The sequence below is a fragment of the Methyloversatilis sp. XJ19-49 genome (genome assembly GCF_024580145.1).
Classification (GTDB): Bacteria; Pseudomonadota; Gammaproteobacteria; order Burkholderiales; family Rhodocyclaceae; genus Methyloversatilis.
Genome location: NZ_JANINI010000016.1, coordinates 1 through 57,671, shown reverse-complemented (window position 1 = coordinate 57,671; position 57,671 = coordinate 1). Strand labels below are relative to the sequence as shown.

Annotated in this window: 46 protein-coding genes (1 of these 46 running past the window's edge); 27 read left to right on the top strand and 19 right to left on the bottom strand. The window is 66.1% G+C overall.

The features are described from left to right. On the bottom strand, positions 1-1,310 hold the beginning of the coding sequence (ppc, locus tag NMQ16_RS16965; protein WP_257082170.1) for a phosphoenolpyruvate carboxylase. Its footprint begins 1,474 nt before the window's first position; only the first 1,310 of its 2,784 coding nucleotides appear in the window; the start codon lies at positions 1,308-1,310; its stop codon lies off the left edge, out of view. 183 nt (positions 1,311-1,493) lie between these two features. Here ppc and hemC point away from each other — a divergent pair, with 183 nt between their 5' ends. The 7 genes from hemC to NMQ16_RS16930 all read left to right on the top strand — a co-directional run bounded on the left by hemC (position 1,494) and on the right by NMQ16_RS16930 (position 8,435). Beyond that, the gene (hemC, locus tag NMQ16_RS16960; RefSeq protein ID WP_257082123.1) at positions 1,494-2,501 is read left to right on the top strand and encodes a hydroxymethylbilane synthase; all 1,008 of its coding nucleotides are present in this window, start codon (positions 1,494-1,496) and stop codon (positions 2,499-2,501) included. Next, the gene (locus tag NMQ16_RS16955; RefSeq protein ID WP_257082122.1) at positions 2,498-3,301 is read left to right on the top strand and encodes a uroporphyrinogen-III synthase; all 804 of its coding nucleotides are present in this window, start codon (positions 2,498-2,500) and stop codon (positions 3,299-3,301) included. The genes hemC and NMQ16_RS16955 overlap by 4 nt, the downstream gene beginning before the upstream one ends. Beyond that, the gene (locus tag NMQ16_RS16950) at positions 3,298-4,413 is read left to right on the top strand and encodes a uroporphyrinogen-III C-methyltransferase (protein WP_257082121.1); all 1,116 of its coding nucleotides are present in this window, start codon (positions 3,298-3,300) and stop codon (positions 4,411-4,413) included. Before NMQ16_RS16955 ends, NMQ16_RS16950 begins: the two co-directional genes overlap by 4 nt. Continuing rightward, positions 4,413-5,576, top strand: coding sequence for a heme biosynthesis HemY N-terminal domain-containing protein (locus NMQ16_RS16945; protein ID WP_257082120.1), 1,164 nt, complete (start codon positions 4,413-4,415; stop codon positions 5,574-5,576). The genes NMQ16_RS16950 and NMQ16_RS16945 overlap by 1 nt, the downstream gene beginning before the upstream one ends. Positions 5,577-5,628: 52 nt before the next feature. Continuing rightward, positions 5,629-6,696 carry a YjgN family protein gene (locus tag NMQ16_RS16940; protein WP_257082119.1) on the top strand — a complete coding sequence of 356 codons (1,068 nt, stop codon included), beginning with the start codon at positions 5,629-5,631 and terminating at the stop codon, positions 6,694-6,696. Then, positions 6,677-7,726 (top strand): M48 family metallopeptidase, encoded by a 1,050-nt coding sequence (locus NMQ16_RS16935; RefSeq protein ID WP_257082118.1) that lies wholly within the window; start codon positions 6,677-6,679, stop codon positions 7,724-7,726. Before NMQ16_RS16940 ends, NMQ16_RS16935 begins: the two co-directional genes overlap by 20 nt. Positions 7,727-7,802: 76 nt before the next feature. Then, the gene (locus tag NMQ16_RS16930) at positions 7,803-8,435 is read left to right on the top strand and encodes an OmpW family protein (protein ID WP_069039631.1); all 633 of its coding nucleotides are present in this window, start codon (positions 7,803-7,805) and stop codon (positions 8,433-8,435) included. 646 nt (positions 8,436-9,081) lie between these two features. Here NMQ16_RS16930 and hemF read toward each other — a convergent pair. The 7 genes from hemF to NMQ16_RS16895 all read right to left on the bottom strand — a co-directional run bounded on the left by hemF (position 9,082) and on the right by NMQ16_RS16895 (position 16,919). Continuing rightward, positions 9,082-10,005 (bottom strand): oxygen-dependent coproporphyrinogen oxidase, encoded by a 924-nt coding sequence (gene hemF / locus NMQ16_RS16925; protein ID WP_257082117.1) that lies wholly within the window; start codon positions 10,003-10,005, stop codon positions 9,082-9,084. Continuing rightward, positions 10,002-11,264, bottom strand: coding sequence for a phosphoribosylamine--glycine ligase (gene purD, locus NMQ16_RS16920; protein ID WP_257082116.1), 1,263 nt, complete (start codon positions 11,262-11,264; stop codon positions 10,002-10,004). The genes hemF and purD overlap by 4 nt, the downstream gene beginning before the upstream one ends. Before the next feature lie 78 nt (positions 11,265-11,342). Next, positions 11,343-12,932 carry a bifunctional phosphoribosylaminoimidazolecarboxamide formyltransferase/IMP cyclohydrolase gene (gene purH / locus NMQ16_RS16915; RefSeq protein WP_257082115.1) on the bottom strand — a complete coding sequence of 530 codons (1,590 nt, stop codon included), beginning with the start codon at positions 12,930-12,932 and terminating at the stop codon, positions 11,343-11,345. Positions 12,933-12,991: 59 nt separating this feature from the next. After that, positions 12,992-13,228: a helix-turn-helix domain-containing protein gene (locus NMQ16_RS16910; RefSeq protein WP_257082114.1), complete on the bottom strand. Its 237-nt coding sequence runs from the start codon at positions 13,226-13,228 to the stop codon at positions 12,992-12,994. Positions 13,229-13,277: 49 nt separating this feature from the next. Beyond that, entirely contained in the window at positions 13,278-14,312 is a 1,035-nt protein-coding gene (gene dusB / locus NMQ16_RS16905) for a tRNA dihydrouridine synthase DusB (protein ID WP_257082169.1), read from the bottom strand. Positions 14,313-14,421: 109 nt separating this feature from the next. After that, a complete protein-coding gene (locus NMQ16_RS16900) occupies positions 14,422-15,597 on the bottom strand; it encodes an FAD-dependent monooxygenase (RefSeq protein ID WP_257082113.1) in 1,176 nt (391 codons plus the stop codon). Continuing rightward, the gene (locus tag NMQ16_RS16895) at positions 15,594-16,919 is read right to left on the bottom strand and encodes an aminopeptidase P N-terminal domain-containing protein (protein ID WP_257082112.1); all 1,326 of its coding nucleotides are present in this window, start codon (positions 16,917-16,919) and stop codon (positions 15,594-15,596) included. The genes NMQ16_RS16900 and NMQ16_RS16895 overlap by 4 nt, the downstream gene beginning before the upstream one ends. Positions 16,920-17,149: 230 nt before the next feature. Here NMQ16_RS16895 and NMQ16_RS16890 point away from each other — a divergent pair, with 230 nt between their 5' ends. From NMQ16_RS16890 to NMQ16_RS16860, 7 genes are all read left to right on the top strand, one after another. Continuing rightward, positions 17,150-17,776 carry a thermostable hemolysin gene (locus tag NMQ16_RS16890; protein ID WP_257082110.1) on the top strand — a complete coding sequence of 209 codons (627 nt, stop codon included), beginning with the start codon at positions 17,150-17,152 and terminating at the stop codon, positions 17,774-17,776. Then, entirely contained in the window at positions 17,773-19,248 is a 1,476-nt protein-coding gene (locus tag NMQ16_RS16885) for an AMP-binding protein (RefSeq protein WP_257082109.1), read from the top strand. The genes NMQ16_RS16890 and NMQ16_RS16885 overlap by 4 nt, the downstream gene beginning before the upstream one ends. Further along, on the top strand, positions 19,235-19,903 hold the full coding sequence (locus NMQ16_RS16880; protein ID WP_257082108.1) for a TenA family transcriptional regulator: 669 nt from the start codon (positions 19,235-19,237) through the stop codon (positions 19,901-19,903). Before NMQ16_RS16885 ends, NMQ16_RS16880 begins: the two co-directional genes overlap by 14 nt. Then, positions 19,900-20,718 (top strand): SDR family oxidoreductase, encoded by an 819-nt coding sequence (locus NMQ16_RS16875; RefSeq protein ID WP_257082107.1) that lies wholly within the window; start codon positions 19,900-19,902, stop codon positions 20,716-20,718. The genes NMQ16_RS16880 and NMQ16_RS16875 overlap by 4 nt, the downstream gene beginning before the upstream one ends. A 4-nt stretch (positions 20,719-20,722) precedes the next feature. Next, complete coding sequence (locus NMQ16_RS16870; protein WP_257082106.1) at positions 20,723-21,367, top strand: tetratricopeptide repeat protein; 645 nt, start codon at positions 20,723-20,725, stop codon at positions 21,365-21,367. 78 nt (positions 21,368-21,445) lie between these two features. Further along, positions 21,446-22,129, top strand: coding sequence for a response regulator transcription factor (locus NMQ16_RS16865; RefSeq protein ID WP_257082105.1), 684 nt, complete (start codon positions 21,446-21,448; stop codon positions 22,127-22,129). Between the two features lie 19 nt (positions 22,130-22,148). Beyond that, positions 22,149-23,618 (top strand): sensor histidine kinase, encoded by a 1,470-nt coding sequence (locus tag NMQ16_RS16860; RefSeq protein WP_257082103.1) that lies wholly within the window; start codon positions 22,149-22,151, stop codon positions 23,616-23,618. Here NMQ16_RS16860 and murU read toward each other — a convergent pair. After that, positions 23,605-24,300: an N-acetylmuramate alpha-1-phosphate uridylyltransferase MurU gene (gene murU, locus NMQ16_RS16855; protein ID WP_257082101.1), complete on the bottom strand. Its 696-nt coding sequence runs from the start codon at positions 24,298-24,300 to the stop codon at positions 23,605-23,607. The genes NMQ16_RS16860 and murU overlap by 14 nt on opposite strands. 10 nt (positions 24,301-24,310) lie before the next feature. Continuing rightward, positions 24,311-25,315: an aminoglycoside phosphotransferase family protein gene (locus NMQ16_RS16850; protein ID WP_257082100.1), complete on the bottom strand. Its 1,005-nt coding sequence runs from the start codon at positions 25,313-25,315 to the stop codon at positions 24,311-24,313. A 210-nt stretch (positions 25,316-25,525) separates the two neighbouring features. On the opposite strand from NMQ16_RS16850, the gene NMQ16_RS16845 reads away from it, so the two are divergent. From NMQ16_RS16845 to rsmA, 4 genes are read left to right on the top strand one after another with little or no spacing between them, the layout of a single operon-like run. Continuing rightward, positions 25,526-28,483: an LPS-assembly protein LptD gene (locus NMQ16_RS16845; RefSeq protein ID WP_257082098.1), complete on the top strand. Its 2,958-nt coding sequence runs from the start codon at positions 25,526-25,528 to the stop codon at positions 28,481-28,483. 13 nt (positions 28,484-28,496) lie between these two features. Beyond that, positions 28,497-29,822, top strand: coding sequence for a peptidylprolyl isomerase (locus NMQ16_RS16840; RefSeq protein WP_257082095.1), 1,326 nt, complete (start codon positions 28,497-28,499; stop codon positions 29,820-29,822). Next, a complete protein-coding gene (gene pdxA / locus NMQ16_RS16835; RefSeq protein WP_257082094.1) occupies positions 29,819-30,838 on the top strand; it encodes a 4-hydroxythreonine-4-phosphate dehydrogenase PdxA in 1,020 nt (339 codons plus the stop codon). Before NMQ16_RS16840 ends, pdxA begins: the two co-directional genes overlap by 4 nt. A gap of 2 nt (positions 30,839-30,840) precedes the next feature. Beyond that, a complete protein-coding gene (rsmA, locus tag NMQ16_RS16830; protein ID WP_257082093.1) occupies positions 30,841-31,662 on the top strand; it encodes a 16S rRNA (adenine(1518)-N(6)/adenine(1519)-N(6))-dimethyltransferase RsmA in 822 nt (273 codons plus the stop codon). A 5-nt stretch (positions 31,663-31,667) separates the two neighbouring features. Here the strand turns inward: rsmA and NMQ16_RS16825 are convergent, their stop codons facing one another. Further along, on the bottom strand, positions 31,668-31,865 hold the full coding sequence (locus tag NMQ16_RS16825; RefSeq protein ID WP_257082089.1) for a DUF2892 domain-containing protein: 198 nt from the start codon (positions 31,863-31,865) through the stop codon (positions 31,668-31,670). A gap of 193 nt (positions 31,866-32,058) precedes the next feature. On the opposite strand from NMQ16_RS16825, the gene NMQ16_RS16820 reads away from it, so the two are divergent. The 5 genes from NMQ16_RS16820 to NMQ16_RS16800 are packed head-to-tail and all read left to right on the top strand — an operon-like array spanning position 32,059 to position 40,125. Next, positions 32,059-33,684: a ShlB/FhaC/HecB family hemolysin secretion/activation protein gene (locus NMQ16_RS16820; protein ID WP_257082088.1), complete on the top strand. Its 1,626-nt coding sequence runs from the start codon at positions 32,059-32,061 to the stop codon at positions 33,682-33,684. Next, complete coding sequence (locus NMQ16_RS16815) at positions 33,681-34,499, top strand: peptidylprolyl isomerase (RefSeq protein WP_257082087.1); 819 nt, start codon at positions 33,681-33,683, stop codon at positions 34,497-34,499. The genes NMQ16_RS16820 and NMQ16_RS16815 overlap by 4 nt, the downstream gene beginning before the upstream one ends. Positions 34,500-34,511: 12 nt before the next feature. After that, positions 34,512-39,539 carry an RNase A-like domain-containing protein gene (locus tag NMQ16_RS16810; protein WP_257082086.1) on the top strand — a complete coding sequence of 1,676 codons (5,028 nt, stop codon included), beginning with the start codon at positions 34,512-34,514 and terminating at the stop codon, positions 39,537-39,539. Beyond that, positions 39,532-39,825, top strand: coding sequence for a contact-dependent growth inhibition system immunity protein (locus NMQ16_RS16805; protein WP_257082085.1), 294 nt, complete (start codon positions 39,532-39,534; stop codon positions 39,823-39,825). Before NMQ16_RS16810 ends, NMQ16_RS16805 begins: the two co-directional genes overlap by 8 nt. A 42-nt stretch (positions 39,826-39,867) precedes the next feature. Next, positions 39,868-40,125: a hypothetical protein gene (locus tag NMQ16_RS16800; protein ID WP_257082084.1), complete on the top strand. Its 258-nt coding sequence runs from the start codon at positions 39,868-39,870 to the stop codon at positions 40,123-40,125. Between the two features lie 96 nt (positions 40,126-40,221). On the opposite strand, the gene NMQ16_RS16795 is transcribed toward NMQ16_RS16800, so the two are convergent. Together NMQ16_RS16795 and xth are read right to left on the bottom strand one after the other, a co-directional pair. Continuing rightward, positions 40,222-40,914 carry a Crp/Fnr family transcriptional regulator gene (locus NMQ16_RS16795; RefSeq protein WP_257082082.1) on the bottom strand — a complete coding sequence of 231 codons (693 nt, stop codon included), beginning with the start codon at positions 40,912-40,914 and terminating at the stop codon, positions 40,222-40,224. Continuing rightward, entirely contained in the window at positions 40,911-41,669 is a 759-nt protein-coding gene (xth, locus tag NMQ16_RS16790) for an exodeoxyribonuclease III (protein WP_257082081.1), read from the bottom strand. Before xth ends, NMQ16_RS16795 begins: the two co-directional genes overlap by 4 nt. Before the next feature lie 746 nt (positions 41,670-42,415). On the opposite strand from xth, the gene NMQ16_RS16785 reads away from it, so the two are divergent. After that, the gene (locus NMQ16_RS16785) at positions 42,416-44,008 is read left to right on the top strand and encodes a ShlB/FhaC/HecB family hemolysin secretion/activation protein (protein ID WP_257082080.1); all 1,593 of its coding nucleotides are present in this window, start codon (positions 42,416-42,418) and stop codon (positions 44,006-44,008) included. A gap of 107 nt (positions 44,009-44,115) precedes the next feature. Further along, positions 44,116-48,576, top strand: coding sequence for a filamentous hemagglutinin N-terminal domain-containing protein (locus tag NMQ16_RS16780; protein ID WP_257082076.1), 4,461 nt, complete (start codon positions 44,116-44,118; stop codon positions 48,574-48,576). 144 nt (positions 48,577-48,720) lie between these two features. On the opposite strand, the gene NMQ16_RS16775 is transcribed toward NMQ16_RS16780, so the two are convergent. After that, the gene (locus NMQ16_RS16775) at positions 48,721-49,296 is read right to left on the bottom strand and encodes a glutaredoxin family protein (protein ID WP_257082075.1); all 576 of its coding nucleotides are present in this window, start codon (positions 49,294-49,296) and stop codon (positions 48,721-48,723) included. Positions 49,297-49,334: 38 nt separating this feature from the next. Beyond that, entirely contained in the window at positions 49,335-51,395 is a 2,061-nt protein-coding gene (locus tag NMQ16_RS16770; protein WP_257082074.1) for a M3 family metallopeptidase, read from the bottom strand. Positions 51,396-51,598: 203 nt separating this feature from the next. Between NMQ16_RS16770 and NMQ16_RS16765 the strand changes: the two genes are divergently transcribed. Together NMQ16_RS16765 and NMQ16_RS16760 are read left to right on the top strand one after the other, a co-directional pair. Next, on the top strand, positions 51,599-52,048 hold the full coding sequence (locus NMQ16_RS16765) for an Hpt domain-containing protein (protein ID WP_257082073.1): 450 nt from the start codon (positions 51,599-51,601) through the stop codon (positions 52,046-52,048). After that, complete coding sequence (locus NMQ16_RS16760; protein WP_257082072.1) at positions 52,045-54,129, top strand: bifunctional diguanylate cyclase/phosphodiesterase; 2,085 nt, start codon at positions 52,045-52,047, stop codon at positions 54,127-54,129. Before NMQ16_RS16765 ends, NMQ16_RS16760 begins: the two co-directional genes overlap by 4 nt. A gap of 33 nt (positions 54,130-54,162) precedes the next feature. On the opposite strand, the gene NMQ16_RS16755 is transcribed toward NMQ16_RS16760, so the two are convergent. From NMQ16_RS16755 to NMQ16_RS16740, 4 genes are all read right to left on the bottom strand, one after another. Next, positions 54,163-54,846 carry a hypothetical protein gene (locus NMQ16_RS16755; RefSeq protein WP_257082070.1) on the bottom strand — a complete coding sequence of 228 codons (684 nt, stop codon included), beginning with the start codon at positions 54,844-54,846 and terminating at the stop codon, positions 54,163-54,165. 53 nt (positions 54,847-54,899) lie between these two features. Then, complete coding sequence (locus NMQ16_RS16750) at positions 54,900-55,949, bottom strand: serine protease (RefSeq protein ID WP_257082069.1); 1,050 nt, start codon at positions 55,947-55,949, stop codon at positions 54,900-54,902. Between the two features lie 14 nt (positions 55,950-55,963). Next, entirely contained in the window at positions 55,964-56,833 is an 870-nt protein-coding gene (locus NMQ16_RS16745) for a quinoprotein dehydrogenase-associated putative ABC transporter substrate-binding protein (protein WP_257082068.1), read from the bottom strand. A gap of 128 nt (positions 56,834-56,961) precedes the next feature. Beyond that, positions 56,962-57,351: a cytochrome c gene (locus NMQ16_RS16740; RefSeq protein ID WP_257082067.1), complete on the bottom strand. Its 390-nt coding sequence runs from the start codon at positions 57,349-57,351 to the stop codon at positions 56,962-56,964. Positions 57,352-57,671 lie beyond the last annotated feature (320 nt).

The window sequence follows — 57,671 nt, the reverse complement described above, 5'->3', positions numbered from 1 at the left end:
GCGATCACGCGTTCATGCACATCCGAGTTCTGCCGCAGGTCGAGCGCGGCCAGATGAAAGCCGAACACTCGTGCCGCATGGCGCAGGCGGCGCAGCCGGCCGCGCGCGATCAGGCGCGACTTGTGGCCGATCAGCGAATCGTGGATCACGTCGAGGTCGCGCACGAATTCGGCGGCGTTGCGATAGGGGTCTGCGTCGCCGACTGCCTTCCAGAGCGCCTCATGCTGGTCGAGCGTGCGCGCGGTGGCGGCCAGCCGGGCATAGATGCCGGCCAGCGCGCGCCGGTACAGTTCGTCCTCTCGGTGCGGCGACTTGTCCGGTGCGGTGGCGGCCAGCACACGCAATTCGTCGCTGACATTGTTCAGCATCATCGTCGAACACAGGTCGGTATCGAGGATGTGTACCTGGGTCAGGAAATAGTCGAGCGCGCGGGCCGACTGCACGCGCAGCGTCGAGCGCAGCACGTCGGCGGTGACGAACGGATTGCCGTCGCGGTCGCCGCCGATCCACGAGCCCATGCGCAGGAAGCTGCCGATGACGCGCTTGTGCTCCGGAAAGGCCGCTTCGAGCTGGTCCTCGACCGCGTTGTAGACGCGCGGCAGTTCGCGCAGGAAGGTGTAGTCGTAGAAGGACAGACCGTTGATCACCTCGTCGGCGACCGACAGGCGCGTACGCCGCAGCATGCGCGTCTGCCACAGCGAAGTGATGGTGCGCCGCACCGCTTCGTCGTGGTCGGCCAGTTCCTCGGGGGTCAGGCGGGTGCGGTCGCGCTCGTCGATCAGGCGGGCGATCTTCATTTCCTGGCTCAGGATGCTCTTGCGCTGCACCTCGGTCGGATGCGCGGTCAGCACCGGCACCACCAGCGCGTCGCGGAAGAAACCGAGAATTTCTTCCGCCGGAACCTTGGCGTCGAGCGCCTTGCCCAAAGCATTGGCCAGCGTGCCGGGCCGCGGTGCGTCGCCGGCGATGGCGTGCGCCCGGGCGCGCCGGATGTGATGCTGATCCTCTGCGATATTGGCCAGATGCAGGAAGTAGCTGAAGGCGCGCACCACGATGATGGTGTCGTCGTCGCTCAATCCGTTCAGCAGCTTCGCCAGTTCTGCGCGCGCTTCGAGGTCGTCATCCCGGCGGAAGCGCACGCACAGCTGACGTACGTTCTCGATGATTTCGAACATGCGGCTGCCTTCCTGTTCGCGCACCACGTCGCCCAGCATGCGGCCGAGCAGGCGGATGTCGTCGAACAGCGGCTGGTCCTTGTCGTGTGCGGCGCGTTCGTGCGTCGCAACGGGCGTCTGGGCCTGTTGATTCACGTGCAATCCTTCCAGAAGATCGGTCAGGTCGGGAACGACGCCGCCGGCCAGCGTTGGCAGGGCAGTGCGTTCCATTCAGGGCTGCTAGAATCCGAGGCCGTTTCGCGCGCTGCCTGCAGGAGCCGGTGGGGCTCCTGATCACGCTGGTGCGCGGTGTGTTCACCTCACGCCCCCTTATCCCTCATGGACTACCCGGCCGGCCTGGAGAACGTGGTTTCGGATCTGTCGAACCCCGTCCTGCAGCATGAAACCCAAGCTTACCCGAAGCCCGCGCGCATCGTGATTGCGTCACGCGAATCGCGGCTCGCGATGTGGCAGGCGGAACACGTGCGTGACAGATTGTCCGCCCTCTACCCCGGCACCCAGGTCGACATACTGGGCATGACCACCCGCGGCGACCAGATTCTCGACCGTCCGCTGGCCAAGGTTGGCGGCAAGGGACTGTTCGTCAAGGAGCTCGAAGCCGCGTTGCTCGAGGGCCGCGCCGATCTGGCGGTGCATTCGATGAAGGATGTGCCGATGACACTGGCCGACGAGTTCGCGCTGGTGGCCACGCTGGAGCGCGAAACGCCTCAGGACGCCTTCGTTTCGTCGCGCTATGCCAATCTCGACGAGTTGCCGCCGGGCGCCGTGGTCGGTACCTCCAGCCTGCGCCGCGAAGCGCAGCTGCGTGCCCACTTTCCATATCTCGCCGTGACCAGCCTGCGCGGCAATCTCGATACCCGGCTGCGCAAGCTCGACGAAGGCCAGTACGACGCGATCATCCTGGCGGCCGCCGGGCTGAAGCGACTCGGCCTCGGTGGACGCATCCGTGCAATCATTCCGGTCGAGCTGTCGCTACCGGCAGCCGGGCAGGGCGCGCTCGGCATCGAGGCGCTGTCGTCGCGACCGGAGGTGGCGGCCTGGCTGGCACCGCTGGTATGCGGGCCGTCGCAGGCCTGTGTGCGCGCCGAACGATCGGTCTCGCGGGCACTGGCCGGTTCCTGCGAAGTGCCGCTGGCCGCCTATTGCGTGGTCGATGGCGGTGCGTTGTGGCTGCGCGCCCGGGTCGCCCTGCCGGATGGCACGCGCATCGCCGCCGCCGAAGTGCGCGGCAACATCGCCCAGCCGGACGAACTGGCTGCCGAATGCGTGGCGCTGCTGCGTGCCGACGGTGCGCAGGACATCCTCGAAGCCCTGGACACTCGATGACCGGGGCAGGCAGCGCGCTGGCCGGACGCCGTGTGCTGGTCACCCGCCCGCGCGCCCAGGCGGCTGCGCTGGGCGAGGCGATCCGCGCAGCCGGCGGTGAGCCGCTGCTGCTGCCGCTGATCGACATCGAGCCACTGGACGATGTGCAGGCGGTCGCCGACGCCGCCGGCCGGCTCGACACGCTCGCGCTGGCCATCTTCGTCAGCGCGAACGCGGTGGCGCATGCGCTCGACGTGATGCTGCCGCTGCACCCGTGGCCGGCGGCGCTGCCCGCTGCCACCGTCGGCGAGCAGTCGGCGCAGGCACTGCGCGCGCGCGGCATAACGCGAGTCATCGTGCCGCAAGGCCGCTTCGACTCCGAGGCGCTGCTGGCATTGCCGGAACTGTCTGCCGCCGCGCTCGCCGGTCGCCGGATACTCATCTTCCGCGGCGACGGCGGTCGCGAACTGCTCGGCGACACGCTGCGCGAGCGCGGCGCATCGGTCGACCACGTCACCTGTTACCGTCGACGTGCGCCGACCGAAGGCGCCGCCATGCTGCACGAGGCGGTGATGGCCGGCCGGCTGCATGCGTTGACCCTTACCTCGTCCGAATCGGTGCGCAATCTGCGCGCGCTCGCGACACCGGATTGTTTCGAGCGGCTGAGTGGCTTGCCGCTGTTTGTGCCGCATGCGCGCATCGCCGAACAGGCAGCGGAACAGGGTTTCACGCGGGTGATCGAGACGGCCGCCAGCGACGCCGGCCTGATGATCGGTCTGACCGACTATTTTTCGCAGTACGCCTCCACCGAATCGACATGACAGACCCGTCCCCGAATTCCGCAACACCGATGCCGTCCGCAGTGAACCCCGAACGGACCGATGTCCCGTCCGGGGCCGCGCCCGATTCGCGGGCCGCGCGCGAAACCCGCCTGCCGGGCTGGCTGCTGCCGGTGGTCGTGTTCGTGCTGATCGTTTTCGGCCTGCTCAGCTTCTTCATGGTGCAGCGCATGCGCGTGCTCGAAGCCGAACTGAACAAGCGGGTGGCGGCCGTCGGCGCGCAGGCGGTTGAAGCGAGCCGCGCGAACGAACAGGGTGCCGAAGGCATGGCCAGCCATGGCGAGCGACTGGGCAGCCAGGAAGCGCAGCTGTCCGAGCTCCGCGCGCGCATCGACGCCTACGAGTTTCTGGCGGACGATCTGGTGCGCACTTACGACGAGCGCGCACTGGCCGAGGTCGAACATGCGCTGGTGCTCGGCCAGCAGCAGCTGCAGCTGGCCGGAGACGCCAAGCTGGCGCTCAGGGCACTGTCCGGCGCCGAAGCACAGCTGGCGCGCAGCGACACCGGCCGCTATCTGCCGCTGCGGCGCGCCATGGCCAATGACATGGAACGCCTGCGGCGCGCACCGATGGCCGATCTGGCAGGGCAGGCGCTGCGCATCGACACTTTGCTGGCCGCCATCGACACGCTGCCGCTGGCTTTCGAGCGTTCGCCGTCGGAACCGCCGGCTACACCTGCCACGCCGGTTGCCGACACGTCCTTCGTCGAGCGCCTGCTGCAGGACATCTGGGGCGAATTCCGTCAGCTGGTGCGGATCGAGCGGCTGGATCGCCCGGATCCGGTGCTGCTGGCGCCGTCGCACAGCTTTTTCCTGCGCGAGAACCTGAAACTTCGCCTGGTCAATGCGCGTATCGCGCTGCTGCAGCGCAATGGTGCGATCTGGCGGGAAGACATCCGGCTGGCGCGCGAGTGGGTGGAGCGCTACTTCGACACCCGCGCGCGCGCCACCGAGAACGCATTGACCACTTTGCGCCAGCTCGGCATGGTGGATCCCGGCGAAGCGCTTCCCGACCTCAACGAATCGATGAGTGCGCTGGCGCAGCTGAAAGCCAGTCGCCAGCGCGTGCCGGTCGTGCGCGAGGGGGCGAACTGATGGTGCGCCTACTGCTCTGGCTGCTCGGCCTGTGCGTGCTGGCGGTCGGCCTGGTGATCGCGGCGCGCGAGAACGACGGCTTCGTGCTGCTGCAGTGGTCGCACTGGCGCATCGAGCTGTCGCTCAATTTCTTCATCGTCGTGCTGTTGCTGGGCGTGGCCGCGCTGTACAGCCTGTTCCATTTCGTCGACGGCCTGCTGCGCATGCCGGCGCGCGCGCGCCGATACCGCCTGCGTCAGCGCCGTCAGCGCGCGGTCACCGCGCTGCGCGATTCGGCACGGCTGTACTTCGAAGGCCGTTACGGTCAGGCGCAGCGCAGTGCCCGGGTGGCGGTCGAAGGCGGCGAGTCACCCGGACTGGCGGCATTGATCGGCGCGCGCGCGGCGCATGAAATGCGCGAGTCCGACCAGGTCGACGACTGGCTGGCCCAGGCGGCGCAGCATGACGATCTGCGCACCGCCCGCCTGATGACCGAAGCAGGCATCCTGACCGACCGTCGCGATTTCGCCGATGCCCTCACCCGCATTGACGCGCTGCAGTCCGGCGGTCAGCGCCATGTTGCGGCACTGCGGCTGGCGATGCGCGCGCGCCGCGGGCTGGGCGACTGGGTCGGCCTGCTGCGCGTGGTACGCCTGCTCCAGAAGCATCGTGCGCTGACGCCGGAGCAGGCCGCACCGGTGCGCCGACAGGCGCACATGGGTGCGCTGCGTGAGGCCGACCCGGCTGATCTTGACGCCTACTGGCGCGACTTGCCCGCGCTTGAGCGGGAAGATGCACAGGTGGTACGCGCCATGTGCGAAGCACTGATCGCCGATGGCCAGCAAACGCAGGCGCGCAAGCTGATCGAGGCGCAGCTCGACCGCGAATGGGATTCCGCACTGGTCGTTCTGTACGCCGAAACGGACGGCAGCGATGTGCAGGCCCGCATCGGTCGCGCCGAAGCCTGGTTGCGCGTGCATCCGGGGGATGCCGGCCTGCTGCTCGCACTGGGCCGGCTGTGCCGCACGCAGCAGCTGTGGGGCAAGGCACAGAGCTATCTCGAAGCGGCCCTGGCCGTGCAGCCGACGCGTGGCGTGCATGTCGAACTGGCGCTGCTGCACGAACACCTCGACCGAGGCGAGGATGCGCGCAGTCATTTCCGATCGGCTGCGCTGATGGGTTGAATCGTCATGCCATCTGGCATGATTGGGTCATTCCGCTTTTTGCCCATCCATCATGAACAACCCGTTTGAACACGGCCCGGCCGAAGCGGCCGGCGGCAACCCCTTCGCAGCCGGCTCGCCGGCGCTGCAGCGCGAGCCGATCACGTTTTCCGGACGCGGTGGCGAGTACTTCGGCATCTGGATCGTCAATCTGGTGCTGACGCTGCTCACGCTCGGCATCTATTCGGCCTGGGCCAAGGTCAGGCGGCTGCAGTATTTCTACCGCCACACGACGCTCGGCGACGCGGCCTTCGATTATCACGGCGATCCGCGCGCCATCCTCAAGGGCCGCGTCATCGGCTTCATGCTGCTGCTGGCCTACAACGTGTCGTTCCAGTTTTCCATCATCGCCGGCATCGCGGTGGCCGTTGCGCTGGCGGCCGTCATGCCGGCGCTGCTGATGCGCTCGCTGCGCTTCCGGGCGCATTACTCGAGCTGGCGCGGCCTTCGCTTCGGTTTCGACGGTGATAGCGGTGGCGCCTATTCGGTGTTCCTGAAGTGGCCCATCTTCAGCGTGCTGACGCTGTATCTGCTGGGACCGATGTGGCACCAGCGCATGAAGGCCTACCAGTTCAATCACGCGCGCTTCGGCAGCGCACGTTTCGCCATCGATGCGCCGGTGGGCGCCTACTACCGCATCTATGGCGCGGCGATCGCGGTGGTACTCCTTGGCATGGCGGCCATCGGTGTGCTGCTCGGATCGCTGGCGGACGGCAATCCGGCGGTGTTCGCGCTGGCGCCGCTGCTGTTCATCCTGCTGCTGCTGTTCGTCCAGCCCTATCTGTCGGCACGTCTGCAGAACCTGGTCTGGAACCACATGCAGCTCGACGGTCACCGCTTCGAGTCGACGGTCAGTGCGCGCCGGCTGTACGTGATCATGCTGACCAACCTGATCGGCGTGGTGTTTACGCTGGGCCTGTTCATGCCGTTCGCGGCCATCCGGCTGGCGCGCTACCGGCTGCAGAGCGTCACGATGCGGTGCGCCGGTCCGCTCGATGATTTCATTGCCGGCCAGACGCAGGATGCCGCGGCTACCGGCGAGGAAGCTGCGGACCTGTTCGATGTCGACATCGCCCTCTGATCCGGCTGCCGGCGTCGCCGGGCTGTACTTCGACGGTCGCAGCGCGCGGGCGCACATTGTCACGCTGGGCGTGACCGATGGCGTGCTGCATGTCCAGGGCGACCAGGTGTCGCGCAGCGAGCCGCTGCCTGCACTGCGCGTGTCCGAGCCGATGGGCGATGCCGCGCGCCTGATCAGCTTTGCCGACGGCGCCCACCTTGAAGTGCGCGACCATGCCGCATTGGCGCGACTGCTCGATGCCACCGGCCATCGTGATGCGGCCGTCGTGCGCTGGGCGTTCCAGCCGCGGATGGTGGTGATCATGCTGTCGGCGTTGCTGCTGTCGGTCTGGCTCATCATGCAGTACGGACTGCCCTGGGCCGCCCGTGTCAGCGCGCCGCTGGTGCCCGACAGTGCGATGACCGCGCTGTCGGAACGCACGCTCGAATGGCTGGACCAGTCGCTGACCCGTCCGACGACCTTGCCATCGGCGCGCCAGCAGGCGTTGCGCGAGGCGCTGTCGTCGGTGGCGTCGATAGAAGGTCAGCCCATTGCGCACACGCTGCTGTTCCGCAGTGGGGGTCAATTGGGCGCGAATGCCTTTGCGCTGCCCGACGGAACGCTCATCGTCACCGACGAACTGGTTGCGCTGGCCGGGGCTGACGCGCCCGTGCTGGCTGTGCTGACGCACGAACTGGGGCATGTGCATCAGCGCCACGGCGTGCGCATGCTGTTGCAGGGCTCGGCGACCGCACTGTTCATGGCCTGGTATCTGGGTGACATCAGCAGTCTGCTGGCCACCGCTCCTACGGCGCTGGTACAGGCGGGCTATTCGCGCGACATGGAACGCGAGGCCGACGACTTTGCCATGAAGCTGCTGCGTGCCCGGGGACAGTCCCCCGAACTGCTGGCCGGCATGCTCGAGAAGCTGGCCGCCGCGCATGGCGAGGGCCAGGCGAGCCGTTCCGGGCCGATGGGCTGGTTGTCCAGCCATCCGAATACGGCCGAACGCATCGCGCGGCTGCGCAGCGAGGACTTCATCATCCATTGACCCTGATCAATGTGGGGTTTCTTGCTTCGCGGATACTGCATTCAACACATGCAGTTTCAATTCCCCGGAGCAGAAAATGAAGGCAATCAAGTGGATGGGCGTGGCAGCACTGGCAGCAGTGGCGGGTGTCGCACAGGCGGCTGAAGAGGGCGACTGGATGGTGCGCGTGCGTGCGCTGCACATGAACGTCGACAACGGCAATTCCGGCGGTCTCGGCCTGCCGATCGACGTCGAAGCGGAAAACAAGACCTTTCCGGAAGTCGACATCACTTACTTCTTCACGCCGAACATCGCGGCCGAACTGATTCTGACATATCCGCAGAAGCACGACGTCGAACTCGGCGGCACCGGCATCGGTTCGGTCAAGCACCTGCCGCCGACGCTGACGCTGCAGTATCACTTCAACCCGACCGGAACCATCCGTCCCTACGTCGGCCTGGGTGCGAACTACACGCGTTTTTCCAGCGTCGATCTGGATGCAGGCACGGTACTCGGCGGCAGCGTGCCGCTGCGCATCGACCGCAGCAGCTTCGGCTTCGCTGCACAGATCGGCGTGGATTACCAGATCGCGCCGAAGTGGTTCCTGAATCTCGACGTGAAGTACGTGACCATCGATACCGACATCTTCGTCAAGGGTGCCGGTACCAAGGTAACCAAGCTGGACATCGATCCCATCCTGATCGGCGTCGGTGTCGGTTATCGGTTCTGAGTAGCAGTGCCTGACTGACTGCCCGGCGCCACAAGTGCCGGGCGGGGCGGATGGGTGCAGGGTCTGTCGACCATGCGTCGTGGCTCACGGTGCATGGTCGACAGACCCTGAATAGTTCTTCCTGTGGTCCCGGTTCGGGCGCCTTGCGAGGTGCCCGTTTTTTTGCGTGTTGAACGCGAAGGACCGAGGAGGGGAAGAGCGGTGAGGCAGATCTGCGGGAAGCGGTGAAGGCCGCGAACGGGCGCATGGCCCGCTTCCACAGCGATCGCGCCGCGCATCCGCCGGCATGGGCTGCGGTTTTCATTGCGGCGGGTGTTGGGCATCGCTGCGCTCACCCCAACCTACGAATTGCGGCAAGTAGGTTGGGGTGAGCGCAGCGATGCCCAACACCGGGCAGGAAGCGGCGCGTCGCGAAACCCTCGCTACATCCACGGGCCGCTTTGCACAGTGGCCCGGTTCCGCGGGCGCGAAGCAGTGCTTGCCGAATTTGCTTGTAAAACGGAGGCTGGCTTTGCACAGCCAGCCTGTTCGGCAGGCGCAGCGCATGCGCTGCGAAACCCCTGCCTCACCCCCCGCTACATCCACGGGCCGCTTTGCACAGCGGCCCGGTTCCGCGGGCGCGAAGCAGTGCTTCGCGAAACCCCCGCTACACCCATTCCCTGGGGGGCAGGAAGTCGGTGTAGAGCTTTGCTTCCGGCGAGCCCGGTTCCGGGTGCCAGTCGTAGCGCCACTTCACGATCGGCGGCATTGACATCAGGATGGATTCGGTGCGCCCGCCCGACTGCAGGCCGAACAGCGTGCCGCGGTCGAATACGAGGTTGAATTCGACATAACGGCCGCGCCGGTAGGCCTGGAAGTCGCGTTCGCGTTCGCCGTACGGCACATCGCTGCGGCGCTCGACGATGGGCAGATAGGCAGCCAGGAAGGCGTCGCCGACCGCCTGCGTCACACCCCAGCCGTGGTCGAAGCTGACTTCGCCATCGGCACCGAGGTCATCGAAGAACACGCCGCCGATGCCGCGCGCCTCCTTGCGGTGCTTCAGAAGGAAGTACTCGTCGCACCACTGCTTGTAGCGCGCATGGGTGTCGGCGCCGAACGGGGCCAGCGCGTCGCGGCAGGTGCGGTGGAAGTGCGTGGCGTCTTCCTCGAAACCGTAGTAGGGCGTGAGGTCCATGCCGCCGCCGAACCACGACACCGCATCGCCGGACGGCGGCTGCGCAGTGAAGAAGCGCACGTTCAGGTGCACTGTCGGGATGTAGGGGTTGCGCGGGTGCAGCACCAGCGACACACCCATCGCCTCGAACGAGGCGCCAGCCAGTTCCGGCCGGTTGGCCGAGGCCGACGGCGGCAGATTGGGCCCGCGCACATGCGAAAAATTGCAGCCGCCGCGCTCGAATACATTGCCCTCTTCGACCAGCCGCGTACGCCCGTCACCCTGCAGGCGCTCTTCCGGGCCTCGCACCCAGCCGTCGGTGATGAAGGGCTTGCCGTCCGCCGCCTGCAGGCCGTCGATGATGCGGTCCTGCAGACCGAGCAGCCAGCTGCGTACCATCTCTGCGCGCGCGCTCATCGCCGTGCCGCCCGGTAGCCGATGTCGCGGCGGAACTGCATGCCGGCGAACTGCACCTTGTCGCACAGCAGGTAGGCGGCACGCTGCGCCTGCTTCACCGTGTCACCCAGCGTGGTCACGCACAGCACACGCCCGCCGGCGGTGACGACCTGACCGTCCTGCGCCGCCGTACCCGCGTGAAAGACATGGCTTTCCGCCGTGTCGGGCGGCAAGCCGCCGATGGCGTCACCCTTGCGCGGAGCATCCGGGTAGCCGGCCGAGGCCATGACCACGCCAAGGGCGACGCGGCGGTCCCAGTCGGTGTGCGCTTCGGACAGGCGATTTTCCAGCGCCGCTTCCATCAGATCGACCAGATCAGTCTTCAGCCGCATCATGATGGGCTGGGTTTCCGGGTCGCCCATGCGACAGTTGAATTCAAGCACCTTGACGTCTCCATCCGGTGAAATCATCAGGCCGGCATACAGGAAGCCGGTGAAAGGCAGTCCATCCAGCGCCATGCCGGTCAGCACCGGCTGGATCACCTCGCGCATCACGCGAGCGTGGATTTCCGGCGTGACCACCGGCGCCGGCGAATAGGCGCCCATGCCGCCGGTGTTCGGGCCGGCATCGCCGTCGAGCAGACGCTTGTGGTCCTGGCTGGTGGCCAGCGGCAGCGCGGTCACGCCATCGCACATGGCGATGAAGCTCGCTTCTTCGCCCTGCAGGAACTCCTCGATGACGACGCGCGACCGGCCACTTTCGTTGTCGGCAAGCATCATGCCGATGGCGCCGTGCGCCTCGGTCAGCGTCATGGCCACCACCACGCCCTTGCCTGCGGCAAGTCCGTCGGCCTTGATGACGATGGGTGCGCCCATTGCATCGACATAGGCGTGCGCGGCAGTTGCATCGGTGAAGGTTTCGTAGCGGGCCGTGGGAATGCTGGCGCGGACCATGAACTGCTTGGCGAAGTCCTTCGAGCTCTCAAGCTGGGCGGCCTTGCGGGTCGGACCGAATATCTTCAGGCCGCGCACCCGGAAACAATCGACCACGCCGGCGGCCAGCGCCGCTTCCGGGCCGACCACGGTGAAGGCGATGTTTTCACCTTCGACGAAGTTGATCAGTTCGGTGAAATCGGTGATCGGCAGATTTTCCAGACCGGGTTCGAGCGCCGTGCCGGCGTTGCCGGGCGCGACATAGACCTTCTGAACACGCGGACTTTGCGACAGCTTCCAGGCTATCGCGTGTTCGCGTCCGCCTGAACCGATGACCAGCAGCTTCATGATGAATCCTTGAAAAACCGTTCATGCCGGCTGTCAGCCTTGCGGGCTTGTGGCCCGATCCGGCTGCCCTCCGGAAAATCAGTGCCTGAAATGTCGCGTGCCGGTGAATACCATGGCCAGGCCGTGTTCGTTCGCCGCGGTGATCACCTCTTCGTCGCGCATGCTGCCGCCGGGCTGGATGATGGCCCTCGCGCCGGCTTCGGCCAGTACGTCCACGCCGTCGCGGAACGGGAAGAAGGCGTCCGACGCCACCACCGAACCGGCGATCGTCAAGCCTGCGTTTTCTGCCTTGATGCGGGCGATGCGTGTCGAATCAACGCGGCTCATCTGTCCCGCGCCGACACCGACTGTCGCTCCGTCGCGGCAATACACGATGGCATTGGACTTCACGTACATCGCCACCCGCCATGCAAAGGTGAGATCAGCCATTTCCGCGCTGGTCGGCGCGCGCTGCGTGACCACCTTCAGCCGGCCTTCGAGCGACTCCGGTTCGTCTGCGGTCTGGATCAGCAGACCGGAACCGACGCGCTTCGTGTCATGCGAATTGCGACCGCGCGCCCAGGCGCTGGCGCCCTTCGGATCGACTCCATCGAGCGGAATCTCCAGCACGCGCACATTGGCCTTGGCCGCCAGCACCGCCAGCGCGGCCGGATCGAATGCGGGTGCCATCAGCACTTCGACGAACTGGCCGCTGACCGCTTCGGCTGTCGCCGCATCGACCGGACGGTTGAACGCGATGATGCCGCCGAAAGCCGAAGTCGGATCGGTGGCGAGTGCCTTGCGGTAGGCCTCCAGCGTGCTGGCGCCGAGTGCCACACCACAGGGGTTGGCATGCTTGACGATGACGCAGGCGCCGGTTTCAAAGCTCTTGACGCATTCCCATGCCGCATCGCTGTCGGCGATGTTGTTGTACGACAACTCCTTGCCCTGCAGCTGCTTCGCACTGACCAGCGAGCCGGGCGCCGGGTACAGGTCGCGGTAGAAAGCCGCGCGCTGGTGCGGATTTTCGCCGTAGCGCAGGTCCTGCACCTTGACGAAGCGGCCATTGGACTGCGCCGGAAACTCGGCGCGTGTGCCGTCGGCGTTCAGTGAAGACAGGTAGTCGCTGATCGCTGCGTCGTAATTCGAAATGCGATTGAACGCCGCTACCGACAGGGCGAACAGCGTGGCCTCGGACAGCGTGCTTGAGGTGCGCAGCTCTTCGAGCACGCAGGGGTACTGTCCGGCATCGGTCAGTACGCCGACACCGCGCCAGTTCTTGGCTGCCGAACGCACCATGGCCGGACCGCCGATGTCGATGTTCTCGATCGCGTCTTCGAGTGTGCAGCCGGGCTTGGCGACCGTCGCCTCGAACGGGTAGAGATTCACCACCAGCAGGTCGATGACCGGAATGTCATGTTCGGCAAGCGCCTGCATGTGTGCGTCGACCTCGCGTCGCGCCAGCAGGCCGCCGTGGATGCGCGGATGCAGCGTCTTGACGCGACCGTCGAGCATTTCCGGAAAGCCGGTGTGCGCGGCCACCTCGGTCACCTTCAGACCGGCTTTCGCCAGCAGCGCGGCCGTGCCGCCGGTGGACAGCAACTCGACGCCGAGCCCGTTCAGGGCGGTGGCGAATTCAACGATGCCAGTCTTGTCGGACACGCTGATCAATGCACGCTGTATCTTCATGCGCTTTTCCGGGAGGGGGTTGAGGGCGGTGCGGGATGGGGCGGAGAGGAATGGATGGGCTAGATCATGCCGTGATCGTTCAGCTTGCGCCGCAGGGTGTTGCGGTTCATGCCCAGCATGTCGGCGGCGCGCGTCTGGTTGCCTTCGGCTTCGCGCATCACCACTTCGAGCATGGGTCGCTCCATCTGTCTGAGCACCATGTCATAGATTCCGCTCGCGGCCTCGCCATCCAGATCCTGGAAGTAGCGTTCCAGCGAATGGCGGATGCACTCGGCAATATCACTCCGTCCGCTCATGGCGGCATCTCCCTGATGGTCCAGCCTGCTCCGTCGCCCTGTTGAGCGATCAGGCGGCCAGTTCCTGCGCGTGTTCGTCCAGTGCACCCGGCTCGTAGGCCAGACGATGGTTGTCGGCCGCCATGCGGCCGAAGAATTCGTCGATTGCCGCCAGTTGCCGGTCGGTGCCTTCGAGCTGGTTCATCGCGTGGCGGAAGGCGGCTGACCCGATGAGCCCCTTGGTGTACCAGGAGATGTGCTTGCGGGCGATGCGCACGCCCGACTCGATGCCATAGAAACCGTAGAGGTCTTCGATGTGCTCGCGGCACACGCGATGGATTTCCGACACTTCGGGCGGCGCCAGCAGCTCGCCGGTGGCCAGGAAGTGTTCGATCTCGCGGAAGATCCATGGCCGGCCCTGCGCGGCGCGGCCGACCATCACGCCGTCCGCGCCGCTGATGGAGAGCACGTCGCGCGCCTTCTGCGGCGTCGTGATGTCGCCATTGGCGATCACCGGAATGTTCACCGCAGCCTTGACCGCGCGGATGGTGTCGTACTCGGCCTGGCCGGTGTATTGGTCGGCACGCGTGCGGCCATGGATGGCCAGCGCGCGGATGCCGCACTGTTCGGCCACGCGCGCCAGCATCGGGGCGTTCCTGTTGTCGCGGTTCCAGCCGGTGCGCATCTTCAGCGTGACCGGGGTGTCCGGCACTGCCCGCACGACGGCTTCGAGAATGCGCTCGACCAGCGGCTCGTCCTGCATGAGCGCCGAGCCGGCCATCACGTTGCAGATCTTCTTGGCCGGACAGCCCATGTTGATGTCGATGATCTGGGCACCGCGATCGACGTTGTGGCGCGCGGCGTCACCCATCATCTTCGGGTCGGCGCCGGCGATCTGCACCGAAATCGGCGCCACTTCGCCGTCGTGGTTCGCGCGGCGCTGCGTCTTCGCACTGCCGTACAGCAGCGAATTCGACGTGACCATTTCGGACACGGCCAGCCCTGCGCCCAGCTTCTTGCACAGCTGGCGGAAAGGGCGGTCGGTCACGCCGGCCATGGGCGCGACGAACAGGTTGTTTCGCAGGTTGAAGCCAACGAAGTGCATGGGGTGCGGGGGCATTGCAGACGAACAGGGGCGCGATTCTAACCCGATGCGCGGCCGGGGCGAAGCGTGTCCGTCACGCAAATGCGGTCGAAATTTCTGTCGGCCGTGGCTACCAGCCGCGCGCGCCGAACATCATGCGCCGGCCGATGAACTGACGGGCCGGCGGACAGGCATCCAGCAGCGCCAGCGCGGCGCCCCGCGCATGGCCGGCGAGTGCGCCCAGCCCGGGATGCGTACTCCCGAAGCCGAAGATGCGCACCAGTCCGTCGGTGAACCGGCCGGTGGCTATCCGGTCGGCGCGGCGCAGCCGGGCGTACGCCTGCAGCGCCACGGCCGGATCGTCGGAATGCCTCGCCAGCGCAGGCAGCAGGCAGGCGGACAACTGGGCGACATCGCGCAGGCCGAGGTTGAGGCCCTGGCCGGCCACCGGGTGCAGTGTCTGCGCCGCATTGCCCAGCCAGACCTGACGTCCGCTGACGATGTCGCGGCGCATGCGCAGGGTCAATGGCCACGCGCTGCGTGGGCCGACGGCCGTAACCTCGACGCGTCCGCCCAGCGCATCGCTCACGCGCGCGGCGAAGGCGGCGTCGGATTCGGTGATCAGCGTCTGTGCGTCGCCACTGGCGCAGGTGTACACAAGGGCGTAATCACGCCCGCAGGGCAAGAGCGCCACCGGGCCCTGCGGCGTGAAGCGTTCATAGGCCACGTGGTCGTGCGGCCGGGTCGGCGTGACCAGCGCAATCACGGCGTGCTGGTCGTAGTCGCGCTGTTGCGACAGCGCCTCGTCGTCAGTGATGCGCCCTTCGCACCAGAGCAGTGCGTGCGCCATCAGGTCGCCCCCCGCCGTGCGTACATGCACCGTTTCGTCGCCTTCGTGCGCACCGAGCACCGCGCTGCCGTGCTGCACGGTCAGGCCGATCTGCCCGGCGCGTTCGCGCAGCGCGCGCACCAGCGTGCCCGCACGCGCCACATGGCCGAGCGCCTCGAGACGGAAGTCTTCGGCGCGCAGTTCGGTGCGGCCCAGGTGCCCGCGCTGCGATATATGGATGCGCCGGATCGGCGTCGTGTCGGCATCCGGCCAGGCTTGCAGGCCCCGCAGGATGTCGCGCGAGCCGGCCGACAGCGCGATCACACGTGTGTCATCGAGCGCGCGTCCGCCGGGCCCGGCGTCCAGCACCGTCACATCCAGCCCGGCTGCGCGCAGCGCGCAGCCGGCGGCCAGCCCGATCGGGCCGGCGCCGACGATGACCGCATCGCGCACGGATGCTGTCGCTGCGTCAGTCATCCACGCGCCTCGCGCATGACGGCTTCGACCTCGACGATCGTCTTCGGCGTGGCCGAGGTATAGATGTCGCAGCCGTCGGCAGTCACGACTACGTCATCTTCGATGCGGATGCCGATGTTCCAGAACGCTTCCGGTACGCCGTCGGCCGGGCGCACGTAGCAGCCGGGCTCCACGGTGAGCACCATGCCGGCTTCGAGTGCGCGCCAGTCCTGCTCGCCGGCGCCGGCGCTGCCCGGTCGGGGTCGGTACTCGCCGGCGTCATGCACGTCCATGCCCAGCCAGTGGCCCGTGCGGTGCATGTAGAAACGTTTGTAGGTGCCCTGTTCGATCACGCTATCGGCGCTGCCTGCGAGCATGTTCAGGTCGACGAAGCCCTGGGCAAGCACGCGCACGGCAGCGTCGTGATAGTCGATGAATCGTGCGCCCGGCCGCACCGCGGCAAACGCGGCGTCCTGGGCGGCCAGCACGAGCTGGTACAGGTCGCGCTGGGCCGCGCTGTAGCACCCATTCACCGGCCAGGCGCGGGTGACGTCTGACGCATAGCCGCCGAGCTCGCAGCCGGCGTCGATCAGCAGCAGATCGCCGTCGCGCAGGGGGGCGTTGTTCGACACGTAATGCAGCACGCAGGCGTTGGCGCCACCCGCCACGATCGAGCCATAGGCGGGGGCTTCCGAGCCGGAGCGACGGAATTCGTACAGCAATTCGGCCTCGATTTCGTACTCGAAGGCGCCCGGCCGCGTGGCCTGCATGGCGCGCCGGTGTGCGCGGGCGGAAATTTCGGCCGCGCGCCGCATGATGTCCAGTTCATGCGCGTCCTTGATCAGCCGCATGTCGTCCAGCGGCTGGCGGATGTCCAGCAGTTCCGAAGGGGCGAACTTGCCGGCGCGGCTCTGCGCGCGCACTGCATTGAGCGCCGCCATCATGCGGTTGTCCCACGCGGCGTCTTCGCCGATGACGTAGTGCAGGCGCGGCTGGTTGGCGATCAGCTCGGCCAGCTTCGCGTCGAGTTCGGCGTAGCAGTGCGCCTCGTCGAAGCCGAACTGCTCGCGTGCCGCGTCGGGTCCGTGACGCCAGCCGTCCCAGATTTCGCGTTCTTCGTTCTTTTCGCGGCAGAACAGGATGGAGCGGGGTGCATCGCCGGCGATCAGCACCAGAACCGCCTCCGGCTCGCTGAATCCGGTCAGGTAATAGAAGTAGCTGTCGTGGCGGTAGCCGTAGTGGGTGTCGCGGTTGCGCAGGTGTTCGGGGGCCGTGGCGATCACGGCGACGCCGCTGCCCATGCGTTCGATCAGGCGGGCGCGGCGTTCGGAATAGGGGTGCATGACGGGTTCCGGCATTCGATCAGGTAAGGAGTTTAATGCCAACAGACCTGGGACCCCGGAATGCGTTCCGCTTCCTCGTACGGCATCCGGTCCCGAAATGTCCTGTTTCATGTCGCGCCGGATTTGCTTAAGTCTCCATTAATGTTAGCCGGCAAACATGCCCTCCATCCCAATGGAGGCATGCGATGAACCAGGCCGCAACACTGAGTACCCTTGCAGGAAAGTCCGCTGTGCATTCCGCTGGTGTGCGTGCGTGCGTGCTGGGTCGCGGCATGGCGCCCGCGCTGTCCGACCCGGCGCTCGAAGTCGTCGGCCGCCTGCACCCGGAACGCGCCGCGCTCGAACGCTTCATCGCCGGCTGTTTTTTCCGCGGCTACGGCGCGGTGATCACGCACTTTGCCGACACGCTGCTGGGTGTGCGCAACAGCGATGGCCAATGGGCGGCCGGTCTGGGCTACAGCCTGCCGGGCGCACGTCCGGTGTTCATCGAACAGTATCTCGATGTACCGCTCGAAAGCGCGCTGGGCGGCGTGCTGGGCGAGCGGGTCGCCCGCGCTGCGGTGGCCGAAGTGGGCAATATGGCGTCGACGTCCGCCGGACTGGGGCGCCTGCTGATTGCACTCGCCACGCAGCACTTCTACGCGCAGGGCCTGGATTACGTGGTGTTCACGGCCACGCGCGCGCTGGCCAATTCATTCGTGCGCCTCGGTATTCCGATCTTTCCGGTGGCGGTGGCCGACCCGGCGCGGCTGCGCGACGGTGTCGGCAACTGGGGCAACTACTACCGCAACAGCCCGACCGTCATGGTCGGGCGCATTGCCAGCGGCCTGCACACCGTGGTCGAGGACGCCGCGTGAGCTTTGCGGCTGTCCTGATCGATGCGCACGGCGTCGTCGATGGCGCGACCTTCGCCGGCCAAGTCGATGCGCTGACCGAACAGCTTGCTGTGTGCCCGGGACGGGTCGTTGCGCTGCTGGCCGACAACGGCATCGACTGGCTGGTGGCCGATCGGGCGATCCGCGGGGCCGGCCGGATCGCCCTCCCGCTGCCAACGTTCTTCACCGATGCGCAGTGCCGGCACGCGCTTGATGCCGCCGGTGCGCCGGTGCTGCTGACGGATGACCCGTCACGCGCAGCGCGTCTCGGGTGGAGCGCCGACACAAAGTCGTCGCATGGTCTGTCGATGTGGACACGGCGCACTGAACCGGTGGTCGTCGTCCCGCCGATGACCACCAAGATCACCTTCACGTCGGGTACGACCGGCCAGCCCAAAGGGGTCTGCCTGACGGCGGCGCAACTGTCGGCGGTCACCGGTTCGCTGGTGCAGGTTGCACGCGAACTGGGCATCCGGCGCCACCTGTGCATGCTGCCGCTGGCCGTGCTGCTTGAAAATGTGGCGGGCGCCGATGTGGCCCTCGCGCTCGATGGCGAATGCGTCGTGCTGCCGCTGGCGGACGTCGGATTGCATGGTTCGAGCAGTTTCGACGTGCGGGCGGCACTGGCTGCGCTGCATCTCTGGCAGCCGGACAGCGTCATCCTGCTGCCGCAGATGCTGACCGCGCTGGTGGCCGCCGCCGAGGCTGGCGCAGCGGTACCGCGCAGCCTGAAGCTGGTCGCGGTCGGTGGCGCCCGGGTGTCGCCCGATCTGATCACGCGTGCGCGGGCGCTCGGTTTTCCGGCGTGCGAAGGATATGGCCTGTCCGAAGCGGGTTCGGTCGTGGCGCTTAACCGTCCGGACGATGCGCCCGGCGCGGTTGGCCGGGTGCTGCCCCACTTGCGTGCAGAAATCGCGGCGGATGGAGAAATCCTTCTGCACGGCAGCCGACTGGCCGGCTATCTGGGCGCCGCCGCACCGGCCGACGGACCGTTGCACACCGGCGACATCGGCTGCGTAGATGCGCGCGGCTGTCTGCACGTCACCGGCCGCATCAAGCATCAGATCATTACCGGCTTCGGTCGCAACGTGGCGCCCGAATGGCCGGAAGCAGAACTGCTGGCCGCACCTGCGGTGGCGCAGGCGGTCGTGTTCGGCGAAGGTCGGCCCGGGCTGTGCGCCGTCATCGTTGCGCGCGGCGAGGTGACCGACGAAGGGCTCGCCGCCGTGGTGCGCGCGGCCAACGACCGCCTGCCCGATTACGCCCGGATCATTCACTGGCTGCGTGCCGACGCGCCTTTCTCTGCGCTAAACCGGCAGGCAACCGACAACGGCCGCGTGCGCCGTGAACCGATCTTCCGAGCCTACGGCGATCGACTCGGTGCGATGTACGAAGCCCCTCCCGAAGCACACTTTCCCTTCACTGCGGAGACCTTTCCCGATGTCGTTTCATGAACGCCTGCAGCGCGAAACCGCTGCCGAACGCGCCCACCTTCTGAGCGCTCCCATCCTGCAGGACGCTGTGTCCGGTCGCGTGACGTTGCCGCAGTATCGTGCCTTCCTCGGTCAGGCCTTTCATCACGTCCGGCACACGGTGCCGCTGCTGATGGCCTGCGGCGCGCGCCTGCCGGCGCGGCACGAAGCGCTGCGGCACGCCATTGCCGAGTACATCGACGAGGAGATCGGCCACGAGGAATGGATACTCGACGACATCGCGGCCTGCGGCGGCCAGCGCGAAGCTGCCCGCAACGCCGAGCCCGGGGTCGAGGCCGAACTGATGGTGGCCTACGCACACGACTGGATTGCGCGCAAGAATCCGGTCGGATTCTTCGGCATGGTTCATGTGCTCGAAGGCACCAGCGTGTCGATTGCGACCACTGCGGCCGAGCGCATCGCGCGCAGCCTGCATCTGCCGCCGGCCGCCTTCAGCTACCTCAACTCGCACGGCTCGCTGGATCAGGAGCACGTGCGCTTCTTCGCCACCCTGATGGACGGCCTGGACGACGAGGATGACCGGCTGGCGGTCATCCATGTGGCACGTGTGATGTATCGGCTGTATGGCGACCTGTTCCGCTCGCTGACGCCGCAGCACGAAGCGGTTGCGGCATGAAGGCAGATCTTCGCGTGGTGCTGACCGGCGCGACCGGCGGCATCGGCGCAGCGATCGCCAAGGCGCTTGCCCCGCGCTGCGCGGCAGTGCTGCTGGTCGGCCGCGACGTGGTGAAACTGGCGGCGTTGCAGGCCGAGCTGACGTTCGCATTTCCGGCGCTGGACGCGCGCATCGTCCGCGCCGATCTGACCGCTGCATCGGGCCGGGGCGCCGTACTGGCCGCCGCCGAAGCACTGCCGGGCGGCGCAGACCTGCTGATCAACAACGCCGGGGTCGGCCAGCTTGCATGGTTCGAGGACCAGTCAGCGGAACAGATCGAACGCATCCTGCACACCAACGCGCTGGCGCCGATGCTGCTGGTACACGCGCTGCTGCCGCTGCTGCACCGGCAGAAGAAGGCGCGCGTGGTGAACATCGGCTCCATCCTGGGCGACATCGGGCACCCGGGCAGCGTCGCCTACTGCGCGAGCAAGTTCGCGCTGCGCGGCTTCAGCGAAGCGCTGCGACGCGAACTGGCCGGCAGCCGCATCGAACTGCAGTACCTCGCTCCGCGTGCCACGCAGACCACATTGAACAGCCCGGCGCAGGTCGCGCTGAACCGCGAGCTCGGCGTCGCCAGCGATACACCTGAGACGGTCGCGCAGGCGCTGCTGGCGCTGCTCGACAACCGGCGGCCGGAAGCTCATCTCGGCTGGCCGGAACGCCTTTTCGTCCGGATCAACCGTATGCTGCCGTCGCTGGTCGATTCCAGCCTCGCAAAACAGCTGCCGGTCATTCGTCGTTACGCACAAACAGTCAGCAAGCAAGAGGAGTAAACACATGAAGATGTCGATCAAGACCTTTCTGTCGGTCACCGCCCTGTTCCTGATCACGCCGGCCTGGGCGGGTCTTGACGAGTCGATCACCCGACTGCAGTCGGAGTGGGAACAGATCAAGTACAAACAGCCGGCCGACAAGCAGGAAAAGGCCTACGAGGCGCTGACCAAGGATGCTGCCGCCGTGCGCGCGGAACACCCGGACCGCTCCGAAGCCGACATCTGGTACGCGATTGCACTGGCCAGCCAGGCCGGTGCAAAGGGCGGGCTCGGCGCACTGTCGCTGGCCAAGGAAGCGCGCACCGTGCTGGAGCAGTCGCTGGCGCGCAATCCGGAGGCGCTGAATGGCTCGGCTTACGTGACACTGTCGTCGCTGTACTGCCAGGTACCCGGCTGGCCGATCGGCTTCGGCGACAAGGACAAGGCGCGCGAACTGCTGGACAAGGCGCTCGCGCTCAACCCGAATGGCATCGATCCGCATTATTTCATGGGCGATTGCCTCTACCGGGCCGGCGAATACGAAAAGGCGCGGGCATCGCTGGAAACGGCACTCAAGGCGCCGGCACGCCCGAACCGCCCGCTGGCTGACGAAGGGCGCCGCAAGGAGATCGAGGTCCTGATGGTCAAGGTGAAAGAGAAGCTCAAGTAGCCCCCTGATACCGCACGACCGGCCGCAACGCGTTTTGGAGCGACAATGACGCATTTCCGATATGGCGCGATCCGACCGATGAGGGTTCTGCTGGTTGAAGACGACGAGCTGCTCGGCAGCGGCATCTGCGACGCGCTGGAGCGCACGCGCTACACCGTCGAGTGGGTACGCGATGGTGCGCAGGCGCTCGAGGCGCTGCGCGGCTCGGGCGTCGACCTTGCCGTGCTCGATCTCGGCCTGCCCCGGATGGATGGCATGGAGGTGCTGCGCCGTGCGCGCGAGGCCGGCGTGACCACGCCGGTGCTGGTGCTGAGCGCGCGCGACACCACACTGCAGCGGATCGGCGGCCTGGACGCCGGCGCCGATGACTATCTGACCAAACCGTTCGATCTGGACGAACTGATGGCGCGCATCCGCGTGCTGGAGCGGCGTACCCGCGGAGCGGTTGTCAACGTGATCCGTCACGGCAGCATCGAGGTCGACACCTCGGCGATGACGGTCAGCGTGGACGGCCGCAACGTCGAACTGCAGCGGCGCGAATACATGGTGCTGCGCAAGCTGCTGGAAAACATCGGCCACGTGCTGAGCCGGCAGCAGCTGGTGGACAACATCTACGGCTGGGACAGTGAGCTGGAAAGCAATGCCCTCGATGTACACATCCACAATCTGCGGCGCAAGCTGCACCCCGGCCTGATCCGCACGGTGCGCGGCGTCGGCTATGTGATCGATCCGCTGCCGGCGGCTGCCTGGTCCGACCGCTGACGTGGCGCAGCCGGGACGCGTGTCGATACGCCTGCTGCTGCTGGCCGGCAGCGCAATCATCCTGCTCGGCGTGCTGGGCAGCACCGTGTGGCTGGCCGTCGTGGCCGGCCGCGACGAGGCGGACGAACTGTTCGATGCCCGCCTGGCCACGTCGGCCCGCGTGCTCGACAGCCTGATGGCGCGCCAGATCGAGCACGCCACGCTCAATACGCCGCTGGTCATGGATCTGCCGGCGCCGATCCGCGCCGGGGCCCGGGCGCACGATCGGGCGCTCGATGCCGGTGCGAAGATGCCGTTCTCTTGGCGCCTGCAGGACTGGCTGTTCGGGCATCACGATGTCGAGTCCTCGCTCGGTCATGAGTATGAAACGCATATTGCGTACCAGATCTGGAGCGAAGAGGCGGATGAGGGCGCTGCCACGCTGCTTGCGCGGTCGTCGTCCGCACCGGCCGCTCCGTTCGCACCGCTGCGCAAGGGCTTCAGCGACCACACGCTGGAGGACGGCGTGTGGCGCGTATTCGTGCTGCACTCCGGCGACGTGTGGATACAGGTTGGCGAGCGTGCCGACGCGCGGGAAGAGCTGTCGGCCAAGCTGGGCTGGGCCACCGGTGCGCCGCTGCTGATCGGCCTGCTGATCGTGCTGCTGCTGACCGGTCTGTTGATCGGCTATGGTCTGGCGCCGCTGTCCGAGCTGGCCGAGCGCATTTCCGCCCGTCGGCCGCAGGACGACGAGCCGCTGTCGCTGACCCGGGTGCCGAGCGAGATCGAACCGGTGCTGAGCGCGCTGAACGGCCTGTTCGGGCGCGTGCGCAGCACGCTGGAACGTGAACGTCGCTTCATCGATTCTGCCGCACACGAATTGCGGACACCACTTGCTGCGCTGAAGATTCATGCCCAGAACGCGCGCCGCGCGGAAGACGCTGCTCAGCGCGACGCCTCGCTCGATCACCTGCTGGCCGGTGTGTCGCGATCGGTGCATCTGGCCGAACAGATGCTGGCGCACAGCCGCGCCGGCCGTCAGGCCGACTGCGTTCCGGTGTCGCTGCGCGACGTGACCCGCGATGCGGTGGCGCAGCGCCGGCCGGGCTGCGACGCCAGCGGACATCCGCTGGAACTCGATCTGTGCGACGCACCGTGCATGCTGCTGGCGGACGCCAACGGCCTGTCGAGCATGGTCGGCAACCTGATCGACAATGCCCAGCGCTATGCCCCGTCGGGCAGCACGATTCAAGTTGCGCTGGGCACCCGGAGCGGCGCAGCCGTTCTGTCGGTCAGCGACGCCGGTCCGGGCATTCCGGCCGAGCTGCGCGAACGGGTGTTCGAGCCCTACTACCGCATACCCGGTTCGGCCGGCAGCGGCAGCGGCCTCGGGCTGGCCATCGTGCGCGAAGTGGTCGAACGTCTCGGCGGCCAGATTGCGCTGCGCGATGGCGAAGGCGGCCACGGCATGCGCGTGGAACTGACGATTCCCCTGCTCAGCGAGCGCTGACCGCGCGCGCCCGCGCGTCGACCTCGGCCAGCCGCTGCGGTGTGCCGACATCGAACCAGTGCCCGGCGTGCCGCGCGCCGGTCACACGTCGCTCGCGCATCGCCGCACGCAGCAGCGGCGCCAGTTTCGCCGGCGCATCCGGGTCGAGCGCTCCAAACAGTGACGGGTGGTAGGCGGCGACGCCGGAAAACGTCAGCTTCGGTCCGCCCGTCTCGCCCACGAGTTCGTCGACCAGCGTGAAGTCCCCGTCCGGGTGATGCGGCGGATTCGGCACCAGCAGCAGATGGGCCAGCGTGCCGTCCGCCTGCAGCGTGCCGGCTGCGCGTTGCAGGGCCAGGACATCGACGTCGCACCAGATGTCGCCGTTGATCACGATGAACGGCTGTACCCCGAGCAACGGCCGCGCATGCGCTATGCCGCCGGCGGTTTCCAGCGCGCCCGGCGGCTCGGCCGACCAGCGGATCGATGCGCCGAGGGCCGCGCCGTCGCCCAGCGCCTCGACCAGCCTGTCGCCGAGGTGGGCATGGTTGATCACCAGATCCGTCACGCCGGCCGCCACCAGCCGTTCGATGTGCCACACGATCAGCGGTTTGCCGCCGACTTCCAGCAGTGGCTTGGGCAGGTGGTCGGTCAGCGGCCGCATGCGTTCGCCGCGTCCGGCGGCCAGGATCATGGCCTTCATCGCAGGCGCCTCAGAAGGTGTAGCCCGTTTGCGGCGTGATGCCTTCAAGCCGCTGCAGCAGACGGGCGAGCGGCGCCAGATCGCGATAGCGCTGACTGGTCTGCAGCAGGTACTTCATGACCCGTGGCAGGTCCTTCAGGTAGCCGTCCTTGCCGTCACGGTGATACAGGCGGGCAAAGATGCCCAGCACTTTCAGGTGGCGCTGCACGCCCATGAATTCGTAATCGCGGTGGAAGTCGGCGAAATCGGCTCGCACCGGCAGGCCGGCGCTGCGCGCGCCCTGCCAGTAGCGGATCAGCCAGTCGAGCACCTGATCCTCCTCCCAGTCGATGTAGGCATCCTTGAAAAGGCTGACCAGGTCGTAGCTGATCGGTCCGAAGACTGCGTCCTGGAAATCGATCACGCCCGGGTTGGGCCGGGTGACCATCAGGTTGCGGCTGTGATAGTCGCGGTGCACAAACACCTGCGGCTCGGCCAGATTGACCGCGAGCACGCGGTCGAACACTTCGTAGAGTGCGTTCGCTTCCTTTTCGTCGAGCTCGGCCTTCAGGTGCCGGCCGACGTACCAGACTGGGAACAGCTCCATCTCGGCCAGCAACCGGTCGTGGTCGTAGGCCGGCAGTACATCCGGCCGGCTGGCTTTCTGGATGTCGATCAGGGCGCTCGTCGCGTCGTGGTACAGCGCAGCCGCGTTGTCGGCATCGAGCACGTCGAGATAGGTGGTGTTGCCGAGGTCGGACAGCAGCAGGAAGCCGCGCTCGACATCCTGCGCGCGCACCGCCGGCACATGGGCGCCGGCCGACTCGAACAGCGTTTGCACCGCGAGAAAGGGGCGGCAGTCTTCCTGCGGCGGTGGGGCGTCCATCGCGACATGGCTGGTGCCGTCGTCCAGCGTCACGCGGAAATAACGGCGGAAGCTGGCGTCGGTCGAAGCCGGGCGGATGTCGAGCGGACGACCGGGAAACTGCTGCTGCAGCCATCCGGTCAGGGCGTCAAGGCGAAGGTCTTGTGTCATGGGGCGGGTGTCGTGAGCGAACTGAGGACGAGCGGTCGGCGTCCGGACGGGCGGGTGGCGGCAAATTGTTGCCGATGCGGACCGGGAAGCGGGTGGCGTTTGATAAGATGCGCGATTCTATAACGCGGCTGCAGACAGTCCGGCAGATGCACGCCGTGACGCTGCCGCTGTCATCCAACCGCGATCTGCCCGCTTCCAGTTTCCTCATTCGTGCTCAGGCGTTCCGTCACTTTCTATCTGGTCTGGATGTCCTGCGCCGCGCAGGCGGCCGACGCGCTGCCGCAGTTGAAGGTCGATCCTTCGCTGGTGCCGCAGTCGCGTCGTCCGGCGGCGACCGTGAAAGGCACGACGCCGCCGAAACCGGGCAGCACGACCGCCGCCACGCCGACTGCGCCCGCTCAACCCGCCACGGTGGAAACCGTGCCGGTGCCGGCGCCGGGCGCGGTTGTTGCGGCGCCGACTGCGCCCGCAGAGGCGGCCCCGGCGGCCGCAAGTCCGGGTGGCCCCGTCGTCCCTGCGGCCGCCAAAGCACCGACTCCTGCCGCCAGGGAAACCGAACGCGCCGTGACTGCCGTGCCCGCTGCACCGGCTGACGGCGCCACCGCGCCGGGCCTGCGCAATCTGCCGGCGCTCAAGGTTGACCGTGCACTGTTGCGGCAACCGTCTTCGATCGCACGCCGCGCCGCGCCTGGCGTGAAGTCGCCTGGCGTGCAGTCGCCGGACGACATTCCGGTGCGCGGCAATGTGAGCACGGCGCGCAACATGCCGCCGCTGAAGGTCGATCGCGCGCTGATGGGCGCGCCACCCGTCGCGCGCCGCGTCAAACCTGCGCCGGCCGAGGGCATTGCCGCCGCAGGCGCGGTACCCGCTGCAGCGGCGGTTGCCGAGGCGGGCATGCCGGGCGCTGCCTCACTGCCGAGCCTGGTGCCCGAAGACGATGCGTCGCAGATGATGTACGGCACGATGACGCTGTCGGAATTCGTGGCGCGCAATCCGGATTCGCGCGTCACGCTGCTGTCGGCGGAATCGGTCAGCGGCACCACCGACGAAGTCATGCGCGCCGAAGGCAATGCCGAGTTGCGCCGCCCCGGCACCACGCTGACCGCCGACCGCATCAATTACGAACCACCGACCGAAGAGCTGCAGGCCGACGGCAACGTGCGGCTGGTGCGCGGCGAAGACCGGATCGAGGGGCCGTCGCTGCGCTACCGGCTCGACCGCAGCGAAGGGGTGTTCGAAAAGCCGCAGTACTCGCTGCGCCGTAATCTGCAGACCGGCGAAAACCTCAGAACGACCACCGGTACCGGCCAGGCCGACCGGATGGAGTTTCTGGGCGAGAACCGGGTGCGCATGACGAATGCCACCTACTCGACCTGCGCGCCGGACAATCCCGACTGGTATGCCAAGGCGGAAACGCTGGACCTGAATTTCGAATCCGATGATGGCGAAGGCCGCAACGGCACGATCTACTTCAAGGATGTGCCGGTGCTGTACTCGCCCTGGCTCGATTTCTCGCTCAACAACCGTCGCAAGTCCGGTTTCCTGTCGCCGACCTTCGGAACGACCAACCGGACCGGTTTCGATTTCCTGCTGCCGTACTACTGGAACATCGCGCCCAATATGGACGCGACGATTGCACCGCGCGTGCTCGGTACGCGCGGCCTGATGATGAGCAACGAGTTCCGCTACCTTAATCACGACTACAGCGGCATCGCGCGGCTCGACTACCTGTTCAGTGACCGCATCCTGGATCGCGATCGCCATGCACTGAGCCTGCAGCACACGCACCGGATCACCAACCGGCTGAGTGCTCGCCTCAACTACAACGAGGTGTCGGACCGCAACTACTACACCGACCTCGGTACGCGACTTGCGATCACTTCGATCAGCTACCTGCCGCAAGACGCCTCCCTGACCTACTCCGGAGACTGGTGGAGCGCCACTGCGCGGGTGACCGAGTACCAGTCGCTGGCCAATCTGGCGCCGCTCTATTCGCAGATGCCTGCAGTTACGCTGAACGCCTTCCGCGCGGATCTGCCTTTCGGTTCCGTGTTCCAGGTGAGGAGCAGCTACACCGACTTCCGCATCAGTGACACGACGCGTGACGAAGGACGCCGCATCGTCCTCTATCCGCAGTTGTCGCTGCCGATGCAGACCTCCTACCTGTCGGTCAAGCCAAAGATCGGCGTGCATTACAGCAACTACGATGTCACGCGCGGGAGCAACAATGCCGGGCTTGACACTTCGCTGACGCGCGCCATCCCGATCTTCAGTCTCGACGCTGGTACGGTGTTCGAGCGCGATTCCGACCTGTTCGGGCAGGGTTACGTGCAGACGCTGGAGCCGCGTCTGTATTACGTACTGTCTTCGTACAAGAATCAGTCCGACTTCCCGGTGTTCGACACCGCAGTGGCCGACTTCAACTTCGCGCAGATCTTCTCCGAGAACGTGTTCGTCGGACAGGACCGGATCGCCGACAGCAACCAGGTCACTGCGGCGACCACCTCGCGCTTCATCGATCCGGAAAACGGACGTGAGCGCGCCCGCGTCGCGCTGGGGCAGCGCTTCTACCTGAGCGATCAGCTGGTGACCCTGCCGGGCGGCACGCCGCGCACCGAACGCATTGCGAGCACGCTGGCCGCGGTGTCGGGCGAATTGCTGAAAGACACCTATCTGGACGCCGCGGTGCAGTACAACACCGACCTTTCGCAGACCGAGCGCTACAGCGTGTCGGCCCGCTACAACCCGCGTCCGGCGCATGTGTTCAACGCCGCGTACCGGTTCCGCCGCTCCAACAACCCGGCGATCAATGACGTGCGCGACGTCGACTTTTCGGTGCAGTGGCCGCTGACCAACCGCTGGTATGCGGTGGCGCGACACAACTACTCGATCGCCGATCGCCGGCTGGTCGAAGGTCTGGGCGGCCTGGAATACAACGGCGGTTGCTGGGTCGGTCGCATCGTGTTCCAGCGTATTGCTCTCGGTGCCCGGCTGCCAGGGCAGACGACGACCGAGTTGCGCACCCGTACCGCACTTTTCTTCCAGCTCGAACTCAATGATTTTTCACAGATCGGCTCGAACCCGCTGGATGCGCTCAAGCGCAGCATTCCGGGCTATGGCCAGATCAACCAGAGCACCGCCGATCCGATCTTCGGCGGGGATTACTGATGGACCTCCGAACATGCTGAATAGAATCCTCACCCTCCTGCTGTTGTCGCTCGGTGTCGCCCTCGCGGGCACCGCGCAGGCGCAGCCCGCCGAGCGTCCGGACATCGTCGAACTGGATCGCATCGTCGCCGTGGTGAACGACGAAGTGATCACGTTGCACGAACTGCGGGCGCGCATTTCCGAAACCTTTGCCCAGATGCGCAGCCGCAATGTCACGCCGCCGCCGGCCGAGGAGTTCGAGCGCCAGCAGCTGGAACGCATGATTCTCGAAAAGGTGCAGCTGCAGCACGCGGCCGAGACACAGTTGCGCGTTGACGACCGGCTGCTCGATGCCAGTCTTTCGCGCATCGCCGAAAGCAACCGCATGGACGTACCGCAATTGCGTGCGGCCATCGAGCAGGACGGCATGGCGTGGTCGCGCTTCCGCGAAGACATCCGCAAGCAGATCATCATGAGCCGCCTGCGCGACCGCGAAGTCGAAAGCCGTGTCGTCGTGACCGAAGGTGAAATAGCGAACTTCATCGCCAATCCGGAACGCAAGCCGGATCAGAACGAGGAGTACAACGTATCGCACATCCTGCTGCGGGTGCCGGAAGGCGCGAGCCCCGAGCAGCTGATCCGGCTCAAGGCGCGTGCCGATGCGGCGCTCGAACAGATCCGCAAGGGTGAGGATTTTTCGCGCATTGCCGCGTCGTATTCCGACGCGCAGGACGCGGTCAATGGCGGCAGCCTCGGTTGGCGGTCGCTCGATCGCCTGCCGGCGCTGTTCGCCGATGCCGTGCCCAAGCTCAAGCCGGGTGAGGTCAGCGACGTGATGCGCAGCCCGGCCGGTTTCCATATTTTGAAGCTGGTCGAAAAGCGCGGCGGCAGCGGCAGCGGAGACGAGTCGCGCGTCACGCAGACCCACGCGCGCCACATCCTCATCAAGACATCCGAGGTGCTCAACGACGCCGAGGCGCGCCGCCGGTTGACCGGGTTGAAGGAGCGGCTGGACAACGGCGGCGATTTCGCCGAGCTGGCGCGCACCAATTCGCAGGATCTGTCGTCGTCCAAGGGCGGCGATCTGGGCTGGCTGTATCCGGGTGACACGGTGCCTGAATTCCAGCGCGTGATGGACAACCTCAAGGTGGGCGAAGTCAGCGAACCGGTGCAGTCGCCGTTCGGCTGGCACCTGATCCAGGTGGTCGAACGGCGCGTCGATGAAGTGTCGCTCGAGCGCCAGCGTGCGTCCGCCCGCATGACGCTGCGCGATCGCAAGGCCGAAGAGGTCTATCAGGACTGGGTGCGCCAGCTGCGCGACAACGCCTACGTCGAAATCCGGCTGGCCGAGGAACGGTGACGCCGACGCGCCCCTGCATCGCCCTCACCAGCGGCGAGCCGGCGGGCATCGGGCCGGAACTGTGCGCGGCATTGCACGCGCGCGCAGCCAGCGCCCGCATCGTGGTACTCGGTGACGCGACGCTGCTCGCCGCGCGTGCGCCGCAGGGCGCTGCCGCGATGCGGCCCTACGCGGCGTCCGGCGAAGCACCGGCCGGCGCGATCGAAGTGCTGCACATTCCATTGCGAGCGCCAGCCGTCGCGGGGCAGCTCGACACCGCCAACGCACCCTATGTGCTCGAACTGCTCGACCGCGCCCGCGATGGCTGCCTGCGCGGCGAATTCGGCGCCATGGTCACGGCACCGGTGCACAAGGGCATCATCAACGATGCCGGCATGCCGTTTTCCGGCCACACCGAATACCTGGCCGACACCACCGCGACGCCGCGCGTCGTGATGATGCTGGCCGGGCGCACCGCGGAAAGCGACGCTGCGCCCTGGCTGCGCGTGGCGCTGGCCACCACCCACCTGGCGCTGGCCGATGTGCCCGCCGCGATCACCCGGGAATCGCTCACCACCACGCTGCGCATCCTGCACGACGCGCTGCGCCGGCAGTTCGGCATCGCGCAGCCGCGCATCCTGGTGGCGGGGCTGAACCCGCACGCGGGCGAGGGCGGTCATCTGGGTCGGGAAGAGATCGAAATCATCACGCCGGTGCTGAACGCCCTGCGTGCGGAAGGCCTGCAGCTCGACGGCCCGCTGCCGGCCGACACGCTGTTCGTGCCGCGCCTGCTGGCGGGCGCCGACGCCGTGCTCGCGATGTATCACGACCAGGGCCTGCCGGTGCTCAAGTACGCCACCTTCGGCCGCGGCATCAACATCACGCTCGGCCTGCCCATCGTGCGCACGTCGGTCGATCACGGCACCGCGCTCGACCTCGCCGGTACCGGCCGTGCCGATGCCGGCAGCCTGATCGAGGCGGTCGATGCCGCCATTGCGATGGCGGCGGCCGGTGCTGCCGCCAGGGCGGGCCGCTGATCATGGAAGAACACCGCGCCCGCAAACGCTTCGGTCAGAATTTCCTGGTCGACGGCAACATCATCCGCAACATCGTCGCCGCCATCGACCCGAAGCCGGCCCAGGCCATGGTCGAGATCGGCCCCGGTCTGGGCGCGATGACGCGCCCGCTGGCCGCACGGCTCGACCGCCTGCACGTGATTGAAATCGACCGCGATCTGGCGGCACGGCTGCGCGAAGGCGATCTGGCCGACCGGCTGGTGATCCATGAGCAGGACGCGCTCAAGTTCGACTTCGGCGCCCTGAGCGTCGAACTCGGGTCGGCGCTGCGCGTCGTCGGCAACCTGCCGTACAACATTTCGAGCCCGCTGCTGTTCCACCTCGCCGATCACGCCACCTGCGTGACCGACCTCACCTTCATGCTGCAGAAGGAAGTGGTGGACCGCATCGTTGCCGCACCCGACACCGAAGCGTTCGGCCGCCTGTCGGTCATGCTGCAGTACCGCTTCGAGTGCGCGCACGTGTTCGACGTACCGCCCGGCGCGTTCCGGCCCATGCCCAAGGTGATGTCGGCCATCGTGCACCTGCGGCCGCGCCCGGTCGAACAGCTGACCGCACGCGATCCGCAGCTGATGTCCGACATCGTCAAGGCCGCCTTCGGCCAGCGCCGCAAGACGCTGCGCAACACGCTGCGCGAGTGGCTGACCCAGGACGACTGGGACGCCCTGGGCATCGACGCCTCACGGCGCGGCGAAACCCTCGGTGTCGCCGACTACGTGCGCATCGCGAATCACGTCACCGATCACGCCGCCGCTGACGGCGCAGGCGCACCCGCCCGCGCCTGATCCCTTCAGGCCGACTTCTTCACGCCGCAGGTGTTGATGCCGAGCAGCGGGTAGAGCGGGCAGAAATTGAACAGACCCGTGAGCACCGGCACGATGCCGATATAGCCCCACACCCCGACGGTGCCGGTTGCGGCCAGCGCGATCAGCGCCAGACCGATGACGATGCGTGCGATCTTGTCGATGCCGCCGACGTTGGATTTCATGATGAAGCTCCCTGTGGGTTGAAAAGGTGACTTCATCTTGCGCCGCAGACTGGACGCGGTCTGTGACTGCAGTTACATGGCCGCGGGGGCGGCGCGGCCACCGACCTCGCGGCCGCCGACCGTTGAACAGGATGGTTTTGACTCCATGTGATTCTTATGTAATATGACATTAGGATTCTATGGGGCGTTGCCGATGCACTCCTTCTGTCGTCTCTGTGCTGTCGTGTGGTTGGTCAGCCTGCCGTTCGGGCTTGCCGCGTCGCCGGAACCGTCTGACCGGTTGATCGACGAAAGACGCGCATCGGAGCGCGATGCACGCTGGCAGCGGGCGCCCACGCTGGGGCCGGCGCAGTCGCAGCCTGCGCTGAACAGCCATCCGGCGGACATACATGAATCCGGCGCGACCACGCGCTTCGGCAGTGCCCGCGTCGACACAGCCGGACTGCTTCCGGACGCATCGGTCAAAACCGTCCTGGCACCGTTTCTGGATCTGCCGCTCGGCCGCCTGCGACTCGAACTGCTGCTGCGCCAACTCGATGCGCAACTGGTCGAGGCAGGCTGGATCACCAGTCGTGCGCGGCTGCTGTCGCTAGACGCGCAGGCAGGCGAACTGGTCATCGAGCTAGTGCCCGGGCGCATCGAATCGCTGCGTGCACCGGGCATCGATGCCGCCGCTCTGGCGCGGGCCTTCCCGTTCGCCGTCGGCGAGGCGTTGTCTCTGCCGGCGCTCGAACAAGGTGTGCAGCAGATCAACCGGCTGCGCATGTATCAGGCCCAGGTCCGCGTATTGCCGGGCAACACGGCCGGCACGAGCCTGCTCGATGTCGTGCTCAATGAAGATCGCGCATGGTCGATGACCGTGGGGTTCGACAATCAGGGTGCATCGGGTACCGGCGATCAGCGTCTGCGGGTCACGGCGCGTGTCGCCAATGCACTGGGCTGGCTGGACGACCTGCAGTTCGCACTGCTGCACAGCACCGGCAGTGATGCACTGCTGGCGTCGCTGTCCATCCCCGATGGCTACAACCTGTGGTCGGTGACCGTTTCCGGGTCCCGCGCGTCGTTCGACATCGCGGGGCTGGAGGTCACCAGCCGGTCGGCGAGCGCGGTACTGGGCTGGAGTCGTGTCCTGTCGTCGTCAGCCGGCGGGCGCAGCGTCGTCGATCTGTCGCTGATCCGGTCGCGGCTGGCGCGCGACATCGAGTCGGTTACGCTGCAGACCGACCACAGCACGGTCGGCCGTGCCGCCTGGATGCACATCCGGCGCGGCGAGCGCTGGCAACTGTTCATCGAGCCATCGCTATCGGCCGGGCTGTCACTGTTCGGTGCAACGCGTGACCGCCCTGATCTGTCGCGCGGCGACACGCACCGCCAGTTCCTCAAGTGGGCGATCGCCGCGGGCGCCGTCGTCCGCAGTGCGTCGGATGAGGTCGAGTACGCGGCCCAACTGACGGCGCAGCGCGCCGGCGAAAGCCTGATCGGCGGCGAACAGATTCATCTCGGTGGCTTTGCCAATGTCAGGGGTTTCCGCGAGGTGTCGGTGTCGGGCGATACCGGTCACGTGCTGCGCTCCGAACTTCGGCTGCCGCATGCATTCAGGCCTGCGGGCCATCCGGTCGTGCTCTTCCTGCATGTCGATCATGGCGCCGCGCGTCTGTCCGAGGGGCGACGCAAGACGCTGGCCAGTGCGGGTCTCGGTGCCCGCGGCGCAGGCAGAGGTGTGCTGTGGGAAGGCGTCGTCAGCGTGCCCATCGCGCGCGAAGTCGATCTGCCGTCTCACGGATGGCGTGCGCATCTGTCGGTGTCGTTCGAGATATGAAGGCCCTGCTGCGGCTCTGCCTGGCGGCATTGCTGGTCTGCCCGGTCACGCAGACCGCCTCGGCCGACGGAGCGGTTGCGCAGGTCAATGGTGTGGAAATCCCGCGCGCGGCATTGGATGGCGACGTCGCCCGCTTGCAGTCGACCCGCACCGCGGTCGATGCGACAACTGCGAATGCCGTCCGCCATCGCCTCATCGCACGCGAATTGCTGTGGCAGAAGGTGCGCGCCAGCGGGGCGTGTGGTGCGACCGCAGTGTGCGATGACGCCTCGCGCGACGCGCTGATCGAGGCCTATGTGAATCGCCGTGTGCCGGTGGTCGAGGTCACGGAACAGACGGTTCGGGCGCGTTACGACGACATCGTGTCCCGCCTCGGGCAGCGCGAGTTCCGCTTCAGCCTGATCGGGATGGCTGACGCCGCCGCGCTGCGTGCGTTGGCGGACCGTATCGCCGCGGGCGCCGATTTTGCGCGCGAGGCGCGCACGCATTCGCACTTTGCATCGGCGGCGAACGGTGGCGAACTGGGCTGGCACAGCTTTCCCGAACCGGTGATGGATGGCCGCACGAACGGCGTGCCCGCCGGCATTGCGCAGGCATTGGCCGGCATGCAGCCCGGGCAGGTCAGCCCACCGCTGAGGGCGGAGGATGGATGGGCCATCGTCCGGCTCGATGCGGTGCGCCCGACGCTGACGCCGGACTACGCAGACATGCGCGAAACCTTGCGCAGTCTGCTGGCCGCTCAGGCGCGCGAGGCGCAGTTGCGCGTACTGATCGTCGACCTGTTGCGGCACGCCCGCATCACGGTCAGCGACTGAGGGCGGATTCGGATGCGCGCCGCGCTCAGAGCGCTGCTGCAGCCGTCAGCCAGGCCGCTGAGGGGGCGCGTTGCGGCCGTCGTGCTCACGGTGATGCTCGCCCATGCATCGCCCGTCCGTGCCGATGCTGTCGTCGACCTGGCAGCTCCGGCGAGTCAGCAGGCTGTCGTGAGCCGGGTGGGCGGTGTACCGGTGGTCGGCGTCACCGCGCCGGACGCAGCAGGCATTTCGCACAATCGCTGGACGACCTTCAATGTGTCGCGACACGGCCTCGTGTTCAACAATTCGACCCGCCCGGCGAGCAGCTCACTGGCTGGAGGTCTCCCGGCGAACGCTGCGCTGAACGGATCGGCGGCACGCGTCATCCTGAACGAAGTCAGCGGCAGCCAGCCCAGCCTGCTGCTGGGCAGCATGGAGATCGCAGGGCAGGCGGCACGGCTGGTCATCGCCAACCCGAATGGCATCACATGTGATGGATGCGGCTTCATCAACACGCCTCACGTCCAGCTCAGCACCGGCCGCATCGAGCGACTGAACGACGCCTTGCACTTCGACGTGTCCGGCGGGCGGATCGACATCGGCGCCAGCGGACTTTCAGCTCTGGCGACCCGGCTCGATCTGATCGCCCACGCCCTGCGCAGCACCGGCCCGATCGCGACCGGCTCGACGTTCAACGTGATTGCCGGGCGCATCCGGGTGGATGCCGGAACGCTGGCCCTCGGCAATGCTGATGCACAGCTTCCGGAGGATTTCGAGACGTTCTCGATCGACATCGGCCAGAGCGTCAGCGCCGAGAGCATCCAGCTCGTCGCGGTCGGTGGCGAACTGGGTGTGCGCAGCACCGCGCCGCTGATTGCACTGGATGATGTGGTGATCGCCACGCGCGGGCACGTCGAGCTGAGCGGCGACGTCACCGCCGGGCGCGACATCGCGCTGTACAACATCGGTGCATTCGAATCGATGCTGCAGGGCGCGCTCGTGGCCGGGCACGACGTCACGCTGCTCGCGACCGGCATCACGCTCGCGCACTCCGGGCGCATAGCCGCGGACCGCGACATCGGCCTGGGATTCGTCGGCGACAACTCCGACCGATGGAGCGCCTTCAACAATGACGGCCTTATCGACGCAGGCGTGTCACTGACCTTTGCAGGGCCGGGCTCGGGGCTCAATACCGGCGTCATCCATGCGGGCGCATCGATCGATGCGGCGTCCGGAGGCGTGCAGGTGCGAACAGGTGATGAAGGTCTGCCGGGCAGCCATGCCGAACGCGCCACGCATGTCGGTGAAGTCACGCTGGCGAATTCGGGCGTTGTCCATGCCGGCAGCGACCTCTATCTGAATCTGACCGACAACAGCGGGCATCTGTCGGCCGGACGCGATGTCTTCCTGTCGCAGGCACGGCGCGGCGACCCCGACGTCCTCGCGCCCGAAGACAGCGACGTCGCCGGCGATGTGACTGCAGGACGCGACCTGTTCATATACACCCCCGCCGACGGCGCGCAATGGCTGGGCGGTGCGCGCCGCCAGCATTTCACCGCATCGCGCGACCTGCACCTGATCGATCGTCCCTGGCTGTCCGACGCCGGCACCCCGGCGGACGGCGCGGCGCAGCGGCCCTACGTGAATCGCGACCGGCTGACCGCTGGAAACGACCTCGTGATCGCGTTGAACGCCCACTTCGTCAACCCGTCGGTCATCGATGCGGGCCGCGATCTGCTCATCGGCGCACGTGGCGTCAGCAATGAAACCGCAGTCGGCAGCCGGCAGGCGTCCTTCGACTATCCCTACTATCCAGGCTGTCGCACGGAGTACGACGGCGTGTGCACGACAACCACCGAAGTGCCGTCGTCACGCGCGCTGATGCTGGTCGGGCGGGACCTGGTCGCTGCGACGACCTTCTTTCACAATCGCGGTGCGTCCATCCTCGCCGGCCGCGACATCCGCATCGACGCGCCGGATGTCGTGAATGAAGATCACCGCTATGGCGCCGTCTGGTCGGCGACCTATTACCTGATCGATGTCGACGCGCAGTCCGTCGGCACGCCGTGCACCAGCGACTGCGTCGCCGATATCGACTGGCGGCGTACCGATAGCGGCGCGCTCGAACTGGGCGTGCTGCCCGGGATTATCCAGGCGGGCAGCCGCTTCGAGTCGGATGGCGGTCCGGTCAACCCGCCTTCAACGACCCCCACTCCGCCGGCTCCCGATGGCCCGGCGCCTGCGATGTCGCCAGGTGCGTCGGGCACGCTTACCGATGCGCTTGCCCGGATGCTGTCGACCGGTGTGCTCAGTCTGACCGACACGCCACTCCCGCTCTCGTCCTTCGTCAATACCGGCAACATCCACGCCGCGAGCATCGTTGTCCGGGCCGCAGACATCCGCAACGGCTTCGACGTCGTCGCCGACTTCTACCATCGCACTGCCGAGCCGACCATCCCACCTGCGCAGATCGACGTCGCCGGCTTCGGTGTTCACGGCGGCTCACTGCTGCCGACCCTGATCGCGGAGCGCTACAGCGGTGCTGCGCTGATGCGCCTGCTTCCGCCCGGGCTGGCGAGTACGCTGCCCTTTGCACTCACGCCGGCAGAAGAGGCGGCGGCCTTGCGCAACGCCTTCCTCGCGACCACCCGCCGCGGCTGGATACTGCCCGGCCTGTCATGGGACGCGCTCACCGGGCAGTCGCCACAACAGCAGGAGCACGCCATCCTGGCGGCCAACGGCGCCGCGTTTGCCATTGAAAACGGCATTGCGATGGGTACCGAGCTGACGGCGGCTCAGCAATCGCTGCTGGGGGCACCCGTGCTCTGGTACACCGCTCGCGGCGGCCAACTGCACCCCATCGTGTATCTGCCTTCCGACTGGCAGGCGCAACTGACCGTCGTGCCCGGCGGCGCGCTCGATGCCAGCGTCGCGATCGAGCTCACGGGCGAGCGCGTCGACAACACCGGCTTCGTCCTGTCCGATGGTGCGCTGACCCTCACGGCCGACACATTGCTCAACCGCAAGCGGTCCGCCTACTTCTACGAGAAACGCAAGGTCAGTGGCGGTACGCTGACCATCGAGGGCGATACCGTGCAGCCGGGCGGCTTCATGCAGGCTGCCGTGTGGAATCTGCAGGTTTCATCGGTGCGCTCGGTGTCCGGCGAATTCCGCGTGCTGGGCGGAGACGCGGCGCACACGGACGCGCTGAGTCGCGCCTTCAAGGCGCAGATTGCTGCGGAACTGGGTGACGCCTACCGCTACGAAGAAGCGCGCGACAACCTGCGCTACCGCTTCCGGAAAAGTGGCAGCTTCGGCGATCTGGTGGGCGTCGTGGCCAGCTTCACCGCCAGCATGCTGATCGGCCCGCAGATGTCGAATCTCATCGGCAGCCTGGCCACCAACTTCGGTCCGGCGTGGTCGGCGGCCACCGCCTCTGCGGCGCCCGGTCTTGCCAACGTTGCCGGGACCGCGGCCATTACGCAGACGCTGTCGAGCGCGATCGGTCAGTTCGTTGCGACCGGCCGCATCGATGTCGACGCGGCCCTGACCAGCGGGCTGGCGGGCGCCGTCACAGCCGGTGCCGGCGCCTGGGCGGACATCCGCATCGAGTCAGCCGTCGGCCGGTGGTCCGTCCGTGCGCTGACCACCGGCGCAGTCGGCGAACTGACCGGCGCCGGCTTCGAAAACGCGCTGTTCAATGCCGTCATCAACGAAGCGTCCTCGCTGGGTGCCAACCGCATCGGTGATGGCAACTTCGGCCCGCAAGGCAGTCTCGGCCACACGCTGGCGCATGGTGTGCTCGGCGCACTGACCGCCGCCGCCCGCGGCGACGATCCCTACTCCGGCGCCCTCGGCGCGATCACCGCCACCCTTGTGGAAGCGCCGCTCGACGATGCCCTCGATCTGAGCGGTCCTGACCGGGAGATTGCGCTGACCGCGTTTTCGATGCTGGTCGGCGGCACGGCATCCGGACTGGCCGGCGGTGATCCGGTGACGGCTGCATGGACGGCGCAGAACGTCACCCTGTTCAACTACCTGAAGCATCAGGAACAGGATCGCTACGCCGATGCGAAGAACGCATGTGGCGGAGACGCGGCGTGCCTGAACGCGGTCGACGCCGAGTTCAGTCAGAAGTCGCAGGCGAACAAGCGCGCGCTGATGGACGCGCGTGAAGCCTGCGACACGACCGGCTCATGTACCGATTACTACCGCCTGATGACCGAGGCCATGCCACTTGGCATGGGGGCGCAGCGTCCGGGTGGCATCGACCCCGAGAACCCGTGGCTCGGCGCGCAGCAGGACGCAGACGCGATTGCCCACAACCTGACGCTGTTCGACCGCCTGATGGCGCGCCCGCTGTCGGACGAAATCGTGCGCCAGGACTTTGCACCCGACCCCGAGGCCTACGCCTTCGCCCCGCAGGGCAGCAGCCAGTACGTCGGCGCCATCACCGCCCGGAACATCGAAAACGTCGTCGTGCTGTCGTCAGCCGGTGCATCGCTGCTGTTGCCCGGGCCGGAGGATCTGGTCGTCGGCGCGGCGCTGATGACGAAGGCAGGGCAGTTCGTCGCGCGGGTGATCGAGGTTGGGGGGCAGAAGCTGCTGCGGTGGGCAGATGGGAGCGTAGATAATGCAATCGACGCGGCAACTGGTGAAGCTACATTCAGCCGGATTGTCCCCGGTGGCGGACTGCAAGCGCATGAAGATGCCGGCGGCCACCTGCTACTCAAACATGTAGGGAAGTCGGAAGAAGCACTGATGAAGCGCTTGGCTAAAGAACCAAACATCTCCGGTTCGTCATCCTTTTTTGATCGAGCTGCGGCAGAGCGGGGCGTCTCCGGAGCTTTGGATGCGAGGCAAGCTGAAGTCAACGCATGGCTGTCTGGCACGACGTCCCAATTAGTTATCGAACACACGATGCCTAATGCGGTAGGTATCACTCTTAACCGCGGTATGGCGCAAGCCAAAGAGACGAGCCAGATGAGACTAATCCTCCGACGCGATTCATCTATGCCTATCGGCTACCGTGTCCACACGGGATATCCAATTGATGATTAATGAATATGAAAATTTAAAGAATTTTCTAGCGGGCTACTTTCACCAAGACTGGCTTTACGATGACGAATCGGCGATAGCTGTCGTTGAAAGGTATTTGAGCGAATGGCCAAGAGACGAGGTACTTGTTGTCATAGAAGAGATCGGACAACTGCTGGAAGAAGTCAAGAACGAAGCGGATCTGCGCGCAGCGGTCTTGAAACTCGGCTCGTACTACGAGGTAGGTGCTGACGGGCTGACATATCGGGACTGGCTAAAGTCGGTAAGTGAACGACTAGCAGCCGGATAGCCGGGACGGCCAGTTTTGATCGAAATTGACGGTGTCGTGCACATGCTCAAGACTATTTTCAACGTAGACAGCGGCCTCTCTGAAGATGCCGCGATCAACGTTTACCGACGCTCCGCGCAGTCGAGCGGAAAACTGGAAGCGCTTCGAGAAGAGCTGGACTATGCGTTAAGCGACCCGAGTGTGTCCTGGAAAGCGTTGCTCGCGAACAGTGACTACGAAGTGTTCGATGCAGAAACGGAGCAGCAAGCAAAATCTTATGCGATAAGAATTCTTTTGGAGCCCCTGTATGGACTCAAGTGAATCACGTGGTGAGCATCTGGCGCGCACGAGATGGCGTTGACGCATTAGAGCTCCGCATGAAAACTTCGTAGTCCGTGGATGCGCTGCGCCCTGTGTTCACTTCTTCTCCGCCGCAATCCCCCGCAGCCCTGCAGCGTCAAGGATGTCGATCTGATTCCTTCCCAGCGACACCAGACCCTGATCAGCAAAACTCTTCAGCAGGCGGGTGACGATTTCGCGCACGCTGCCGAGTTCGTCGGCCAGTTGCTGGTGGGTGGTGTGCAGCGTCTTGCCGTGGCCGAGCAGCAGGCTGGCGAGGCGCTGGTCGAGGCGGTGGAAGGCGATGGCTTCGACCAGTTGCATCAGGTCGGCGACGCGTTCGGAAAACAGGCCGAATACGAAGCGGCGGAAGTCGGGTTCGGCCAGCAGCTGTTCGAACAGGGCGGCCGGCAGCACCAGCAGCTTGAGCGGGGTTTCGGCGACGCCGTAGGCGTTGTAATCGTTGTGGCCGAGCAGGCAGGCGCTGGAAATGACGCAGGTTTCACCGGCATGCACGCGGTACAGCGGCAGTTCGCGCCCGCTGGCCGAGGCCTTGGCCACCTTGACCTGACCCGACAGCACGAACGGAAAGCCGGTGCACGGCTGGTGCTCGTCGAACAGGCGGGTGCCGGCCGGCACGTCGAGCAGCCGGCCTTCGGTTTCGATGCGCTGGCGTGCTGTGGCCGACAGGCCGGACAGCAGCGGGTAGAGCGCGGTCAGTGCGCCGACGGTGGTGCCGGACCCGGAGGTGCTGGAAGCGGGCGTGCTCACGACAACGTGGCGATGACCGGCGCGTGGTCGGACGGGCGCTCCAGCTTGCGCGGGCCCTTGTCGACGACGCAGGCGGTGCAGCGGGCGGCCAGCGGCGCCGACAGCAGGATGTGGTCGATGCGCAGGCCGAAGTTGCGGCGGAAGGCGCCGGCGCGGTAGTCCCACCAGGACCAGCTCTTTTCCGGCTGATCGAACAGGCGGAAGGCGTCGCTGAGGCCGAGCGCCTGCAGGCCTGCGAAGGCGGCGCGCTCCTGCGGCGACACGTGTATTTCGTCCTTCCAGTCCGGGTGGGCGTCGCGCGGCTCGGGTGCGATGTTGTAGTCGCCGAGCAGGGCGAGTTGCGGGTGGCGGGTCAGTTCGTCGCGCAGCCACGCGGTGAGTGCGTCGAGCCAGCGCATCTTGTATTCGAACTTCTCGGAACCCACGGCCTGGCCGTTCGGGAAGTAGGCGCACACGACGCGCACGCCGCCGACGGTGGCCGCGATGACGCGCCGCTGTTCGTCGTCGAAGCCGGGGATGCCCGCCTGCACGTCTTCGGCCGGCTGCTTCGTGAGGATGGCCACACCGTTGTAGGTCTTCTGGCCGCTGATCGCGCTGTGGTAGCCGACCGCCTCCAGCTCGGCGCGCGGGTAGGTGGCGTCTTCGGTCTTGGTTTCCTGCAGACACACCACGTCGGGCTGCTCGGCGGCGAGCCAGTCGGTGAGGTGGGGAAGGCGGACTTTCAGGGAATTGACGTTCCAGCAGGCGAGTCGCATGGTCGCATCACGGTGTTGATTTCGAAGAGAGTTTTCAGGACCAGACTCTTTCCCCGCCAGGACACCCGCTGACGTGGTGGCCCGTACTGTATCAACGATCAATGTGATTGTGCTGCCGGCCGCCGATGAAGTGCCGTGCGCGGTCACGGGTCTGTGCATCGAACAGCGCGACCTTGCGTCTGGCCGGCGCGCAGCCTGAACGCAGGGCCCGCGCACGGCGTGGTGTGGGCCGCATCGAGCGATTGGCAAGCCGCCGGTCAAGTGCTGCCCGGTGCACACGTCGAACGCTCAGGCTCTGGCCGGCATCGATGGCTTGCCCGCGCGTCACGCAAGGGCGACCCGGCTGTCGCTGCCGCAGTAGCCCTGCGCCTGAAAGGTCATCGACGTCGCGCGTGCTGCCCGCCGATCCGGCCCGCGATGACGGCCGAGTTCGGCTGCGTGAACGCAGCGCTGTTCGTGTCCCGAAATCGACATGACAAGGCGCTGAAACCCAGGCCCCATGCCGAGGAGCGGTTGAGGTCACCGCCATCTGAAGCTCAAGAAGCGGTTCGAAACGCCGATACGTCACCCAGCACTTCCGCGAGCGCTCGATCTACAAGTCAGCCGCCGTTCAAGAGCATCACGCATTACCGAATGGCAACGCTACCCAGGGCAAGCACGTGAAAGTGAATTTCTGTACCTCAGTGCTGCCTTTCGGCTTGGTCATTTGCGGGGCCGCACTGGCGCAAACGCCTCCCAGCGGCGGCTTGATTCAGCAGGAAATCGAACGCCAGCAGGCACCCCGCGCGACCCAGCCCGCGCCCGTCATCCGCATCGAGCAGGATGCACGCCCGGACACCGAGGTCGTCGATCAGCAGAAGATCCTGGTGACGACACTCAACATCAGTGGCGCGCAGGTCTATTCCGACGCAGTGCTGATCGCGCTCACCGGCTTTGACGCCCCGCGCGAACAGACGCTGGGTGAGCTGCGTGCCATGGCCGCGAAGATCACCCGCCACTACCGCGAGAACGGCTACTTTGTGGCGCAGGCCTACCTGCCGGCCCAGGACGTCAAGGACGGCGCGCTCACCATCGCAGTGCTCGAAGGGCGCTTCGGCGACATCAGTCTTCAGAACAGCAGCGGTGTGTCCGATGGCCTGGCCAATGGGTTGCTCGACGGGGTGCGAGGCGGCGATACGGTCGCCATCGCGCCGCTGGAGCGCAGCATCCTGCTGTTGTCCGATCTGCCGGGCGTCAATGTGACCTCGACGCTCGTGCCGGGCGCCTCGGTGGGCGCCTCCGATCTGATCGTCGAACTCACGCCGGGGCCGCACGTTGCCGGGAGCATCGATGCCGACAACCATGGCAGCCGCTACTCCGGCGAGAACCGTCTGGGCGGCGCGCTGTACATCAACAACCCCACTGGTCACGGCGACCTCATCAGTGTGCGGGCGCTGACCTCGGACGCCGGCTTGCACTATGGACGCATCGCCTATCAGGCGCAGATCGGGAGCGCCAGGGCAGGCCTGGCCTATTCGTACATGCAGTACCGCCTCGGCAAGGAATTCGACAGCCTTGAAGCCAGCGGCACGGTCAGCATCGCCAGCGTGTACGGCAGCTATCCGCTGATCCGTTCGCGTCGGCACAACCTGACGGCGCTCATCAACCTCGACGCCAAGACTTTCCGCGACCGGGTTGACGCCACTGATACGGTGGCCGACAAGAAGGCGCAGGTTGCGATGCTGAGCCTCAGCGGCGATGTGCGAGACAGCATCGGCGGTGGCGGCCAAACCGCCTTCGGGGCAACCTGGAGTGCCGGACGCCTCGATCTGCAGGACCCAGGCGTAGTGGTTGCCGACGCCGCCACAGCGCGCAGCAATGGCCACTATCACAAGCTGTCCGTGCATGCCATGCGCCTGCAAGGCGTGACCGATACGCTGTCGCTGTACGCCGCTTTCAACGGCCAGGTCGCATCGAAGAACCTCGATAACTCGGAAAAGCTGGGGTTGGGCGGCTCAGCCGGCGTGCGCGCCTATCCGACGGGCGAAGCGTACGGCGACCAAGGCTGCATCCTCAATCTGGAAGCGCGGGCGCAGCTGCCGAAGTTCTCCGCCGCGGTGCCCGGGCAGATGCAGGTGATCGGCTTCGTCGATACCGGCAGCGTGATGCAGAACAAGAATGTCTGGGCCGCGGGACCGAACCGCCGCACCTTGTCCGGCTTCGGCATCGGTTTCAACTGGATCGCCAGCAGCAATTTCGTGGTCAAGGCAAGCCTGGCGCGCAAGCTGGGCAGTGCGGCGGCGACGTCGGCCCCCGATGCCGGCAGCCGCTTCTGGCTGCAGGCCGTCAGATATTTCTGATGGCCGCACGCGCAAGTGTGCCGGCGCACTGTGATGCACCCATGAACGCATATCGATGCGCATCAAGTGCCCGCGAAACTCCCCATCAGAAAAGGGCAAGACTCATCATGAACCGCAGCTATCGTTCGATCTGGAACGCACACACCCGCACCTTCGTTGCGGCTTCCGAGCTCACCCGCAGCAGTGGTCAAGGCACCTCGTGCGTGGCTGGCGTAGCGGTGGAAGCGGGCTGTGCCCTGAAAGCGCTGACGTTGTCGCTCCTGATGGCGTTCGCGGCGAATGTGCATGCACTGCCGGTCGACGGAACAGTGGTCGCCGGCAGTGCCACCATCATCCGCGAGGCCGGCAGCATGACCATCCACCAGAACAGCCCGAACGTTGCGCTGAACTGGCAGAGCTTCAATATCGGATCGGGTCAGCGCGTTGATTTCGTGCAACCCGACAGCAGTTCGGTGGCCCTGAACCGGGTGCTGGGTGCAGACCCGTCCAGCATCCTCGGCAGCCTGAACGCCAACGGCAAGGTGTTCCTGGTCAATCCCAGCGGGATTGTTTTCGGTCAGGGCGCGTCGGTCAATGTCGGCGGACTGGTCGCCTCGACACTCGACATCAACGACGTCGACTTCATGGCCGGCAAGTACCGGTTCACCGGCAACGGCGGTACGGTACGCAATGAAGGCAGCATCAACGCCGACGGTGGTCATGTCGCGCTGCTGGGTGCGACCGTATCCAACCAGGGTGTGATCGTCGCGCGGTTGGGCACGGTAACGCTGGCCGCGGGAAAATCGGTCACGCTCGACGTGGCCGGTGACAATCTGATCAAGGTTTCCGTCGATCAGGGTGCAGTCCGTGCACTGGTGGAAAACGGCGGCCTGATCCAGGCTGACGGCGGGCAGGTACTGCTGAGCGCGCAGGCCGCGGGCGACTTGCTGCAGACAGTGGTCAACAATACCGGGGTCATCCGTGCGCAGACCATCGACAGCCGCGATGGCACCATCCGCCTGCTGGGTGACATGCAGACCGGCACGGTCAATGTCGGGGGCACGCTCGACGCGAGCGCGCCGGATGGCGGCAAGGGCGGTTTCGTCGACACCTCTGCGGCGCGCGTCACGGTGGCCGCCGACACGCGCGTCACCACCACGGCTGCGCGCGGCCAGACCGGCAGCTGGCTGATCGATCCGACCGATTACACCATCGCCGCAACGGGTGGTGACATCACCGGCGCGGTGCTGTCGGCCAATCTGGCCGGCACCGACATCATCATCCAGAGCATTTCGGGCGGCGCGGGCACCGCGGGCGATGTGAACGTGAACGACACCATCACGTGGAGCGCCAACACGCTCACGCTGAATGCGCAGAACGACATCAACATCAACACGGCGATGAATGGCTCGGGCTCGGCCCGTCTGGCACTGGAGTACGGGCAGGGTGCGGTGGCGGCCGGCAATACGAGCACCGTCAATGTCCGGGCGCCGGTGAACCTGGCAGCCGGGAACAACTTCAGTACGAAGCTGGGCAGCAATGGGGTGACGAAAACCTTCACGGTCATCACCAGCCTCGGTTCCGATGCCAGCAGCAACGACGGCAGCCTGCAAGGCATCGTGGGGAATCTGGCCGGCAACTACGTGCTGGGAAGCGACATTGCTGCAGCCGACACATCGACATGGAATGCCGGCGCCGGATTCACGCCCCTGGTATCCGCCAACCTTGCCACCGGATTCAGCGGCACCTTCGACGGGCTGGGCCATACCATTGCCGACCTGACCATCAATCTGCCGACCGATCGCGCCAAGGTCGGATTGTTCGGCTACGTCGTCGGGGGAACGATACAGAACGTCGGTCTCGCCAACGCGAACGTTCAGGGCGGTACTTCGATCGGCGCATTGGCGGGCATCATCGAAAGCGCAGCGATCGTCAGAAACAGCTATGCGACAGGTGCCGTCACGGGGGCGTCGCTGCACGTCGGTGGTCTGATTGGAAACAACGGGGTCGGCAGCTACAACACCGCCATCAGGAACAGCTATGCGGCCGTCACGGTCATCGGCGGCGAAGGCAGCGGCGGACTGGTGGGCACCAGCAACGGCAGCATCCAGAACAGCTACGCGTCCGGAACCGTGACCGGCAGCTTGAGAACCGGCGGCCTTGTGGGCAGAAACCGCGGCCCGATCACCGACAGTTATGCCACGGGCAGGGTGATTGGCACCACCGAGACAGGGGGCCTGGTCGGACGTAACGACAACGCAGTCAATAGAAGTTATGCGACCGGCGCCGTGAGCGGGACAGACGCCGTCGGCGGGCTGGTCGGATGGAACGAGAACTACCAGACGGTCGGCAACAGCTACGCGACAGGGGCGGTGACCGGTGGTCGCCGGGTCGGCGGCCTGGTCGGCATGAACCGGCTCAACGCACGGGTCAGCAACAGCTACGCGACAGGCGCCGTCGCGGGCAACGACACCGGTGGCCTGGTGGGGTGGAATGACGGCATCGTGACGAAGAGCTTCTGGAACACCGATGTCTTTGCCGTGGGTACCAACGGCGCGAGCAGATTCTTCACCGGCATGACCGGCCTCTCGACGGCGCAGATGAAGCTCCTGGCCAACTTCACCAGTGCCACAACGGCCAATGGCAACGTCAATCCCGCCTGGGACATGAGCAGCATCTGGGTGCAGTACGACACGCATACCGCCCCGTTGCTGCGATCGTTCATGACGGCGATCACCGTGAGCGCCATCGACGCCACCAAGACCTATGACGGACTGGCGACCACCGGCGGCAACGGCGTGACGTATTCCGCCGCGCCGGACATGGACAAGCTGCTGGGCAGCGTGAGCTACAGCAGTGGCGTCAACGTCGGCAGTTCCGCCCTGACAGCGGGCGGGCTCTACTCCAGTCAGCAGGGTTACCTCATCAGCTATGGCGAAGGCACGATGACTGTGAACAAGGCCGATCTGACCGTGAGCGGCACGCGCGCCTACGACGGCAGCACGGTCATGGCCGGCAGTGCGCTGATCGCGACCGGCATGGCTGGCGAAACCTTCGGCTTGAGCGGCGTCGGCGACACCGGCAACCTGGTCAGCAAGGACGTTCAAGCGGGCAGCACCCTGGCCAGTCTCACCGGCTTGACGCTGGGCTCCAGCGACAACGGCGGAGTGGCCGGCAACTACAACGATCTGACCACCGCCGGCAGTGCGGTCAGCATCACGCCAGCGATCCTGACGGCCAACGTCAGCGTGACTGACAAGATCTATGACGGCGACCTGACTGCAGCAGCCACCCTTGCCATCACGGGCGGACTGGTCGGCTCGGAAACCGTCACGGCCACAGGCGTGGCCAGCTTCAACAGCAAGGATGTATCAAGCGCCAATCTGGTGACTTTCAGCAGCACCTCTCTGGCGGACGGCACGAACGGCGGCCTGGCCACCAACTACAGCCTTGCGAGCGGCCTGACGGCAGCCGCGTCAATCGCCGTGAAGCCCCTGACGCTCAGCGGCATGACCGCCGCCAGCAAGGTTTATGACGGCAACACTGTCGCTAGCGTGAGCGGCGGCGCGTTGAGCGGCCTGGTCGGAGCCGAAACCCTCGCCTTCGCCGGACAGACAGGTGCTTTCGTCGACAGGAACGTCGGCACAGGCAAAGCTGTGACCGTCACCGGCATTGCCCTGGCGGACGGCACGAACGGTGGCCTGGCCAGCAACTACAGCGTCAGCGGCCCGGCAGGTCTCGAAGGCAACATCACCCGTCTCGCGTCCGTCACCTGGGTCGGTGGCGTCAGCGGCAACTGGTTCGACGCTTCCAATTGGGCCGGCGGTGCGGTTCCCGACCTGGCCAACGTCGCCCATGTCCTCATCCCCGCTGACGTGAGGGCCCGCTTCGAACATGGCAGTGCGCAGATAGACAGTCTCGGCAGTGGTGGCAGGCTGCAGCTGGTCGACGGCAGCCTGAGCATCGCCAACGGCCTGCAACTGGCCAGTCTCGAACAGTCCGGCGGCACCCTCGTCAGCAGCGGGTCGGTCGCGCTTGCCGACTTCAGTCAGAGCGGTGGCTCGATGACCGGAAATGGCGACTTCACGGTCACCCATCACTATCAGCAAACAAGTGCTGCCGGCAGCGTCGAATTCGCTGGCAATGTCGTCATCACCCAGGACAGCGGCTCGACGAGCCTCGGCAATCTGGCCACCGCGGGAGCGCTCGAAGTCACCGCCACAGATGGCGACATCACCCAGATCGAGGGCACCCGCATTGCTGCGCTGACGGCCACGCTTTCGGCACCTGCCGGTAAGGTCAGTCTCGCGGCCAGCGGCAATGCCCTGGGCACGGCCGTCATCAGGGAACGCACGCGTTTTGACAGCTCGATGATCCGGTTGCTGCCGATTACCGAGACCAACTTCCCCGCGGCCGGTGGCGGCGGAACATCTGCGGCGTCAAGCAGCACCTTCACGCCGTCGTCGCCCGGTGGCTTTGTTGCCGAGGCGCTGCTCGGCATCAGTCTGAATCTGGTCGATCAGGGGATCCGGTTGCCTACGGGCCTGCAACAAGCCCGTACCGAAGCAACCAGGGATGAAAGCCTGTAACCGGCGATCACGACCGGGTCCGGTGTCGTGACCGGATCCGGCGCCGTGAAATGCCTTGCCGGATCATTTCCCCGCTCGAGGGTCGGTCACAGTCGAGCGGTCCCGGACCTTCAGGTGCGGCGAACTCAGCGCGAATGCGGCACCTCACTGTCCGGCGGGTTGCCAGTTGCCATCATCGGCCGGTTCGCCCTTCGCGGCGGCGGGGCCAGGCGCGGCCGCCGGAGTACTCGGTGCGACTCTGGCCGTGCCCTTGGCCGGGTAGCCAGCGCGGTTCAGCAGCGTCGTCCAGGCGCTGGCGCTGAAGCCGATCAGGTGGTCCTTGCCGGCGTTGATGGCCGGCACGCGCGCTTCCTGCAGCTTGAAGCGCTTCACGAAAGCGTCCTTCTGCTCGTCGGTGATGATGCGCTGTTCGGTGTAGGCGATGCCGCGGTTCTTCAGGAAGGCGAGCGCCGATTCGCACAGCGCATCGCACTCGTTGCCCAGCCACAGGGTCACAGGCGCCGTGCGCATGGCTTCACGCTCGGCATAGCTCGCGCCCTGTTCGACCACGCTGGGCTGCAGCTTCTTTTCGGTGACCGAGCGGGCGTCGGGCGGCGGCGGGGTGCCGGTGTAGTGGGTGTTGCCCTGGGCGTCCTTCCATTTGTAGGTCTGTGCCCAGACCGGGCTGGCGAGCAATGTGCCGGCGATCGACACACAAAGCAGCAGGCGCAGATTCGTCATCGATAAGCTCCCTGTTGGATCGGCGGTCGCGGCGACAATCAGGCCGCCACCATGCCGCTGTGGCGCAGCAGCGCGTCGGGGCGCGGTTCGCGGCCGCGGAAGGCCTTGAACGATTCGAGCGCGGGGCGCGAGCCGCCCACGGCGAGGATTTCGTCCCAGAAGCGGCGACCCGTCTCGGTGTCGAGCACGCTGCCGGTGTGCTCGCGCGCTTCTTCGAAGGCTTCGAAGGCGTCGGCGGACAGCACCTCGGCCCACTTGTAGCTGTAGTAACCCGCGGCGTAACCGCCGGCAAAGATGTGGCTGAAGCTGTGCGGAAAGCGGTTCCAGGCCGGCGGGCGCACGACGGCGATCTCGTCGCGCACTTCGTCGAGCAGCTGCAGCATGGTCTGTTCGCCGCCGGGCACGAATTCATGGTGCAGGCGCAGATCGAACAGCGAAAACTCGACCTGGCGCAGCGTCTGAAGGCCGCTCTGGAAATTCTTCGCGGCGATCATCTTGTCGAACAGCGCACGCGGCAGGGGCTCGCCGGTGTCGACGTGCGCGGTCATGCCGGAGAGCACGTCCCACTCCCAGCAGAAGTTCTCCATGAACTGGCTCGGCAGTTCGACCGCGTCCCATTCGACGCCGTGGATGCCGGACACCGCGAGATCGTCGACCCGTGTCAGCAAGTGGTGCAGGCCATGACCCGATTCGTGGAACAGCGTGATCACATCATCGTGCGTGAAGGTGGCGGGTTTGCCGCCCACGGGTGACGGGAAGTTGCAGTTCAGATAGGCGACCGGCGTCTGCACGCCCGAGGCGACGCGCCGCCGCGTGATGGCTTCGTCCATCCAGGCGCCGCCGCGCTTGGTGTCGCGCGCGTACAGGTCGAGGTAGAACTGGCCCACCAACTCGCTGCCGGTGGCAGCAGCGCGCTCGATGCGGAAGAAGCGCACGTCCGGGTGCCAGACCGGCGCTGTATCGGGCTTGATGGTGACGCCGTACAGCCCTTCAATGACGCGGAACAGGCCTGCGAGCACCTTGTGCTCGGGGAAGTACTGCTTCACCTCGTGTTCCGAGAAGTTGTAGCGGTGGCCGCGCAGCTTTTCCGACACCCAGGTCATGTCCCAGGGTTGCAGTTCGTCGAGGCCGAATTCGTTGCGGGCGAATGCGCGCAGCTCGTCGAGATCGCGCTGCCCGTGCGGCTTGGCGCGGGCACCGAGGTCGCGCAGGAAGGCTGTCACCTGGGCCGGCGTGTCGGCCATCTTGGGCACCATCGACAGTTCGGCGAAGCTGTTGAAGCCGAGCATTTTCGACTCTTCGGCGCGCAGCGACAGGATGCGGTCGATCAGTGCCGTGTTGTCGCGCGCAGCATCGCCGAACTCGGATGCACGGGTTGCGTTGGCGCGGTACATGCGCGCGCGCAGGTCGCGGTTGTCGGCGTACTGCATCACCGGCAGGTAGGACGGCATGTGCAGCGTGAATTTCCAGCCGTCGCGGTCGTCGCGCTGCGCCGCCTCTCGCGCCGCTTCGATGCTGTCGTCTGGCAGACCGGCCAGCAGCGCATCGTCGGTCACGTATTCGGCGAAGGCATTGGTGGCGTCGAGCAGATTTTCCGAGAACTTCGCCGACAGCGACGCCAGCTCTTCCTGGATTTCCTTGAAGCGCGGCTTGAGTTCTTCGGGCAATTCGGCACCCGACAGGCGGAAGTCACGCACTTCGTTGTCGAGAATGCGGCGGCGCGCCGGCGACAGCGTGGCGTATTCGGGCGAATCGTGCAGCGCGCGGTACTTGGCGAACAGCGCGAGATTCTGGCCGAGCGAGCTGTAGAAGCGGGTGATGTCGGGCAGCGACGCGTTGTACGCCTCGCGCCAGGCCGGCACGTCATTCACGCCGTGCAGGTGGCCGACAACGCCCCACGCGCGGTTCACCTGCTCGCCCATGTCGGTGATCGGCGCCGCGAAACCGTCCCAGGTCGGTGCTTCGGGTCGCGCGATCAATTCGTCGATCAGCGCCTGATAGCGGGTCAGCAGGTCGGTGATGGCCGGCGCGACATGCTCCGGATGGATGAGGTCGAAACGGGGCAGAGCGGAAAAATCGAGCAGCGGGTTCGTGTTCATGGGTATCCGGAAGCGTTGCAGTCAGCCAGTTGAATGGCGGGTCGAGATCGATTCTAGCCCGCCGCCCGGCGACACAGGCTCAAGTTGCATCCCGGGCCGCCGAAAACTGAAGGTGAAACGTGAAGTCTCCGCCCTGCACTTGCAGGTCACGCCGCGCATAATCAAGCTGCGTTGCAGGTTGCGTGCTTTCGAAAGCTTGTCAGATGAATGTGCGGATACCCCCCCAGCAGGACGATCACGCGGCCTCGCCCGACGCCGCTGCCATGCTCGACCTGCGCATCCTGTTCAGCGTGCCCGGCATGCGCGAGAACCGCGCCGGTCTGCGCACGCGAGTGCTGGCGACCTGGCGCAATGAAGTGGCCGCGATCATCGATGCGCTGCGCGACGCCGCCGCTGCGGGGGACGCCCATGCTCTGCGTCTGGCGGCGCACCGGCTGAAAAGTTCGAGCGGCGCGCTCGGTGCCTTGTATATCAGCCGTATCGCGAGCGACGTCGAAAACGCCGCGCGCAGCGGCCGCATCACTTTCGACGGGCAATTGCGGTTGCACCTCGAACAGGCCGTGCAGCAGACGCTGGCTGCCTTCGGCGCGCTTGAAGATGCGCCCGCCCCGTTGATGAACCCCGCCAGCGGAGAACCGGGATTTCGCACATGATTCTTCTCGTCGACGACGACGTGATGGTGCGCCTGATGGCGACCGAAGCGCTGATCAGCGCCGGCTTCGAAGTGATGGAAGCAGCCAGTGGCGAGCAGGCACTCGAGCTGTTCGACAGCCACGGGTTTTCGCTGGTGCTGCTCGACGTCAACATGAGCGGCATGGATGGATTCGAGGTGTGCCGGCGCATCCGCGAGCGGGCGCACGGCCGGCGCCTGCCGGTCATCATGCTGACCGGCATGGACGACACGGTATCGATCGACAGTGCCTACTCGCTCGGCGCGACCGATTTCGTCACCAAACCGCTCAACTGGACGCTGCTCGTCTATCGCGTGCGCTACGCCCTGCGGGCGGCCAGCACCGTGATGGAACTTGAAGTGTCGGAACGCCGGCTCGCGGTGGCGCAGCGCGTGGCAAGGTTGGGCGGCTGGATCTGGCATGTCGCGGAAGACCGCTGCGAGCGCAGTGCAATCTGTCTCGACCTGTGGGGCGATACGCGCGCGGCGGCCCAGCATGTTCCGTTCGGTCTGTTGTCGCGCGTGCTCAGCCCGGATCGACAGCATCTGCATGCCTCGATGGAGCGTGCCCGCGAGGGCGTGCCCTACCAGATGAGTTTTCGCGTGCAGCGCGCCGACGGCTCATTGGTGACACTGTTCGAACAGGCGTTGCCGGTACGCGACGAGTTCGGCCGTGTGGTGCGCATCGAAGGCGTGACCCAGGACGTGACCGAGCGCGAGTTGGCCGAGCAGCGCATCCGTTTTCTCGCCTATCACGACAGCCTGACCGGTCTCGCCAATCGCCAGATGTTCCGCGAAATGCTCGACCACACGCTGGCCCGCTCGCGCCGGCTGGGCAAGCGCTGTGCCTTGCTCTACCTCGATCTCGACCGTCTCAAGCGCATCAACGACAGTTTCGGCCACACGCTGGGGGACCAGCTCCTGCGCGAGGTGGCGAGCCGCCTGCTCGGATCGGTGCGTTCGGCCGACTTCGTCGGGCGTGAAGGGCTGCAGCCGGATGAGGTCGTCGCGCGGCTGGGCGGCGACGAATTCACCGTGCTGCTGACCGATCTGGCGCACACCGAAGATGCCGCCCGCGTGGCGGCCCGCATCTGCCAGGAACTGGGGCAGCCGATCCAGATGGACCACGTCGAGCTGGTGGTGACGGCGTCGCTCGGCATTGCACTGTTCCCGGAAAACGGCGACGACGCCGAAACCCTGCTTCGCCACGCGGACATGGCGATGTATGCCGCCAAGCAGCGCGGCCGCAATACCTTCGAATTCTTCACCGAAACCATGCAGCAGCGGGCGATCGAACGTCTTTCGCTGGAGCAGGACATGGCGCACGCACTCGAGGGGGGGCAATTCGCATTGCATTACCAGCCGCAGGTCGACGCCGTGACCGGGCGCATCGTGTCGGCCGAAGCGCTGCTGCGCTGGAATCACCCACAACGTGGCGCGGTGTCACCGGTCGAGTTCATCCCAGTGGCCGAAGAAACGGGTCTCATCGTGCCGCTGGGTGAATGGGTGGTGCGGGAAGCCTGCAGGCAGATTGCGCAGTGGCGCGATCAGGGCCGGCCAGTGGTGCCGGTCGCGGTCAACCTGTCTGCAATCAATTTCCGTTCCGACTCGCTGCTGCCGCAGATTGTCGAGGCGCTGGAATCGAACCGGCTGTCGAGCCACTTCCTGCATGTGGAATTGACCGAAAGTGCGGTGATGCACGAGCCGCAGGCCGCACTGGCCAAGCTGGCAGCGCTCAAGGCGCTCGGCCTGACGCTGTCGATCGACGATTTCGGCACCGGCTACTCGTCGCTGTCGACGCTGAAGCAGTTTCCGATCGATCTGCTGAAGATCGACCGCAGCTTTGTGCGTGACCTGCCGGACGACGAGAGCGATGCGTCCATCGTCGATGCGATCCTCGCCATGGCGCACGCACTCGGTCTGCGTGTTGTCGCCGAGGGCGTCGAAACCGAGGCGCAGCGGCAGTTCCTGGCGCAGCGCAAATGCGGCCTGATGCAGGGCTATCTGTTCTCCCGGCCGTTGCCGGCCGAAGACTTCATGCGACAGATCGAGGCGGCCCGCTGAACCGGTGGCCCGGTCAGCGGAGCGGGGTGGGGATCAGCCCTTGACGCCGCTGCCGGCCAGCATCATGTCGTCCTCGATCAGCACCGCCTTGCCGTCCGGCTTGCTCAGATCGGGAATCTGGCTGTCGACGCGGTAGATGCCGCCCGGTACGGCGTCGGACAATACGAAGATGTAGGTCTTGCCGACATACTTCGGAAACTTCTGCTTGTTCGGATCGTTGCTGTACGGCGTGATGCGGTATTCCCGGGCGTCGACGCTCTTGCCGCCGAAGCTCACCTTGACCGGTTTGGCGGTCGGGCCTTCCGACAGCGCGAGCCGGATGCGCTTGCGGAAGTAGGCTGCCTTGCCGCCGGTCAGGCGCTCCATTTCGGCGATGTCACGTTCGAGGAAGCACATCAGCGCCGGATTGCTCAATCCTCCATCGACCTCCGGCATTTCCTTCTTGTTGGTGCCGCTGAGACAGGCCGTATTGACCTTGCGCGCGCCGGCCTCTTCGCTGATGCGCACCTCCACCTTGTCCTCGAACGGCTTTTCCAGACTGCCGCTGCGCTTGAAGGTGTAGCTCAGCGTGGTCGGTGCCTTCAGCGACGAAAGCTGGTCGTTCAGGAACAGCTGCTTTTCGGCTTCGGTGATTTCGTCGCTCGGTTCGGCGTGGGTGTTGCCGGCTGCAATGGCCAGCGCCAGCAACAGTGCAGACAGCTTGATGTGCTTGATCATGATGACTCCTCGTGATGAAAGTGCGGACCTCTTCGTGTCCGGCTGGGTTGTATTCAGCATGCGGCCTCGGCATTGACGGCGCAGCTTTGCAGTCGCTGGTCGAGCAGGCTCAGCGCGCCCGGTGACAGCCCGGCCAGCCGCGCCCGCGTCCGGGCATAGCCCGCTTCGTCGCGCTGGCCGAGTTGGGCAGTGGCGAGATCCGTCAGAAACACCGGGTTGTCGGCGTCGAGCGCATTGGCGCGCTCCAGTGCGGCAATGCCCTCTACCGGGTGCCCTTGTTTGATCTGTGCGCGACCGAGTGCATGCCATGCGGACGCGTCACCCGAATTGCCAGCGATCCAGCCGCGTGCGCGCGACTCCAGTTCGCCCCAGCGTGCTTCGGTCTGCAGGCGCAGCGTCTGCAGGAAGGCGGGCAGGGCACTATCGCTTTCATTCCAGAAGGCCAGGCCACTCAGGGGGGCAACATCTACGCCGCCGGGCAGTGCCAAGCCCTCGCGTATCCATTCGACCGGCATCGAGAACTGGTTGTCGGTGCCGCTGCGGAACTTGAAGGTCATCACGCCGACCAGCCGGTGCTCGCGATCGAACAGTCCGCCGCCACTGGCCCCCGACGTGAAGGGCGTGGTGCTCTGAATGACGTTTGCGCCGTCGTGCGGATGCAACTGCAGCACCATGCCGTTGCTCACCCGTGGCGCCGCACCGAGGATGTAACCCAGCGCGACCAGTTCCTCACCCGGTTTGAGCGGCGAGCTGCGCAACTCGACCACCGGCACCTGCGACGCGCCGGGTACGTCGAGCAGGCAAAGGTCGCGCCCGACCTGTGCACGCTGCGAACTCACCTGCATGCGTTCGCCGTTGCTGACCACGCGTATGGTCGTGGCGCGCGCAGTCACGTGGCAGGCCGTTGCGATGACGCCCGGACCGACCGCCACGCCGGTGCCGACCGATACGTTGCCCTTGTCGTCCGACGCTTCGACCTTCAGAACGCTCGGTCGCAGCTTGATAAGCGCTGCAATGTCCTGCTGATCCAGCGCTGCGGCTGGAAACGGCCACAGCACAAGCGTCAGCAGGCAGGCAGTGGCAGGCTGGAGGGGGGCCGGCATGACGGTCGCGACGATCAGCGATCTGCAGCCGTCTGGCTGGCCTGCGCCTCATCGATCAGCGGAACGCCATACGAGGTCAGGATGGCCTGGATTCCGGGCAGATTGCGCTGAACGGTTTCTTCGATCTTGTTCTTCCAGTCCTTCTCTCCATAGCGCACGGCCATCGTGATCGCGTAATCGAACTTGATCGTGTTTTCCGGCGGGAAACCGATGGTCACCAGGTCGTCGGTTTTGGCGTTGCGGCTGAAATAGCCGGCGATCGGGCCCCAGGCCATGGCGACATCCACCTTGCCGGCGACCAGATCCTTTTCGACGATCTCACCCGGATAGGCACCGGGGTCGCCGGACTGGCGCTGATAGGAAATAGCCTGATCGAACAGCTTGTTGCGCAGCAACCAGTCGACCGGCGGCGTCTGGGAAAACACGCCGAACTTCAGCGACTTGAGCTTCTCCGGCGACAGCTTGAGCAGGTCGTCCGGCACCTTCACGTCATCCAGACCCGTGCCCTTCTTGTACACCATGGCGTAGGTCGAGCGGAAATAGGGCTTGATCGTCGCGCCCATGTCGAAGCCGACCGGCACACCGATGATGAGGTCGCACTTGTAGCGGCCGGGCAGCTTTTCGTGCTTGGCCTTCAAGGTCATCCGGATGAAGCCCATGCGGTGCGGGAAGTAGGTGTACTCGAGCGCGTAGCCCATGTCCTTGGCCAGCAACTCGGCGATCTTGTTCTCGAAACCTTCGCCCTTGTCGTTCGACAGCGGCAGGTTGTTCGGGTCTGCGCAGACGCGCAGCACCTTGTCGTCGCCGGTTTCCTGCGCCTGCAGCGCCGGTGCGGCAAGTCCGGTGCCCAGCAGGAAGGCAGCAGCGATCAGGGAATGTTTCATTGTTTCAGGTCTCCTCCGGATGAATGAACCCTTGCTGGGCAATGAAGCCCGGGCTCTGCTTGAATTATTTGTTCCGTGCGTCTCACGCGCGAATTGTTGAGACAGTACGCGCGTGGTTTTGTTTTCGCTCAGTCCATCTTTTCGATGCGACCGGGCCGGATCGCTCCATCGGAACGACCTTTCAGGTAAGCGTACAGACCGTCGAGATTGTCCATGACCTGCCTTGAACCATCGAAGTTGGGCATGCCGCGGTCCACGCGACCCTTGGTGACGACCGCCTTGAAGTCGTCGCGTCCGAGCGTCCTGAGGCTGACGATCAGCGAAGGCCCCACCATGCCTTCCTGATTCGGACCGTGGCAGCGTTCGCATGCCGCGTTGCGCCACGCACGCCAGCCGGCCAGCGTGGCGTCATCCACCTTGTTCCCGCCCTGCACCTGATAGGGCGTCGTCTGTGCCGTCGCCATGTGAGCCGAAGTCATCAGCATCAGGATGACTGCCTGCCTGAAGTGCTTTCTCATCATTCTCCCCTAGTTTGCCGGGTGCTCACGATACCCATCGAGAGCATTCTGCGGACAAAAAAAGACTGGCACCGGCGTTTCCGCACGGTGCCAGTCCGGGGACCTTGCGGAAAGCGCAGCTGCGCTTTCCGCTCAACGCACGATTACGGCAGTGCGAAGACAGTCATCGTGCCGCCCAGCTCGGTGTAGCTCGAGAGTTCGGCGTAACCACCCACGGCGCCCAGACCATCGGTCGGCTTTTCGAGACCGGCTGCGAGGCCGATGCCGGCCCAGCCGCCGATACCCGACAGGATACCGATGTACTGCTTGCCCTTGAATTC

What these genes read in the sequence shown, in the direction of transcription:
- NMQ16_RS16765 (WP_257082073.1), top strand. Translation starts at nt 51,599, where the DNA reads ATGAATGTGCGGATACCCCCCCAGCAGGACGATCACGCGGCCTCGCCC.
- NMQ16_RS16745 (WP_257082068.1), bottom strand. Translation starts at nt 56,833, where the DNA reads ATGAAACATTCCCTGATCGCTGCTGCCTTCCTGCTGGGCACCGGACTT.
- NMQ16_RS16865 (WP_257082105.1), top strand. Translation starts at nt 21,446, where the DNA reads ATGAGGGTTCTGCTGGTTGAAGACGACGAGCTGCTCGGCAGCGGCATC.
- NMQ16_RS16750 (WP_257082069.1), bottom strand. Translation starts at nt 55,949, where the DNA reads ATGCCGGCCCCCCTCCAGCCTGCCACTGCCTGCCTGCTGACGCTTGTG.
- NMQ16_RS16740 (WP_257082067.1), bottom strand. Translation starts at nt 57,351, where the DNA reads ATGAGAAAGCACTTCAGGCAGGCAGTCATCCTGATGCTGATGACTTCG.
- NMQ16_RS16870 (WP_257082106.1), top strand. Translation starts at nt 20,723, where the DNA reads ATGAAGATGTCGATCAAGACCTTTCTGTCGGTCACCGCCCTGTTCCTG.
- NMQ16_RS16815 (WP_257082087.1), top strand. Translation starts at nt 33,681, where the DNA reads ATGAAGGCCCTGCTGCGGCTCTGCCTGGCGGCATTGCTGGTCTGCCCG.
- NMQ16_RS16775 (WP_257082075.1), bottom strand. Translation starts at nt 49,296, where the DNA reads ATGACGAATCTGCGCCTGCTGCTTTGTGTGTCGATCGCCGGCACATTG.
- NMQ16_RS16955 (WP_257082122.1), top strand. Translation starts at nt 2,498, where the DNA reads ATGACCGGGGCAGGCAGCGCGCTGGCCGGACGCCGTGTGCTGGTCACC.
- NMQ16_RS16850 (WP_257082100.1), bottom strand. Translation starts at nt 25,315, where the DNA reads ATGACACAAGACCTTCGCCTTGACGCCCTGACCGGATGGCTGCAGCAG.
- hemF (WP_257082117.1), bottom strand. Translation starts at nt 10,005, where the DNA reads ATGAGCGCGCGCGCAGAGATGGTACGCAGCTGGCTGCTCGGTCTGCAG.
- rsmA (WP_257082093.1), top strand. Translation starts at nt 30,841, where the DNA reads ATGGAAGAACACCGCGCCCGCAAACGCTTCGGTCAGAATTTCCTGGTC.
- NMQ16_RS16910 (WP_257082114.1), bottom strand. Translation starts at nt 13,228, where the DNA reads ATGAGCGGACGGAGTGATATTGCCGAGTGCATCCGCCATTCGCTGGAA.
- NMQ16_RS16875 (WP_257082107.1), top strand. Translation starts at nt 19,900, where the DNA reads ATGAAGGCAGATCTTCGCGTGGTGCTGACCGGCGCGACCGGCGGCATC.
- NMQ16_RS16945 (WP_257082120.1), top strand. Translation starts at nt 4,413, where the DNA reads ATGGTGCGCCTACTGCTCTGGCTGCTCGGCCTGTGCGTGCTGGCGGTC.
- dusB (WP_257082169.1), bottom strand. Translation starts at nt 14,312, where the DNA reads ATGCACTTCGTTGGCTTCAACCTGCGAAACAACCTGTTCGTCGCGCCC.
- NMQ16_RS16900 (WP_257082113.1), bottom strand. Translation starts at nt 15,597, where the DNA reads ATGACTGACGCAGCGACAGCATCCGTGCGCGATGCGGTCATCGTCGGC.
- NMQ16_RS16820 (WP_257082088.1), top strand. Translation starts at nt 32,059, where the DNA reads ATGCACTCCTTCTGTCGTCTCTGTGCTGTCGTGTGGTTGGTCAGCCTG.
- murU (WP_257082101.1), bottom strand. Translation starts at nt 24,300, where the DNA reads ATGAAGGCCATGATCCTGGCCGCCGGACGCGGCGAACGCATGCGGCCG.
- NMQ16_RS16950 (WP_257082121.1), top strand. Translation starts at nt 3,298, where the DNA reads ATGACAGACCCGTCCCCGAATTCCGCAACACCGATGCCGTCCGCAGTG.
- xth (WP_257082081.1), bottom strand. Translation starts at nt 41,669, where the DNA reads ATGCGACTCGCCTGCTGGAACGTCAATTCCCTGAAAGTCCGCCTTCCC.
- NMQ16_RS16825 (WP_257082089.1), bottom strand. Translation starts at nt 31,865, where the DNA reads ATGAAATCCAACGTCGGCGGCATCGACAAGATCGCACGCATCGTCATC.
- NMQ16_RS16805 (WP_257082085.1), top strand. Translation starts at nt 39,532, where the DNA reads ATGATTAATGAATATGAAAATTTAAAGAATTTTCTAGCGGGCTACTTT.
- NMQ16_RS16940 (WP_257082119.1), top strand. Translation starts at nt 5,629, where the DNA reads ATGAACAACCCGTTTGAACACGGCCCGGCCGAAGCGGCCGGCGGCAAC.
- NMQ16_RS16935 (WP_257082118.1), top strand. Translation starts at nt 6,677, where the DNA reads ATGTCGACATCGCCCTCTGATCCGGCTGCCGGCGTCGCCGGGCTGTAC.
- NMQ16_RS16755 (WP_257082070.1), bottom strand. Translation starts at nt 54,846, where the DNA reads ATGATCAAGCACATCAAGCTGTCTGCACTGTTGCTGGCGCTGGCCATT.
- NMQ16_RS16770 (WP_257082074.1), bottom strand. Translation starts at nt 51,395, where the DNA reads ATGAACACGAACCCGCTGCTCGATTTTTCCGCTCTGCCCCGTTTCGAC.
- NMQ16_RS16895 (WP_257082112.1), bottom strand. Translation starts at nt 16,919, where the DNA reads ATGCACCCCTATTCCGAACGCCGCGCCCGCCTGATCGAACGCATGGGC.
- NMQ16_RS16880 (WP_257082108.1), top strand. Translation starts at nt 19,235, where the DNA reads ATGTCGTTTCATGAACGCCTGCAGCGCGAAACCGCTGCCGAACGCGCC.
- NMQ16_RS16810 (WP_257082086.1), top strand. Translation starts at nt 34,512, where the DNA reads ATGCGCGCCGCGCTCAGAGCGCTGCTGCAGCCGTCAGCCAGGCCGCTG.
- purH (WP_257082115.1), bottom strand. Translation starts at nt 12,932, where the DNA reads ATGAAGATACAGCGTGCATTGATCAGCGTGTCCGACAAGACTGGCATC.
- purD (WP_257082116.1), bottom strand. Translation starts at nt 11,264, where the DNA reads ATGAAGCTGCTGGTCATCGGTTCAGGCGGACGCGAACACGCGATAGCC.
- NMQ16_RS16800 (WP_257082084.1), top strand. Translation starts at nt 39,868, where the DNA reads ATGCTCAAGACTATTTTCAACGTAGACAGCGGCCTCTCTGAAGATGCC.
- NMQ16_RS16760 (WP_257082072.1), top strand. Translation starts at nt 52,045, where the DNA reads ATGATTCTTCTCGTCGACGACGACGTGATGGTGCGCCTGATGGCGACC.
- NMQ16_RS16780 (WP_257082076.1), top strand. Translation starts at nt 44,116, where the DNA reads ATGAACCGCAGCTATCGTTCGATCTGGAACGCACACACCCGCACCTTC.
- NMQ16_RS16930 (WP_069039631.1), top strand. Translation starts at nt 7,803, where the DNA reads ATGAAGGCAATCAAGTGGATGGGCGTGGCAGCACTGGCAGCAGTGGCG.
- hemC (WP_257082123.1), top strand. Translation starts at nt 1,494, where the DNA reads ATGGACTACCCGGCCGGCCTGGAGAACGTGGTTTCGGATCTGTCGAAC.
- NMQ16_RS16840 (WP_257082095.1), top strand. Translation starts at nt 28,497, where the DNA reads ATGCTGAATAGAATCCTCACCCTCCTGCTGTTGTCGCTCGGTGTCGCC.